Annotated in this window: 51 protein-coding genes and 1 tRNA gene (2 of these 52 running past the window's edge); 34 read left to right on the top strand and 18 right to left on the bottom strand. The window is 64.9% G+C overall.

Annotated elements, in window-relative coordinates; all coding sequences use genetic code 11:
• The 3 genes in view from ACN9M1_RS13645 to ptsP are tightly spaced (at most 33 nt apart) and all read right to left on the bottom strand, a layout consistent with a single transcriptional unit that may run on beyond the window.
• Positions 1-293 carry the start of a PTS fructose transporter subunit IIC gene (locus ACN9M1_RS13645; RefSeq protein WP_426395172.1) on the bottom strand. The gene continues 1,414 nt to the left of window position 1, outside the view, so the window shows 293 of its 1,707 coding nt (coding positions 1-293); its start codon is at positions 291-293; its stop codon lies off the left edge, out of view.
• Between the two features lie 33 nt (positions 294-326).
• Positions 327-1,289, bottom strand: coding sequence for a 1-phosphofructokinase (gene pfkB / locus ACN9M1_RS13640; RefSeq protein WP_426395170.1), 963 nt, complete (start codon positions 1,287-1,289; stop codon positions 327-329).
• On the bottom strand, positions 1,286-3,835 hold the full coding sequence (gene ptsP, locus ACN9M1_RS13635; protein ID WP_426395168.1) for a phosphoenolpyruvate--protein phosphotransferase: 2,550 nt from the start codon (positions 3,833-3,835) through the stop codon (positions 1,286-1,288). Before ptsP ends, pfkB begins: the two co-directional genes overlap by 4 nt.
• A gap of 216 nt (positions 3,836-4,051) precedes the next feature.
• Here ptsP and ACN9M1_RS13630 point away from each other — a divergent pair, with 216 nt between their 5' ends.
• The 4 genes from ACN9M1_RS13630 to ACN9M1_RS13615 all read left to right on the top strand — a co-directional run bounded on the left by ACN9M1_RS13630 (position 4,052) and on the right by ACN9M1_RS13615 (position 10,177).
• Entirely contained in the window at positions 4,052-5,041 is a 990-nt protein-coding gene (locus ACN9M1_RS13630) for a LacI family DNA-binding transcriptional regulator (RefSeq protein WP_426395167.1), read from the top strand.
• A 70-nt stretch (positions 5,042-5,111) separates the two neighbouring features.
• A complete protein-coding gene (locus ACN9M1_RS13625) occupies positions 5,112-7,208 on the top strand; it encodes a molybdopterin-containing oxidoreductase family protein (protein WP_426395165.1) in 2,097 nt (698 codons plus the stop codon).
• Between the two features lie 10 nt (positions 7,209-7,218).
• Positions 7,219-8,307, top strand: coding sequence for an aminopeptidase (locus tag ACN9M1_RS13620; RefSeq protein ID WP_426395163.1), 1,089 nt, complete (start codon positions 7,219-7,221; stop codon positions 8,305-8,307).
• A 160-nt stretch (positions 8,308-8,467) separates the two neighbouring features.
• Positions 8,468-10,177 carry a long-chain fatty acid--CoA ligase gene (locus tag ACN9M1_RS13615; RefSeq protein WP_426395162.1) on the top strand — a complete coding sequence of 570 codons (1,710 nt, stop codon included), beginning with the start codon at positions 8,468-8,470 and terminating at the stop codon, positions 10,175-10,177.
• Positions 10,178-10,223: 46 nt separating this feature from the next.
• On the opposite strand, the gene ACN9M1_RS13610 is transcribed toward ACN9M1_RS13615, so the two are convergent.
• On the bottom strand, positions 10,224-11,354 hold the full coding sequence (locus tag ACN9M1_RS13610; RefSeq protein ID WP_426395160.1) for a DJ-1/PfpI family protein: 1,131 nt from the start codon (positions 11,352-11,354) through the stop codon (positions 10,224-10,226).
• A gap of 232 nt (positions 11,355-11,586) precedes the next feature.
• On the opposite strand from ACN9M1_RS13610, the gene ACN9M1_RS13605 reads away from it, so the two are divergent.
• Entirely contained in the window at positions 11,587-12,537 is a 951-nt protein-coding gene (locus tag ACN9M1_RS13605) for a GlxA family transcriptional regulator (RefSeq protein WP_426395158.1), read from the top strand.
• Between the two features lie 66 nt (positions 12,538-12,603).
• Here ACN9M1_RS13605 and trhA read toward each other — a convergent pair whose 3' ends face one another.
• The gene (gene trhA / locus ACN9M1_RS13600) at positions 12,604-13,221 is read right to left on the bottom strand and encodes a PAQR family membrane homeostasis protein TrhA (RefSeq protein WP_426395156.1); all 618 of its coding nucleotides are present in this window, start codon (positions 13,219-13,221) and stop codon (positions 12,604-12,606) included.
• A 59-nt stretch (positions 13,222-13,280) separates the two neighbouring features.
• Between trhA and arfB the strand changes: the two genes are divergently transcribed.
• Positions 13,281-13,715 carry an alternative ribosome rescue aminoacyl-tRNA hydrolase ArfB gene (gene arfB / locus ACN9M1_RS13595; protein ID WP_426395154.1) on the top strand — a complete coding sequence of 145 codons (435 nt, stop codon included), beginning with the start codon at positions 13,281-13,283 and terminating at the stop codon, positions 13,713-13,715.
• A 6-nt stretch (positions 13,716-13,721) separates the two neighbouring features.
• On the opposite strand, the gene ACN9M1_RS13590 is transcribed toward arfB, so the two are convergent.
• Together ACN9M1_RS13590 and ACN9M1_RS13585 are read right to left on the bottom strand one after the other, a co-directional pair.
• Positions 13,722-15,038, bottom strand: coding sequence for an MFS transporter (locus ACN9M1_RS13590; protein ID WP_426395153.1), 1,317 nt, complete (start codon positions 15,036-15,038; stop codon positions 13,722-13,724).
• Positions 15,039-15,198: 160 nt separating this feature from the next.
• A complete protein-coding gene (locus tag ACN9M1_RS13585; protein ID WP_426395152.1) occupies positions 15,199-16,374 on the bottom strand; it encodes a porin in 1,176 nt (391 codons plus the stop codon).
• Between the two features lie 387 nt (positions 16,375-16,761).
• Between ACN9M1_RS13585 and coq7 the strand changes: the two genes are divergently transcribed.
• The 18 genes from coq7 to lpxC all read left to right on the top strand — a co-directional run bounded on the left by coq7 (position 16,762) and on the right by lpxC (position 37,440).
• Positions 16,762-17,397, top strand: a complete 636-nt coding sequence (gene coq7 / locus ACN9M1_RS13580; protein WP_426395150.1) for a 2-polyprenyl-3-methyl-6-methoxy-1,4-benzoquinone monooxygenase — start codon at positions 16,762-16,764, stop codon at positions 17,395-17,397.
• A 362-nt stretch (positions 17,398-17,759) separates the two neighbouring features.
• On the top strand, positions 17,760-18,188 hold the full coding sequence (mraZ, locus tag ACN9M1_RS13575) for a division/cell wall cluster transcriptional repressor MraZ (RefSeq protein WP_426395148.1): 429 nt from the start codon (positions 17,760-17,762) through the stop codon (positions 18,186-18,188).
• Between the two features lie 9 nt (positions 18,189-18,197).
• Entirely contained in the window at positions 18,198-19,157 is a 960-nt protein-coding gene (gene rsmH, locus ACN9M1_RS13570; RefSeq protein ID WP_426395146.1) for a 16S rRNA (cytosine(1402)-N(4))-methyltransferase RsmH, read from the top strand.
• Between the two features lie 18 nt (positions 19,158-19,175).
• The gene (gene ftsL, locus ACN9M1_RS13565) at positions 19,176-19,508 is read left to right on the top strand and encodes a cell division protein FtsL (protein WP_426395144.1); all 333 of its coding nucleotides are present in this window, start codon (positions 19,176-19,178) and stop codon (positions 19,506-19,508) included.
• Positions 19,505-21,292, top strand: a complete 1,788-nt coding sequence (locus tag ACN9M1_RS13560; RefSeq protein ID WP_426395142.1) for a peptidoglycan D,D-transpeptidase FtsI family protein — start codon at positions 19,505-19,507, stop codon at positions 21,290-21,292. The genes ftsL and ACN9M1_RS13560 overlap by 4 nt, the downstream gene beginning before the upstream one ends.
• Complete coding sequence (locus tag ACN9M1_RS13555; RefSeq protein ID WP_426395140.1) at positions 21,289-22,833, top strand: UDP-N-acetylmuramoyl-L-alanyl-D-glutamate--2,6-diaminopimelate ligase; 1,545 nt, start codon at positions 21,289-21,291, stop codon at positions 22,831-22,833. The genes ACN9M1_RS13560 and ACN9M1_RS13555 overlap by 4 nt, the downstream gene beginning before the upstream one ends.
• Positions 22,830-24,260, top strand: a complete 1,431-nt coding sequence (locus ACN9M1_RS13550) for a UDP-N-acetylmuramoyl-tripeptide--D-alanyl-D-alanine ligase (RefSeq protein ID WP_426395138.1) — start codon at positions 22,830-22,832, stop codon at positions 24,258-24,260. Before ACN9M1_RS13555 ends, ACN9M1_RS13550 begins: the two co-directional genes overlap by 4 nt.
• 16 nt (positions 24,261-24,276) lie before the next feature.
• Entirely contained in the window at positions 24,277-25,446 is a 1,170-nt protein-coding gene (mraY, locus tag ACN9M1_RS13545) for a phospho-N-acetylmuramoyl-pentapeptide-transferase (RefSeq protein ID WP_426395137.1), read from the top strand.
• Between the two features lie 146 nt (positions 25,447-25,592).
• Positions 25,593-27,092: a UDP-N-acetylmuramoyl-L-alanine--D-glutamate ligase gene (gene murD, locus ACN9M1_RS13540; protein WP_426398867.1), complete on the top strand. Its 1,500-nt coding sequence runs from the start codon at positions 25,593-25,595 to the stop codon at positions 27,090-27,092.
• The gene (gene ftsW / locus ACN9M1_RS13535) at positions 27,089-28,330 is read left to right on the top strand and encodes a putative lipid II flippase FtsW (protein WP_426395135.1); all 1,242 of its coding nucleotides are present in this window, start codon (positions 27,089-27,091) and stop codon (positions 28,328-28,330) included. Before murD ends, ftsW begins: the two co-directional genes overlap by 4 nt.
• Positions 28,327-29,427 carry an undecaprenyldiphospho-muramoylpentapeptide beta-N-acetylglucosaminyltransferase gene (gene murG, locus ACN9M1_RS13530; protein ID WP_426395133.1) on the top strand — a complete coding sequence of 367 codons (1,101 nt, stop codon included), beginning with the start codon at positions 28,327-28,329 and terminating at the stop codon, positions 29,425-29,427. Before ftsW ends, murG begins: the two co-directional genes overlap by 4 nt.
• Positions 29,428-29,441: 14 nt before the next feature.
• Positions 29,442-30,857, top strand: coding sequence for a UDP-N-acetylmuramate--L-alanine ligase (gene murC / locus ACN9M1_RS13525; protein ID WP_426395131.1), 1,416 nt, complete (start codon positions 29,442-29,444; stop codon positions 30,855-30,857).
• A gap of 17 nt (positions 30,858-30,874) precedes the next feature.
• Complete coding sequence (locus tag ACN9M1_RS13520; protein ID WP_426398866.1) at positions 30,875-31,870, top strand: D-alanine--D-alanine ligase; 996 nt, start codon at positions 30,875-30,877, stop codon at positions 31,868-31,870.
• Between the two features lie 37 nt (positions 31,871-31,907).
• Positions 31,908-32,819 (top strand): cell division protein FtsQ/DivIB, encoded by a 912-nt coding sequence (locus tag ACN9M1_RS13515; protein WP_426395129.1) that lies wholly within the window; start codon positions 31,908-31,910, stop codon positions 32,817-32,819.
• The gene (ftsA, locus tag ACN9M1_RS13510) at positions 32,816-34,048 is read left to right on the top strand and encodes a cell division protein FtsA (protein WP_426395127.1); all 1,233 of its coding nucleotides are present in this window, start codon (positions 32,816-32,818) and stop codon (positions 34,046-34,048) included. Before ACN9M1_RS13515 ends, ftsA begins: the two co-directional genes overlap by 4 nt.
• Before the next feature lie 140 nt (positions 34,049-34,188).
• On the top strand, positions 34,189-35,388 hold the full coding sequence (gene ftsZ, locus ACN9M1_RS13505; protein ID WP_426395125.1) for a cell division protein FtsZ: 1,200 nt from the start codon (positions 34,189-34,191) through the stop codon (positions 35,386-35,388).
• 391 nt (positions 35,389-35,779) lie between these two features.
• Positions 35,780-36,280: a peroxiredoxin gene (locus ACN9M1_RS13500; protein ID WP_426398865.1), complete on the top strand. Its 501-nt coding sequence runs from the start codon at positions 35,780-35,782 to the stop codon at positions 36,278-36,280.
• A gap of 242 nt (positions 36,281-36,522) precedes the next feature.
• Positions 36,523-37,440, top strand: coding sequence for a UDP-3-O-acyl-N-acetylglucosamine deacetylase (lpxC, locus tag ACN9M1_RS13495; RefSeq protein ID WP_426395123.1), 918 nt, complete (start codon positions 36,523-36,525; stop codon positions 37,438-37,440).
• A gap of 49 nt (positions 37,441-37,489) precedes the next feature.
• Here the strand turns inward: lpxC and ACN9M1_RS13490 are convergent, their stop codons facing one another.
• Entirely contained in the window at positions 37,490-37,999 is a 510-nt protein-coding gene (locus tag ACN9M1_RS13490; RefSeq protein ID WP_426395121.1) for a DciA family protein, read from the bottom strand.
• A gap of 68 nt (positions 38,000-38,067) precedes the next feature.
• Between ACN9M1_RS13490 and ACN9M1_RS13485 the strand changes: the two genes are divergently transcribed.
• The 5 genes from ACN9M1_RS13485 (at position 38,068) to ACN9M1_RS13465 (ending at position 44,750) form a co-directional block, all read left to right on the top strand.
• Positions 38,068-39,030, top strand: a complete 963-nt coding sequence (locus ACN9M1_RS13485) for a M23 family metallopeptidase (RefSeq protein WP_426395119.1) — start codon at positions 38,068-38,070, stop codon at positions 39,028-39,030.
• Between the two features lie 263 nt (positions 39,031-39,293).
• Positions 39,294-42,098: a preprotein translocase subunit SecA gene (secA, locus tag ACN9M1_RS13480; protein ID WP_426395117.1), complete on the top strand. Its 2,805-nt coding sequence runs from the start codon at positions 39,294-39,296 to the stop codon at positions 42,096-42,098.
• 73 nt (positions 42,099-42,171) lie between these two features.
• Positions 42,172-43,401, top strand: coding sequence for a bifunctional glutamate N-acetyltransferase/amino-acid acetyltransferase ArgJ (argJ, locus tag ACN9M1_RS13475; RefSeq protein WP_426395115.1), 1,230 nt, complete (start codon positions 42,172-42,174; stop codon positions 43,399-43,401).
• 16 nt (positions 43,402-43,417) lie between these two features.
• A complete protein-coding gene (locus ACN9M1_RS13470; RefSeq protein WP_426395113.1) occupies positions 43,418-44,302 on the top strand; it encodes an ATP-binding protein in 885 nt (294 codons plus the stop codon).
• The gene (locus ACN9M1_RS13465; RefSeq protein ID WP_426395111.1) at positions 44,292-44,750 is read left to right on the top strand and encodes an NUDIX domain-containing protein; all 459 of its coding nucleotides are present in this window, start codon (positions 44,292-44,294) and stop codon (positions 44,748-44,750) included. Before ACN9M1_RS13470 ends, ACN9M1_RS13465 begins: the two co-directional genes overlap by 11 nt.
• Here the strand turns inward: ACN9M1_RS13465 and ACN9M1_RS13460 are convergent.
• The 7 genes from ACN9M1_RS13460 to ACN9M1_RS13430 form a co-directional block, all read right to left on the bottom strand.
• Positions 44,743-44,946 carry a DNA gyrase inhibitor YacG gene (locus tag ACN9M1_RS13460; protein WP_426395109.1) on the bottom strand — a complete coding sequence of 68 codons (204 nt, stop codon included), beginning with the start codon at positions 44,944-44,946 and terminating at the stop codon, positions 44,743-44,745. The two genes, ACN9M1_RS13465 and ACN9M1_RS13460, sit on opposite strands and share 8 nt — an antisense overlap.
• 8 nt (positions 44,947-44,954) lie before the next feature.
• Positions 44,955-45,713 carry a cell division protein ZapD gene (gene zapD, locus ACN9M1_RS13455; protein WP_426395107.1) on the bottom strand — a complete coding sequence of 253 codons (759 nt, stop codon included), beginning with the start codon at positions 45,711-45,713 and terminating at the stop codon, positions 44,955-44,957.
• 132 nt (positions 45,714-45,845) lie between these two features.
• Positions 45,846-46,460 (bottom strand): dephospho-CoA kinase, encoded by a 615-nt coding sequence (gene coaE / locus ACN9M1_RS13450; RefSeq protein WP_426395105.1) that lies wholly within the window; start codon positions 46,458-46,460, stop codon positions 45,846-45,848.
• Between the two features lie 10 nt (positions 46,461-46,470).
• A complete protein-coding gene (locus ACN9M1_RS13445; protein ID WP_426395104.1) occupies positions 46,471-47,352 on the bottom strand; it encodes a prepilin peptidase in 882 nt (293 codons plus the stop codon).
• Positions 47,352-48,617: a type II secretion system F family protein gene (locus ACN9M1_RS13440; RefSeq protein ID WP_426395102.1), complete on the bottom strand. Its 1,266-nt coding sequence runs from the start codon at positions 48,615-48,617 to the stop codon at positions 47,352-47,354. Before ACN9M1_RS13440 ends, ACN9M1_RS13445 begins: the two co-directional genes overlap by 1 nt.
• A 55-nt stretch (positions 48,618-48,672) precedes the next feature.
• Positions 48,673-50,400: a type IV-A pilus assembly ATPase PilB gene (gene pilB, locus ACN9M1_RS13435; RefSeq protein ID WP_426395100.1), complete on the bottom strand. Its 1,728-nt coding sequence runs from the start codon at positions 50,398-50,400 to the stop codon at positions 48,673-48,675.
• Positions 50,401-50,647: 247 nt separating this feature from the next.
• A complete protein-coding gene (locus ACN9M1_RS13430; RefSeq protein WP_426395098.1) occupies positions 50,648-51,922 on the bottom strand; it encodes an HlyC/CorC family transporter in 1,275 nt (424 codons plus the stop codon).
• Between ACN9M1_RS13430 and ACN9M1_RS13425 the strand changes: the two genes are divergently transcribed.
• Positions 51,822-52,103: a hypothetical protein gene (locus ACN9M1_RS13425; protein WP_426398914.1), complete on the top strand. Its 282-nt coding sequence runs from the start codon at positions 51,822-51,824 to the stop codon at positions 52,101-52,103. The two genes, ACN9M1_RS13430 and ACN9M1_RS13425, sit on opposite strands and share 101 nt — an antisense overlap.
• Here ACN9M1_RS13425 and ACN9M1_RS13420 read toward each other — a convergent pair.
• Together ACN9M1_RS13420 and ispB are read right to left on the bottom strand one after the other, a co-directional pair.
• Positions 52,092-52,168 (bottom strand) — tRNA-Pro (locus tag ACN9M1_RS13420). The two genes, ACN9M1_RS13425 and ACN9M1_RS13420, sit on opposite strands and share 12 nt — an antisense overlap.
• Before the next feature lie 26 nt (positions 52,169-52,194).
• Positions 52,195-53,124: an octaprenyl diphosphate synthase gene (ispB, locus tag ACN9M1_RS13415; protein ID WP_426398864.1), complete on the bottom strand. Its 930-nt coding sequence runs from the start codon at positions 53,122-53,124 to the stop codon at positions 52,195-52,197.
• A 334-nt stretch (positions 53,125-53,458) separates the two neighbouring features.
• Between ispB and rplU the strand changes: the two genes are divergently transcribed.
• The 4 genes from rplU to proB all read left to right on the top strand — a co-directional run bounded on the left by rplU (position 53,459) and on the right by proB (position 56,533).
• Entirely contained in the window at positions 53,459-53,770 is a 312-nt protein-coding gene (gene rplU, locus ACN9M1_RS13410; protein WP_004633023.1) for a 50S ribosomal protein L21, read from the top strand.
• Positions 53,771-53,810: 40 nt separating this feature from the next.
• Entirely contained in the window at positions 53,811-54,071 is a 261-nt protein-coding gene (gene rpmA / locus ACN9M1_RS13405; protein WP_426395095.1) for a 50S ribosomal protein L27, read from the top strand.
• A gap of 208 nt (positions 54,072-54,279) precedes the next feature.
• Positions 54,280-55,377, top strand: coding sequence for a GTPase ObgE (gene obgE, locus ACN9M1_RS13400; protein ID WP_426395093.1), 1,098 nt, complete (start codon positions 54,280-54,282; stop codon positions 55,375-55,377).
• Between the two features lie 31 nt (positions 55,378-55,408).
• A complete protein-coding gene (gene proB, locus ACN9M1_RS13395) occupies positions 55,409-56,533 on the top strand; it encodes a glutamate 5-kinase (protein ID WP_426395091.1) in 1,125 nt (374 codons plus the stop codon).
• A 79-nt stretch (positions 56,534-56,612) separates the two neighbouring features.
• Here proB and ACN9M1_RS13390 read toward each other — a convergent pair whose 3' ends face one another.
• Positions 56,613-56,742 carry the 3' portion of a CNP1-like family protein gene (locus ACN9M1_RS13390; protein ID WP_426395089.1) on the bottom strand. It continues 503 nt past the right edge of the window, so only the last 130 of its 633 coding nucleotides appear in the window; the start codon falls outside the window, past its right edge; it ends in the stop codon at positions 56,613-56,615.

Here is a 56,742-nt window from a genome sequence, read left to right as displayed (position 1 = left end):
TGGACCATGCGTTCGAGCACGGCGCGCGCATTGTCGAGCACCTCGTCGATCGTGACCTCGATCGTGCGTGGGTTGGCCTGGCGCGCGGCGTTGTCTGGCGAGACGCCCGCCCACACGACGGCATCGGCCGTCGACAGGGCTTTGGTATCGACCGTGGGCAGCGTGTCCGGGCCGCGCACATCTACGTCGAGCTTGCAGCCGGATTCGCGTGCGGCGTGGCGCAGGGCGGCCCCGGCGAGCATGGCGCGGGTGGTGCGGCCGTCCGCGCCGAGAATTGCCAACAGGTTTGCCATGGTCGGCTCCTTGATCTGATTGACTGCGGGCGCTCAGGCCACGCGTTGCATGCGGACTGCGGCGGCGCGTTCGCGCACCTGCGCGGGTGCCGGCAGGTGGGGCCCAAGGCGCTGCAGCTTGCAGGCGGCAAAGGCCACGGACAGGCGCACGGTGTCTTCGGTGCTCGCGCCGGCATGCCAGCCGGCCAGCACGCCGGCCACCATGGCATCGCCTGCGCCCACGGTGCTGGTGGCGCGCACGGGCGGCAGGCTGGCCTGCCACGTGCCGTCTGCGGTGACGAACAGCGCGCCGTCTTCGCCGAGCGAGACGATGACCTGTGCGACCCCGCGCGCATGGATGCCGCGTGCCGCGTCTACGACGTCTGCCAGCGCGGGCAGCGCGGCGCCGGCCCACAGTTCCAGCTCATGCCGGTTCGGCTTGACGGCCGTGGGCAGGGCATCGCGTGGTGCCGCCAGCGCCTGCGCGAGCGGCGCACCGCTGGTGTCGAGCAGGGTGCGCAGGCCGCGTTGGTTCAACCGTGCAAGCAACTGTGCATAGGTATCGGCGGGCAGCCCGCCCGGCAGGCTGCCGCACAGCGCAACGCCTGCCACGTCAGCAACCGCGTCGATGCGTTTGCACAGCGCTTCCACATCCGCTTGCGTGGCGTCGATACCGGGCAGGTTGATGTCGGTGGTCTGCCCGTCGGAGGCATCGCTGATCTTGATGTTGGTTCGGTTGCTGCCCGGCACGCGGTAGAAACCGTCGAGCACGCCCTTGCGCGCGAACAGCGCTTCGAACAACTCCGCGTTGGCGTCGCCCAGCAGGCCGGTGGCTACTACGGGCACGTGCCAGTCGGCCAGACAGCCGGCCACGTTGACGCCCTTGCCGCCGGCCTGGTGCGTGACGCTGCGGCCGAGGTTGACGCGGCCGCGTTCGAGGTGGTCCAGCCCGACCGTCATGTCGATGGCCGGGTTGAGGGTGACGGTGACGATGCGGGCGCTTGGTTTCGTGCTCATGCTGCGGCCTGCTCCTTGCCGATGGCCTTGGGCATGGCGGCTTCCAGTGCGCGCACGTCCTGAGCGGACGCGCAGGCGAGGGCACGGTTGGCCAGCGCACTGAGCGCGGTGAAGTCCGCCTCGCGCAGCCGCGCCTTGACGGGCGGAATGTCGCGCGGGCTCATCGACAGCTCGTGCACGCCCAGGCCGGTCAGCAGCAACGCGCCGAACGGATCGCCCGCCAGGCCGCCGCACACGCCCACCCAGCGCTTCTGGCGCGCCGCGCCTTGCACGGTCTGTTGGATCAGGCGCAGCACGGCGGGGTGCAGGCTGTCGGCCTCGGCGGCGAGGTCCGGGTGCTGGCGGTCGATTGCCAGCGTGTATTGCGTGAGGTCGTTGGTGCCGATGGAGAAGAAGTCGACATGCTCGGCCAGCCGATCGGCCAGCAGCGCAGCGGCGGGCACCTCCACCATGATGCCGAGCGGCACGTGGGGCGCGTTCACTTGCGTGCGGATGCGCTCGCATGCGGCACGCAGGGCGATGACCTCGCTCTCCGAGGTGATCATCGGGAACATGATCGAGAGGGTGCTGCTATCGCCATGCTCGCCGGCATCACGCGCGGCGCGATACAGCGCACGCAACTGCGGCTCCATCAGGTCGGGCCGGCGCAGCAGCAGGCGGGCGCCGCGCACGCCCAGGAAGGGGTTTTCCTCGGTGGGCAGGTTCAGATGCGGCACCTGCTTGTCGCCGCCGATGTCGAGCGTACGCACGATCAGCGGACGACCGTTCAGCGCCTTGAGCATCTCGGCGTAGACGGCGTACTGGGTGTCTTCGTCGGGCGTGTGGTCGCGTTCGAGGAAGAGGAATTCCGTGCGCATCAGGCCCACGCCTTCCGCGCCCAGGGTGATGGCCTCGGCAGCCTGCGCGGGCAGGTTGACGTTGGCGGCGATCTCCACCGTATGGCCGTCGCGGGTACGCGCGGGCAGGCTGCGTTCAGCCTGTTCGCGTTGCGTGCGCGCGGCGTCTTCTTGCAGCCACGCACGCGCGCTGGTGACGGTGGCGGCGTCCGGGTCCAGCACCATCCGGCCGCCGGTGCCATCCACGATGACCTGGGTGCCAGGCGCCACATCCAGTACAGCGGGGCCGGCAGCCACCACGGCGGGAATGCCCAGCGTGCGCGTCAGGATGGCGGTGTGCGAGGTCGGCCCGCCTTGCGCGGTGACGATGCCGAGGATGCGGCGCGTATCCAGCGCGGCGGTGTCTGACGGCGACAGGTCGGCCGCAACCAGGATGCACGGCGTGTCCGGCAGTGTCTGCGACGTGCCCCGCAACGCTGGATCGATGTGTCCCAGCACGCGCCGTCCCACGTCGCGCAGGTCTGCCGCACGCGCGGCCAGCAGCGGATTGCCCAATGCGGCCAGCCGCTCCGCCAGCCGCTCCACCGCCTGATGCCACGACCACGCCACGCCGTGGCCTTCGACCATCGCCTGGCAGGTCAGTGTCATCAGGTCGGTATCGCCCAGCAATTCCGCTTGGGCCTTGAAGATGCCGGCTTCGGCCTCACCGATGCGGCTGGCGGTGTCGTGGGCGAGGGCGGCCAGTTCGGCGCGAGTGTCGGCCAGGGCCTTGTCCAGCAAGTCGCCGCCCGTGCTGAGTGTGACGGGGTGATCGGGCACCGTGGCCGCGCCATGCTGCAGCACGTGGACAGGCCCGATCGCCAGCCCCGGGCTTGCCGCAATGCCGCCGATGGCGGGCGCAGCGGCATCGGCTTGCCAGCCATGCACGGTCTGGCGGGCACGGGCCGCTTGCGTATCGCGCGCGGCCTGGGCCCGTTCCTGCGCGGTCAGGCCGCGGATGGTGTGCTGCAGGCTGTCGAGCGCGGCGGCCGCATCTGGGCCTTCGGCAGACAGCGTCAGCGTGCTGCCGACGGCGAGCCCCAATTGGAGCAGCGCGACAAGGTTCTTGGCATCGGCCGTCTCATCACCATGGCGGACCTGGATGCGCGCAGCAAACCGGCGCGCGGCTTCCACCCACTGCGCGGCGGGGCGGGCGTGCAGGCCGCTGGGGTAGTCCAGCACGAGCGTGCGCTGCTCGGCGAGGTCCGTGCCCGGGGCGCTGGCCACCGGGGCAGGTGCGTCGCTGGAGAGCGCGGCGACGATATCTTCAGCGTTCTGCGTGGTGAAGAGCTGCCGCAGGCGTGCGTCATCGTTGAGCAGGCGCGTCAGCCGGCGCAGCAGTGCGATGTGCTCGTCCGATTGCGCGGCAATGGCGAAGACCAGATGCGTGGTCTGCCCGGGGTGCCACTCCAGCCCATCGGGAAACTGCAGCACGGCAATGCCCGTCTGGCGGATCAGGTGACGGTCTTCGCCCATGCCGTGCGGGATGGCGACGCCGTGGCCGAGGAACGTATTGGCCACGGTTTCGCGGCGCAAGAGGCTGTCGATATAGGCGGGGTCGATGCAGCCGGAATCGGCCAGCAACTGGCCGGCGGCGCGGATGGCGCTGGCCTTGTCGGTGGCGTGCTGCTGCAAGCGGATGCGTTCGGCGCAGATCAGGGCGGAAGCCATGCGGCGGGGTCTCCTGCGGCTGCCGGGCTCGTACGGCCCAGCATACATGTCATCAATGATGGCGAATTGAAATCGATTACAGTTGGGGTGTCAATGTGCGGTGCCGCGTAAAGTGACGGGCATTCCGCTGTTTACGGGGTTTTCCCTGAGATTGGCCGACATTGGTGGTGGTGTCGCCTTTCGCTATCATGAGGTTTTTGTGGAAACGATTTCAGCATGACGGTTCGGATCAAGGACGTGGCAGCGGCGGCGGGCGTGTCGGTGGCGACCGTGTCGCGTGCGCTGGCCGGCGGCCCGGTGAGCGTGGAATTGCGCAAGCGCGTGGATGCGGCCGTGGCGGCGTCGGGGTACCGGCCGAACCTTTCAGCGCGGCGGCTGCGCTCGCAGCAGGCGCAGACCGTCGGGCTGATCGTGTCGGACATTCGTAACCCGTTCTTCACCAGCGTCAGCCGGGCGGTGGAAGACGCGGCGTATGCCGCCGGCTTGCGTGTGATCCTGTGCAACTCCGACGAAGACCCCGAGAAAGAAGCGATGTACCTGCGCCTGATGGCGGAGGAGCGTGTGACCGGGGTGATCCTCTCGCCCACGCGGGGGATTGCCGAAGCGCAGCAACCAGTGGACCTGGGCTACCCGGTGGTGCTGATCGACCGCGCCGGCCCGGCCTGTGGCGTCGATGCCGTGGTGCTCGACAATCAGCAGGCTGCGCAAGGGTTGGCTGAGCACCTGGCATCGCAGGGCTATCGCCGCATCGGCGGGCTGTTCGGGCGCACCAGCAGCACCGGCGCCGAGCGCCAGGCTGGGTTTGCCTCTGCACTGGCGCGCAATGGGCTGACGGCCGAAACGCGCTTCATCCTGCCCACCGCCGAGGCGGCTGAGGCCGAAACGCTGGCGTGGCTCTCCAGCGGTGAGCGGCCCGATGCGCTGGTCGCCAGCAACGCGCAATCGCTGCTGGGGGTGCTGCGGGCGCTGCGCCGCCTGTCGCTGGAAGTGCCGCGCGACATCGCCGTGGCGGGCTTTGATAACGAGCCGTGGACGGAACTGGCTGGCCCCGGGATCACCGTGATCGAGCAGCCGGTGTACGACATCGGCCGCATGGCCATGGCGATGTTGCAGGATCGTCTTGCCCAGCCCGACCTGCCAACGCGCCGTGTCTTGCTGACCGGGCGGTTGGTCACCCGAGGTTCCACGCCCCAGCGTGGCGTGTAGCGCGCGATTACAATTTCCGGATCATCGCGGCCGCATAGGTTATCGGGCCGCCACTACTCCGGAGTCCCCGATGTCCACCCAAGTCATCCGTGCCGCCTGCCCGCACGACTGCCCAGACACCTGCGCCTTGCTCGTCACCGTGGAGGACGGCCGCGCCACTCGCGTGCAGGGCGATCCGGACCACCCGACCACGGCCGGCGTGCTCTGCACCAAGGTCAACCGCTACACCGAACGCACGTACCACCCGAACCGCCTGCTCACGCCGATGAAGCGCGTGGGCGCGAAGGGCGAAGGCAAGTTCGAACCCATCACCTGGGACGAGGCGCTCGACACCATCGCCGCGCGCCTGGGCGACATTGCGGCGCGCAAACCGGAAGGCATCCTCCCATACAGCTACGCCGGCACCATGGGGCTCGTGCAGGGCGAAAGCATGGCCGCGCGCTTTTTCCACAAACTGGGGGCGTCGCTGCTTGATCGCACGATCTGCGCGTCGGCTGGCGCAACGGCGCTGCGCTATACGTATGGTGCGAGCCTGGGCATGGACATCGAGCACGTGCAGGACGCCAAGCTGATCCTGATCTGGGGCGCCAACCCGATCGCGTCGAACCTGCATTTCTGGACGCGTGCGCAGGAAGCCAAGCGGCGCGGCGCCACGCTCGTCGCCATTGACCCGTATCGATCGCTGACGGCGGAGAAGTGCCATCACCATCTGGCCGTGCGCCCAGGCACCGATGCGGCGCTGGCGCTGGCGATGATCCACGTACTGATCCGCGACGATCTGCTCGACCACGACTACATCGCCAATCACACGCTGGGCTTTGAAGCGCTGCGCGAGCGTGCGCAGTTGTACACGCCGGAATATGCGGCCGCGCTGTGCGGCGTGGATGCGGCAGATATCGAGTGGCTGGCCAAGCTGTATGGCACGACCGTCGTGCGCGACAAGCAACCGGCCGCCATCCGCCTGAACTACGGTATGCAGCGCGCGCACGGCGGCGGGCAGGGCGTGCGTGCGGTGGCGTGTCTGCCGTCGCTGGTGGGCGCGTGGCGCGATGCGGCGGGCGGGCTGCAGCTGTCCACGTCGGGTTTCTTCCCGGTTGATAACGCCAGGCTGCAGCGGCCGGACCTGCTACCAAGCTGGCCCAACGTGCCACGCACCATCAACATGAGCACCATCGGCGATGCGCTGTTGCATGCCGGCGATGCAGCATTCGGCCCGAAGGTGGAGGCGGTGGTCGTCTACAACAGCAACCCCGTGGCCGTGGCGCCGGACTCGCGCAAGGTGGCCGCCGGCTTTGCGCGCGAAGACCTCTTCACCGTGGTGCTGGAGCACTTCCAGACCGACACCGCCGACTACGCTGACATCCTGCTACCTGCCACCACGCAGCTCGAACACGTGGATGTGCACAGGGCCTATGGCCACACCTACGTGCTGGCCAACAATGCGGCCATCGCGCCGCTGGGCCAGTCGCTGCCGAACACCGAGATCTTCCGCCGTATCGCGCAACGCATGGGCTTTAACGACGCGTGCTTCGCCGATTCCGACGATGAGATTGCCGCGCAAGCCATCCGCCGCGATGATCCGGTCGCCGCGCATATCGACTGGGAAACGCTCAAGCGCGAGGGCTGGCAGAAGCTGGCGCACCCCGCCGCGCCGCTCGCGCGTGGCGGCTATCGCACGCCGTCCGGCCGCTGCGAGTTCTATTCCGAGCAGATGGCGAAAGACGGCCTCGACCCGCTGCCCGGCTACGTGCCGCCGTACGAATCGGCCATCAGCACGCCGGAGCTGGCTAAGCGCTATCCGCTGTCGATGATCTCGCCGCCGGCGCGCAACTTCTTGAACTCGACTTTCGTGAACGTCGACAGTCTGCGCAGCACGGAGGGCGAGCCGCACCTCGACATCCACCCCGACGATGCACAGGCACGCGGCGTGGTCGATGGTGAACTCGTCCGCATTTTCAACGACCGCGGCACCATGCAGGCGCGCGCCCGCGTGACGGACCGCGCCCGGCGCGGCGTGGTCGTCGGCCTGTCGATCTGGTGGAAGAAGCTCGCGCCCGACGGCACCAACGCCAACGAGCTGACCAGCCAGCGCTTGACCGACATGGGCCGGGCGCCCACCTTCTACGATTGCCTGGTCGAGGTCGCGCCTGTCGCGCAGGCCGCCTGACGAGGCCGCGATGCGTGGCGTTCGCGCGCTGTGCGTGATGCTGTCGCTGGCCGGTTTTGCACTGCTGACCGGCTGCGACACCCTCGGCTATTACTATCAGTCGGTCGCCGGGCACCTTTCGCTGATGGCGCAGCGCGAGCCGATCGACAAGGCCATCGAAGACGCCCGCATCGCGCACAACGACAAGCTCGCCAAGCGGCTGGAGGATGCCCGCAGCATCCGCATCTACGCCTCGCGCGAGTTGGCGCTGCCAGACAACGGCAGCTACCGCGTCTACGCCAATCTGAAGCGGCCGTTCGCGGTGTGGAACGTGTTTGCCGCGCCGGAGCTGTCGGTCAAGCTCAAGGAATGGTGCTTCCTCATCGTCGGCTGTGTGACCTATCGCGGCTATTACGACCGCACTGCCGCAGAGGCCTATGCCGACACGCTGCGCGCGCAGGGTTTGGACGTGGATGTGGCCGGCATTCCTGCGTATTCCACACTGGGTTATTTCGATGACCCGCTGCTCAACACCTTCGTCGGCCTGCCCGAAGGCGAGCTGGCGCGGCTGATTTTTCATGAGCTGGCGCACCAGGTGGCCTACGCCAAGGGCGATACCGCGTTCAACGAGTCCTTCGCCACCACGGTCGAGACGATTGGCGTCGCGCGCTGGCTGGCCGATGCCGCCACCCCGGAAACGCGCGCGGAATACGCCACATACGACGCCCGCCGCGTACAATTCCGCGCCCTGCTGTTGGCGTACCGCGATCGGCTGGAAGCGCTGTACGCGAGCTCGGTGTCCGACGAAGAGAAGCGAACGGCCAAGCGCGCCACCTTCGCGAGCCTGCAGACGGATTACGCCAAGCTCAAGGCAAGCTGGGGCGGCTATACCGGCTACGACCGCTGGTTTGCGCAGCCGCTGTCGAATGCGCACTTGGGCGCCGTGGCGAGCTACCTGGAATGGGTGCCCGCCTTCACGGCGCTGTACCAGCGGGACGGCGGCGACTGGGCGCGCTTCTATGCAGACGTCAAAGCGCTGGCGCGCGAGCCAAAACCCCAGCGGGACGCCGCGTTGCGCGCCTTGGCGCCCGCAGCGGGAAGTGATGCAAACGGCGGTTGATGCACCCCTTTTTAAGCGGCCTCAAGGGCCTGAGGGAACTGTCTAAGTTATTGTTTTGACACAAACATCCGCGTAGGATGCCGAAAAAAACGAACGACCATTCGCAAAATTCGCGAGTTCGCAAATTCGAATAATCGACAATCGCCCAGGAGACACACCCATGGATAAACCGTGGCTGAAGCAATACCCCGCTGGGGTGCCGGCCGACATCGATGCGTCGCAGTATCGATCGCTGGCCCATCTGCTTGAGGATTCGTTTCAGAAGAACCGCAACCGCCGTGCGTTTGAATGCATGGGCAAGGTGTTGACCTACGGCGAGATCGATACGTACTCGCGCCAACTGGCGGCATGGCTCCAGTCGCGTGGCCTGGCGCCCGGCGCCCGCGTGGCGCTGATGATGCCGAACGTGCTGCAGTACCCGGTGGCCCTGGCCGCCGTGCTGCGTGCGGGCTATGTGGTGGTCAACGTCAACCCGCTCTACACCCCGCGCGAGCTGGAACACCAGCTCAAAGACAGCGGTGCCGAAGCCATCATCATTCTTGAGAACTTCGCGACGACGCTGCAGCAGGTGCTGCCCAACACGCCAGTCAAGCACATCGTGGTGGCCAGCATGGGCGACATGCTCGGCGGCCTCAAGGGCATGCTCGTCAACTTTGTCGTGCGCAGCGTCAAGAAGATGGTGCCGGCGTGGGAGCTGCCCAACTGCATCCGCTTCAACACCGCGCTGCAAGAGGGCGCCAAGCAGACGCTCAAGCCGACCTCCGTGGGCCCCGACGACGTGGCCTTCCTGCAATACACGGGCGGCACGACCGGTGTGTCGAAGGGTGCGACGCTGCTGCACCGGAACATCGTTGCCAACGTGCTGCAGTCCGAAGCGTGGATGAATCCGGCGCTCACCAAGCCCGGCCGCGATGGCCGCATGCTGGCAGCGGACGAAGAGATTGTCACCATCACCGCGCTGCCGCTATATCACATCTTCGCGCTGACGGTGTGCTGTCTGCTGTCGATGCGCAAGGGTGGGCTGGCGGTGCTGATCCCGAACCCGCGCGACATCCCGGGCTTTATCAAGGTGCTCAAGCAGTACCGCTTCCACATGTTCCCGGCCGTGAACACGCTGTACAACGCGCTGCTGAACAACCCCGAGTTCAAGAGCGTCGATTGCTCCAACCTGCGCGTGGCCAATGGCGGCGGCATGGCGGTGCAGGAAGCGGTGGCCAAGAAGTGGCTGGAGGTAACGGGCTGCCCGATCATCGAAGGGTACGGCCTGTCGGAAACCTCACCGTCGGCCATCTGCAACCCGACCAACACGGACACCTTCTCGGGCACCGTCGGCCTGCCGATCCCGGGCACCGAAATCGCCATCCGCGACGACGAAGGCCGCGATCTGCCGATCGGCCAGGCAGGCGAGATCTGCATCCGCGGCCCGCAGGTCATGGCCGGCTACTGGAAGCGTCCGGACGAAACCGCCAAGGTCATGTACGCCGACGGCTTCTTCAAGACCGGCGACGTGGGTGTGATGGACGAGCGCGGCTACACCAAGATCGTCGATCGCAAGAAGGACATGATCCTGGTGTCGGGCTTCAACGTGTATCCGAACGAAGTCGAGGGTGTGGTGGCGATGTGCCCGGGCGTGCTGGAAGTGGCCGCCGTGGGCGTGCCGGACGTGCACTCGGGCGAGGTCGTCAAACTGTTCGTGGTGCGCCGTGATCCGACGCTGACTGAAGAGAAGCTGCAGGAGTTCTGCAAGGAACAACTCACCGGCTACAAGCGCCCGAAGTTCATCGAGTTCCGCAACGAGCTGCCGAAGACCAACGTCGGCAAGATCCTGCGTCGCGAACTGCGGGATGAGGCGATGAAGAAGCGGGCGTGAGTCTGCGTAGCTGCAAGGAAAAAGCCGCGATTCGTCGCGGCTTTTTTCATCGCGCTTCCGCCCCGAGCCACGGGTATTCGAGCTGAAGTGCCACGAATGCGGCCGTGTCGCTGCCGTGTCGTTGCGCGATGCTCGTCAGTGCCGTGTTCAGTGCAACGAGTGGCGGCTGGGCTGGCGTTGCGCCCATCAGCGGCTGCAGGGTCTGCGTGTCGGCATTGGCGCGGTCTGGCAAGAATACGAGGCCGCTCGCCAAGCGCACGCCAGTCAAGGTATCGGCGGTGCCCAGTACGCGTGTGAAGTACGTGCGGGCATGGGTGTCGGCTACCAGCGCCAGGGCGACATCGTCGTCGCCCGGACGCAGCGCGGCACCCAGACTCTCGCGCTGCCAGAGCACCACCATGTTGTGAGCGGCCGTGTACACGTGTCGCGGGCTGAGCCGGAAAGCCTCACTTGCATGCGCGCTGGACCAGTTTGGCGCACCAACCGCGTCGGCTACCACCTGCGCGCGCTCCGCACCGCCGAGCGTTTCGACCAGCGCCAGCGACACGGGCACTGACGCCGTGACACCAGTGGTGGTGACGATGCGGTCATCGACCACATAGCGCTGCCCCGACACCCATTCGGTCTGGGGAAATTGCCGCACGAGCGACTTGCGCGCATACCAATGAGCCGTCGCACGGCGACCCGCCAGCAGACCGGCACGTGCGAGCACCCAGACGCCATCGCATACGCCGATGATGCTGGCGCCCTTATCCCATTGCCGGCGAACCCAGGCGAGCAAGGCCGGGTCGTCGTCTTCATGCACCGCTGGAACCACCACGTAGTCGGCGCCTTCCGGAAAACGGGCGTCGAATGCCGCGACGTCGGTATCGGGCTGGACACGAAAGGCCGGGAACAGCTGGATCGGTCCGGCTTCCATGCCGACGGCATACACATCCGCCACGTCTGCGCGCTTGAGGATGCCGTAGGGCACCACGAAGTCCGTCAGCTCGGTGTTGGTGTTGTGCCCGATGACCGCCACCAGCGGTCGCGTGCGCCCAGGGTGACGTGGGTTGGCGGGGATGGCCGTTCGCACGGCGTGCGCTGCAACGGTATCCGGCGCTGCCGGCACGCCGCCCGGGTCGCGGTGGACTTGCTGCGCAAAGCAGGCCGCTAACCCCACGAGTAAAACGCACAAGACCCTGCCGACCATTCTTGTCATTCGAGCCTTACGTGGACGGGGGAGGGGCATGGAATCGGTGTCCGAGTCGAGGAAGGCGCAGGGTAGCTTGACCCCTCTAGTGGCAGCAATGACAATTCTTTGCCGATTTCTGCCACTTCCAGATGCGCCATTTCACTTCGTGATCCACGCCCACGCCCACGCAACCTCAACATCCGACGGGAGTGCCCACCCGTCATCACCGCGGGTTGTGGCCGTACTCGCCTATCCGCACGTGCAGATGCTGGACGTGGCCGGCCCCGCCGATGTGTTCGCCATGGCCAACGCCTTCCATGCGGAGCCGGCCTACCGGGTGGTGCCGGTTTCCTCAACGGGCGGCCTCGTGCGTTCCTCCAACGGCATCGCGCTGGAGACCGAGCCACTGGCGGCGCTGGCTCCCGCAGACGTCGACACCTTGATCATTGCGGGCGGCGAACGCGACGGGCTGGTTGTGGCCGCCACCGACGCGCCGCTGGCCCAATGGGCACGCAATACCTGTGCGTTGGCGCGGCGTTTCGGTTCGGTGTGCACCGGCGCGTTCGTGCTGGCGCAGTGGGGTTTGCTCGACACGCATCGCGCCACCACGCACTGGGCGTCGGCGCATTTGCTGGCGCGGTACTACGCAGACGTGGCCGTCGAGCCCGATGCGCTGTATGTGCAGGACGGCAAGGTGTGGACCTCGGGCGGCGTGACGGCCGGCATTGACATGTGCCTGTCGATGGTCGAACAGGATCTCGGGCGCTGGGTGGCCGCGCGGGTGGCCAAGCAGCTCATCCTGTCCGTGCGGCGGATGGGTAACCAATCGCAGTATTCACTGACGCTGGAAGCGCAATCTGGCCAGTACGCCGAACTGATTGACTGGCTGCGCGCGCACCTGCACGAGCCGATCGACGTGGAGCGCATGGCCGAGACCGCCGGCGAGGTTCCGCGCAGCTTTCACCGTCGCTTCCTCAAAGAAACCGGCATGACGCCGCGCGCGTTTCTCGAGACTCTGCGGCTACAGGCGGCCAAGGCGCGACTGGAAGCCGGGGAGTCCGTCAAACGCGCCGCGCGCGATACCGGTTTTGGCTCGGAAGCCCATTTGGCCAAGGCATTCCGGCGCCGGTTTGCGCTGACGCCTTCGTTGTACCGGGCACAGTTCGGGCATGGGGTGCAGACCTGATGTGCCCTTGAAGCTGAGATGCGTGATCGCGGCGAGGCGTTGCGCCGCGATCGCAGATGCCCCGCCTTAGCCCACGTACAGCAGGATGCTGATGAACTGGCACGCACTGCCCGCCAGCACAAACAAATGCCAGATGCCGTGAAAGTGCCGCACGCGCTCGTCAAAGACAAAGAAGCCGATGCCCGCGGTATAGAGCGCACCGCCTGCCACCAGCCACCACAGGCCCGCCGCCGGCAGCGCAGCCGCCAACGGCCCCATGGCAATCAGCACCAGCCAACCCATCACCACGTAGATCAGCAGCGAGAACACGCGCGTGCGGCGGCCGATCCAGAGCTCCTGGGCAATGCCGATGGCCGCCAGCGCCCAGTTGACGCCGAACAGCGTCCAGCCCCACGGGCCACGCAGCGTCACCAGCGCAAACGGCGTATAGCTGCCGGCGATCAGCAGGTAGATGGCGCAATGGTCGAGCCGCTGGAAGATGCTTTTAGCCGGCCCGCGCAGGCTGTGATACAGCGTCGAGATGGTGTAGAGCAGGACCAGCGTGGTGCCGTAGACCACGGAGCTGACCACCTTCCAGGCGTCGTGGTGCAGCGCCGAGGACGTTACCAGCACCGCCATGCCGGCGGCGGCAAGGATGGCGCCCGCCAGGTGGCTGAAGCCGTTGAAACGTTCTCCGTGATACATGCGTTGATCTCTCCAGGCGAACTCGGTGGATGCGCATTCTGGCGAACTACAATCCCGCCATGCCCACCACCGACCTCAAAATCACGCCCCATCTGTCCATTCCGGAATCGGAGCTGGTCGAGCGCTTCGTGCGCGCGAGCGGGGCCGGTGGGCAGAACATTAACAAGGTATCGACGGCGGTGGAACTGCGTTTTGATATCGCCCAATCGCCCTCGTTGCCGGAGGCTGTGCGTACTCGCCTGTTGGCAAAGCGCGACCGCCGTTTGACCGACGAGGGTGTCTTCGTGATCGACGCGCAGCGGTTCCGGACCCAAGACCGCAACCGCCAGGATGCCCGTGAGCGGTTGGCAGCGTTCATCGCGACTGGGTTGTCGGTGCCCAAGTTGCGCATTGCCACCAAGCCCACGCGCGCTTCCAAGATCCGCCGTTTGGAGGGCAAGCGCGCGCGTAGCGACATCAAGCGCGGGCGCTCCGGCGGCGGTTCGTGGGACTGACGCGGCTTACATCAAGCTCGCGTTGCGCGTCTCCCGCATGCAGAGCACGCCGATCAGGCTGACGGCCGCCGCCATCGACACATACATCCCCACCCAGCTTAAGCCGCCCTGTGCCGCCAGCACCTGCGCGATATACGGCGCAATCGACGCACCCAGAATGCCGCCCAGGTTGTACGACACGCCCGCGCCCGTGTAGCGCACGTTGGTGGGGAACAGCTCCGGCAGCAGCGCACCCATCGGCGCGAAGGTCACGCCCATCAGGAACAGCTCGATGATGAGGAACAGCGCCACCAGCGGCGTCTGGCCGCTACCGAGCAGCGGCGCCATCGTAAAGCCAGACAGGATGGCAGCGAGGATGCCGACAATCAGCACCGGCTTACGCCCAAAGCGATCTGACGCCCATGCGGAGAGCGGCGTCGCCAGCCCCATGAACACCACTGCCAGGCACAGCAGCCCCAGGAAGCTCGGGCGCGAGAAGTGCAGCGTGCTCACGCCATACGACAGCGAAAACACCGTCGAGATATAGAACAGCGTGTAGCACACCACCATGGCGAGCGCGCCCAGCAGCGTCGGCCACCAGTGGCGCGCCAGCAGTTCCGCGATGGGCACCTTCACGCGCGCTTGCCGATCGATCGCGGCCTGGAAGGCGGGCGTCTCGGCGATTTTCAAGCGCACATACAGGCCCAGCGCCACCAGCACCGCGCTCACCAGGAACGGAATGCGCCAGCCCCAACTGCGGAACTGTTCGTCCGACAGGGCGATCGCCAATCCGAAGAACAACCCGTTCGACGCCAGGAAACCCACCGATGGCCCCAACTGCGGAAACATGCCGAACCACGCACGCTTGCCCGCCGGCGCATTCTCGGTAGCGAGCAAAGCCGCACCGCCCCATTCACCACCCAGGCCAATGCCCTGGCCGAAGCGCAGCACGCACAGCAGGACCGGTGCAAGCGTGCCGATGCTGTCATAGCCGGGCACGAGCCCGATCAGGGTGGTCGACACACCCATCACCAGCAGTGACGCGACCAAGGTCGATTTGCGCCCGATGCGATCCCCAAAGTGACCGAACAGGAACGAGCCGATCGGCCGCGCAATAAAGGCGATGCCGAACGTGACAAACGCCGACAGCGCCTGCGCCGTGGCCGAGCCGTGCGGGAAGAACACCGGCCCGATCACCAGTGCTGCGGCTGTCGCATAGACGTAGAAATCGTAGAACTCGATAGCCGTGCCGATGAACGCCGCAAAGACGATGCGCGAGCGGCTTGTCTGGCTTGCCGCAGCAGTGGCGGGCGTGGCCAGAGTTGGCGAAGTCGAAGAGGACATAGGGGTCTCCCGTGGGGTTCGCGTTGTTGTGATTGTGAAGGCCGCCCATTGTGCGCCGGGCCGCAGGCTCGCTCAACGGCGGCCCATGCAAAAAGGCACCCGAAGGTGCCTTCCTGCGCCCGCCAAGGAGAGGGGCGGCGGGCAAAAGCGAAACAGCGCGTCAGAACTTGTGACGAATACCGACGGCCGCGCCCAGTTGGCTGTTCGACTCCGGCGTGATGAAGTACGTCTGCGACGCCGCCGGCAGATAGCCGATCGACTGCTGACCGGCGGCCGTCGGCGCATAGCCGATCGAATCCCAGTTGAGCGACGCATTGCGCGAGTAAGCCGCCGTGAAATACACGTCGGTACGCTTGGACAGGTTGTAGTCCGCAATGAAGTTCCACTGCTGCGGCTTGCGCGGGTTGACCACCGTGGTGCCAATGGTCGCTTCCTTGATGTTGTCGTAGTAGTACGACAGCGTCAGGCCCAGCGCGTTGGTCGCCTGGTAGTTCACGCCCAGCCAGTACAGGTCGTCGCGGTGCGGCAGCAGGGCCGACACGGCGCCCGTCGACTGGGTTTGCGTGTTGCCGTAGCGATAGCCGCCCATCACCTTGAGCGGGCCGACCGTGTAGCTGGCGGCAATCGCGGCGCGCTTGTCGCGTGCGTAGTCGTTGCCGCCGGACAGGCCCAGCGCTTCCGCCGCCGTCAGCACCTTCACTTCGTCATACGCCACGCCCAAACCGAACGGGCCGGCAAAGTAGTTCGCGCCGATACCGTAGGCCGAGTTGGCGGTCTGGCTGCCGGCGCGCTCGCCGAACGCCCAGTGGCCTTCGACCGTCAGCGGGCCGAACGCGCCGGTGTACTTGATCACGTTGTCTTCACGGAAGTTCGGACCCAGCAGACCGACCACCGGCTCAAACTGCGTGGCGTAACCGCTGGGCGAGAAGTTGGCCATCATGTCGAAGATCGTCGTGTATTGACGACCCAGCGTGATCTTGCCCCAGTTGCCTTGCAGACCGACGAAGGCTTGCCGGCCGAACAGGCGGCCGCCTTGCTGCAGCGTACCGGTGTCCATGCCGAAGCCCGACTCCAGCACAAACAGGCCCTTGAGCCCGCCACCGATGTCTTCGACACCGCGCAAGCCCCAACGGTTGGAAGACAGACCGCCCGCCTGCATCGCCAGGCGCGAACCGCTGCTGCCCGGAATGGCGACGCCCGCCGCCGTTACGTTCTGCTCATGGTTGACGTATTCGACGTTGGCGTCGACCACGCCATACAGCGTCACACTCGACTGCGCCTGCGCAACACCCGCAAACGTGCCCAGCACTGCCAATGCCAGCAGCGATTTCTTCATCGGTCGGTCTCCAGATCTTATGTATTGAGTTCGGTGGCAGGCAGACCCTCCGTTCCCGTCTTCCCGCCCCATGACTTTCAAACGAAGTCGCTAACTAATGTAGCAACGCGTTACAGGGCTCGGTCGAAATTTGCGAACGAATGTTCGTAAACGCCCGTTTGCTGTCTGATCGGGGCAACAGGCTGTTTCCGAATCAGAAATAGAAGCTCGATGTGCGCCGGCGATTCCTCGCGGTTTTGGATGCGATCCGCGCTCCAGCCGGGTTATCCCGTACAGTTGTGTTTGGTCGCCGTGGATCTGATCGCAAGCAAAGCCGAGCTGGCCGGCGGCCTTACAATGACGTCTGCGCCGCACCGTTGCTGCGGCGCGTTCTCAGGCTCGATCCGCATGCTCGATCATTTCCTCCCCGAATTCGACCGCGCCCTGCGCGCCGTGGCCGGCGTGACCCGCGCCAGCCGTCCGAACCCCGCCGATGCCGTCGTCTCCCAAATGGACGATGCCGCCAAGCTTTCCGAGGCCGATCGCCGCCATGCTGCCGGCTTGATGCGCGTGAACCACGTCGGCGAGGTCTGCGCCCAGGCGCTGTACCAAGGGCAGGCGCTCTTCGCGCGCGATCCTGCCATCCGCGCCCAGTTGGACGAAGCCGCGCGCGAAGAGGAAGACCACCTCGCCTGGTGCGCCCAGCGCCTGCAAGAGTTGAACGACCGCCCGAGCCTGCTCAACCCCCTGTGGTACGCCGGCGCCTTCGCCATCGGTGCCGTAGCCGGCCGCCTTGGCGACAAGATCAGCCTGGGCTTCGTTGCCGAGACCGAGCGCCAGGTCGAGCATCACCTCGACGGCCATCTCGACAAGCTGCCCGAACAGGACACTCGCTCGCGCGCCATCGTCGCCCAGATGCGCGACGACGAAATCCGCCACGGCGACAACGCGCGCCAGGCCGGTGGCATCGATCTCCCTGCGCCCATCCGACAAGCCATGCGTGCCGCGTCACGCGTCATGACTAGCACCGCCTACCGTATCTGATGCCCGCGCCGTCGCCCGACGGCGTGCCACGCTCCCCCGTTCGCCCGAGTCAGACCGTGGCGGTGTTTTGCGCGCCGCGAGGGTAGCGGCCGCGCGGCGTTCTCTCACGTGGTTTCTCCATAATCCACGCTATCTCCTTCATTTGATTGGGAAAAGTCTAGCGGGCTGTTTTCGGGGTCACGCTAAGTCATTGTTCTGATTGCAAATTTTCCCTCTCGCAGGCCCCCGCAAGCCTTGACCGCCTAAAATCGTTCCTCTAAAGTGGGAAACAGTGTCAGAAAGTGTAGTTTTGTGGTTTGAAGAGGCCGTTTTGAGGGCCAGTTGACGGCGGTACAGTCCGCTGTCCGGAGAGAGAATCCAACGTGTTCCAGGGTGCGTCGGCGCTGACGCTGGATGCCAAAGGGCGGATGTCCATTCCGTCGCGGCACCGCGAAGCGCTCCAGCTGCAGGCCGAGGGCCGGGTGACTGTGACCAAGCACCCGGACGGCTGCCTCATGCTGTTTCCGCGCCCCGAGTGGGAACGCTTTCGCGAGCGCATCGCTGCGCTGCCGATGGAAGCCCACTGGTGGAAGCGGATCTTCCTGGGTAGCGCTGCCGATGTGGAACTCGATACTGCAGGTCGTGTCCTTATCACCCCTGAACTACGCGCGGCGGCCGCCCTGGAGCGCGACGTGATGCTGCTCGGTATGGGCAGCCACTTCGAAGTCTGGGACGCCGCCACGTACACCGCGAAGGAGCAAGCCGCCATGGCGCAAGGCATGCCCGACGCCCTCAAGAATTTCTCCTTTTGATGACGCGAGATGACAACCCAAGCCAGTACGGGACTGCGCCATCAAACGGTGCTCTTAGACGAAGCGGTCGACGCGCTGATCTGGCGCGACGACGGTATCTATATAGATGGAACCTTTGGGAGAGGCGGGCACAGCCGGCTCATCCTGGAGCGGCTGGGGCCCGGCGGCAGACTTGTCGCCTTCGACAAGGACCCGGCAGCAATCACCGAAGCGGGCACCGTAGAGGATGCCCGCTTCGCTATTGAGCATGACAGCTTCGCGCAGATGGCCCCGTGCCTGGATGCGCGCGGCATTGAACGGGTGGCCGGCGTGCTGCTCGATCTCGGCATCAGCTCGCCGCAGATCGACGAAGGCGCACGTGGCTTCTCGTTCCGGATGGATGGCCCGCTCGACATGCGGATGGACACCACGCGCGGCATCACCGCAGCCCAATGGCTGGCTGAGGCTGATGAGCGCGACATTGCGAGGGTGATACGGGACTATGGGGAAGAACGGTTTGCTGTACAGATTGCAAAGGCGATTGTTGCTCGCCGGGGCCAATCCGGGGATCGAGGTCCTCTCGATCGCACATCCGAGCTTGCCGCGCTCGTGGCGCAAGCCGTCAAAACACGCGAGAAGGGTCAAGACCCTGCGACCCGCACCTTTCAAGCTTTACGGATTCACGTCAATCAAGAGCTTGCGGACCTCGAAACCGGTCTGAAGGCCGCCTTTGATCGTCTGGAACAGGGGGGACGTCTCGTCGTGATCAGCTTCCATTCGCTGGAAGACCGCATCGTCAAGCGCTTCATGCAGGCCCTGGCGCGCCCGGAGCAATCCGCCGCGCCGGAACTGCGTCGGGCGCCGCTGCGTGCGCATGAGCTGCCGGCGCCGCAGTTGCGCCTGCTTGGCCGTGTGAAGCCTTCGGAGGCCGAGGTGTCGGCCAACCCGCGCGCGCGCTCGGCCATCATGCGCGTGGCTGAGCGCTGCTGATCGACGAGGCCGCCGGATATGAACCGCCTGAACATGTTCCTGCTGACTGCGCTGGTGCTGTGTGCACTGTCGCTGGTCAACGCACAGCATCAGGCGCGGCAACTGTTTGTCGCGCTGGATCGCGCGCAGGCGGAAGAAAAGCAACTGAATATCGACTGGTCGCGCCTGCAATATGAGCAAAGCGCGCTGGGCAAGAGCGCTCGCATTGCCGACATTGCGAGCAAGCAATTGAAGATGTCGCCCGCGCAGGCGGGCCGCACGCAGTATCTGCAGGGGTTTGCTGATTTGCCGGCGCCGGAGGCTTCCTCCGTTGCGGCAAGCGCGCCCACGGCTTCTGGAGTTCAGCCATGAGCGGCGTACGCAAACCAAACGGCACCACGGCGCGCGCACGCCTGGGCCAGTTCTCGGCCAGCCCGGTGCTGGGCCTGCGCTTGCCGATGTGGCGCTCGAAGCTGGTCGTGTTCCTGATGTTCGCGGCGTTCGTGGCGCTGATCGGCCGTGCGCTGTGGATCCAGGGGCCGGGCAACCGCTTCTACGAGGCTGAAGGCAAGAAGCGCTTCCAGCGCACGCTGGAGCTGCCGGCCACGCGCGGCAAGATTCTGGATCGCAACGGCCTGGTGCTGGCGACTAGCCTGCCGGTAAAGGCCATCTGGGCCGTGCCGGAAGACGTGCCCGACAACGTGCCCAGCGCTGAGATGCAGAAGCTCGCCAAGCTGCTCGGCATGAACGGCAAGGAGCTGGCTGCCAAATTGGGCGAAGACAAGGGCTTCGTCTACCTCAAGCGGCAGGTGCTGCCGGATGTGGCCGACCAGATTGCCGCGCTCAAGATCGACGGCATCTATCAGACGCGTGAGTACAAGCGCTTCTACCCGGAAGGGGAGGCGATGGCGCACATCGTCGGCTTCACCAACGTCGAGGACAAGGGCCAGGAAGGCATGGAGCTGGCGCGCGAGTTGGACCTCGCCGGTGCGGCTGGCCAGCGTCAGGTGATCAAGGATCGCCTGGGCCGCGTGGTGGAAGACGTGGGCGTGCTCAAGGCCCCGCGCGATGGGCATGACCAGACACTCTCCATCGACGCCAAGATCCAGTACCTGACCTTCAACGAGATCAAGGCCGCGGTGGAGCGCACCAAGGCCAAGGCCGCCAGCGCCATCGTGCTGGATGCCCAGACCGGCGAGGTGCTGGCGCTGGCCAACTATCCGACCTACAACCCGAACGACCGCAGTCGCCTGTCGGGCGAACAGTTGCGCAATCGCGTGCTGACCGACACCTTCGAGCCCGGCTCGATGATGAAGCCGATCACCATCAGTCTGGCGCTGCAGCTCAAGCGCGTGACACCGACCACGCTGGTGCAGACCAACGGCAAATACAGCTTTGAAGGCGCCACCATTTCCGATACCGGCAACTACGGCACGCTGACGGTCGCGCAGGTCATTCAGCACTCGAGCAACATCGGCACGACCAAGATTGCGATGACGATGAAGCCGCAGGAAATGTGGGACATGTTCACCAGCGTCGGCCTGGGGCAAGCGCCCAAGATCGGCTTCCCGGGCGCGGTGGCGGGGCGGCTGCGCCCGGCCAACAAATGGCGTCGCATCGAGCAGGCGACCATGTCGTATGGCTACGGCCTGTCGGTGTCGCTGTTCCAGATTGCCCATGCGTACACGATCTTCGCGCACGACGGCGAGTTGATTCCCGTCACGATGTACCGCACCAACGGCCAGTCGCCGCAGGGCGAGCGCGTGATCTCGCCGGAGGTGGCGCGGCAAGTCCGTCAGATGCTGGAAACGGTGACGGCGCCCGGCGGCACCGCGCCCCAGGCGCAAGTGATGGGCTACCGCGTGGGCGGCAAGACCGGCACCGCCTGGAAGCACACCGGGCGCGGCTATGACCGCTCCAAGTACCGCGCCTCGTTTATTGGCCTGGCGCCGATGTCGAACCCGCGCATCATCGTGGCGGTGAGTGTGGATGAGCCCACGGTGGGCAACCGCTACGGCGGTGGGGCGGCCGGCCCGGTGTTCTCGCAGATCGCGGGGGGCACGCTGCGCGCATTGAACGTGCCGCCGGATTCACCCGTGCGTCAGCTCGTGATGACCCCGGACGTGCCGGAAGAACCGGTGGGGGGCTTGCAATGACCGCCAAGCCGACGTCCGCTCGTCCGTCCATCGCCTCGCGCCTCGCGCCCGTGGTGGATTGGCTGCGCGCGCAGGTGCCGGCAGGGGCCGATCTCACCAGCGACACGCGCAAGCTCAAGACGGGCGACGTGTTTGTCGCCTACGTGCTGGGCAACGTGCGCCAGCGTGGCGATGGTCGCCCGCACGTTCCGCAGGCCATCGCGGCCGGCGCCTCCGCCGTATTGGCCGAGGCCCATGGCTATGCGATGCCGGCCGATGCGCCTGTCCGCATCCTTCCTGTGGACGGCCTGGCCGAACTGGCGGGGCCTTTGGCGGCGCAGTGGTACGGCGTGCCAGGACCGGAGGCGCTGCGAGTGATTGGCGTGACGGGGACCAACGGCAAGACGTCGTGCTCGCAGTGGATTGCCCAGGCGTTGACCAAGCAGGGCGAGCGCTGCGCAGTGGTGGGTACGCTTGGCACCGGGTTTGTCGATGCGTTGCAGGTGACCGGATTCACCACGCCGGACGCCATCCAGCTGCAGCACAGCCTGGCCGATCTGCACCGCGCGGGCGCCCGCGCCATCGCCATGGAAGTGTCGTCGCACGGCCTGGAGCAGGGTCGCGTGGACGGCACGGCATTCGACATTGCGGTGTTCACCAACCTCACGCAAGACCACCTCGACTACCACGGCACCATGGCCGAGTACGAGCTCGCCAAGGCGCGCCTGTTCGGCTGGCCGGGGCTGCGTGCGGCGGTCATCAACCGCGACGACGCGGCCGGTGTGCGCTTGCTGCAGAACGCCCGCGCCGAGGTTGAAACCATCGAATACGGCATTGATGGCGAAGCTGCCGCGCAGCACGGCGCCAAACACTGGTTGCGCGCGACCAACGTGCGCGCACATCGCACCGGCACCACGTTCGACGTGGATGGCAGCTTCGGCCAAGCGACCGTGCATGCGCCGACGGTTGGCCTGTTCAACGTATCGAATCTGCTGGCGGTGCTGGGCGCGCTGCTGGCAGCCGGTGTGCCGTGGCAAGACGCCATCGCGCGCCTGGAAAAGCTGCAGCCCGTGAGCGGCCGCATGGAACGCTTCGGCGGCGAAGATGGCCCGCTGGTGGTGGTCGACTACGCCCACACGCCAGATGCGCTGGAGCAGGCGCTGCGCGCACTTGCGCCGATCACCGAAGCGCGCGGCGGCAAGCTGTGGGCCGTGTTCGGCTGCGGCGGCGACCGCGACCCCGGCAAGCGTCCGCAGATGGGCGCCATCGCCGAGCGTTTGGCGCAGCACGTGGTGCTGACCTCCGACAATCCGCGCAGCGAAGACCCACAACACATCCTCGACGAGATTTCTGACGGCATGGACAACCCGCGCGCCGCAGCGCAGATCGAAGACCGCGCTGCCGCCATCCTGCACGCGGTGCGGCACGCCGACGCCCATGACGTGATCGTCGTGGCTGGCAAAGGGCATGAATCGACGCAGGAGATTGCGGGCCGCAAGCGCCCGTTCTCCGACCAGGAACACGTGCGCCTGGCACTGGCTGCCCGCGGGGTGAACGCATGAGCTCCGTGATGATGCGCGCTGCCGATGCCGCCGCCTGGATGTCCGGCGCTTACTTGGCCGGGCCCGACGCCGCCATCCTGCGTGTAACGACCGACAGCCGTGCCGTACAGCCTGGCGATCTGTTCGTCGCGCTGATCGGCGAGCGCTTTGACGCGCACGACTTCCTGCCCGAGGTGGTCGCGCGTGGCGCCGCCGCAGTGCTGGTATCGCGCGCGCCGGCTGCCACGCTGGATGTGTCCGGCGTCGCTGTGCTGACCGTGGCCGACACTCGCATTGCACTGGGCGAACTTGCCGCCGGCTGGCGCCGCCAGTTCCCGATTCCGGTCGTGGCGGTGACGGGCAGCAACGGCAAGACCACGGTCAAGGAGATGATCTCCGCGATCTTCGCGCAGGCCGTGGGCGAAGACGCCCGCCTGGCGACTGCCGGCAACTTCAACAACGACATCGGCCTGCCGCTCACCCTGTTCCGCCTGAACAAGCAGCACAAACTGGCCGTGCTCGAGCTCGGCATGAATCATCCGGGCGAGACGGCCGTGCTCGCCGCCATCGCGCAGCCCACCGTGGCGATGATCAACAACGCGCAGCGCGAGCACCAAGAGTTCATGGTCAGCGTGGAAGCGGTGGCCGAAGAACACGCGGCTGTGCTGGCCGCGCTGCCGCCCGATGGCGTAGCGGTGTTTCCGCGCGATACGGCCAACGGCGGCGAATATGCAGCGGTATGGCAGGCGGCTGCAGGATCGCGTCGCGTGCTGGATTTCGGCATCGAAGCCGGTGCGGTGACGGGCAAGGTGACGGATACCGCCGAGGGCCAACGCATCGATGTGCACGCGCCCGGTCAGCAGTTCGTCATCACGTTGCCGCTGCTGGGTTTGCACAACGCGCGCAATGCCTTGGCAGCGACGGCCTGCGCACTGGCTGCGGGCGTCGCGCCCGAAGTGATTGCGCAAGCGCTGAGCAGCTTCGCGCCGGTCAAGGGCCGGCTGCAGCGCAAGCCCGGCGCACATGGCGGTTTGGTTATCGACGACACCTACAACGCGAATCCGGATTCGGTACGCGCGGCCATTGATGCGCTGATGACGCTGCCGGCACCGCGCTGGCTGGTGCTGGGTGACATGGGCGAAGTCGGTTCGCAAGGGCCGGCCTTCCACGAAGAGATCGGCGCGTACGCACGCGAGCGCGGCATTGATGCCGTGCTGGCGACGGGCGAACTCGCGCGCCACACGGTGGACGCGTTTGGCGCCGGCGCACAGCATTTCGCATCGGCCGAAGACCTGATTGAACACGGCGTGCCGGCCATTGCACCGGCCGCGACGGTATTGGTGAAGGGCTCGCGCTTCATGCGGATGGAACGCATTGTGGAAGCGCTGGTCTTGAAAGACCCGGCTACAGCATCGTCGGCCGGCTCTTCCACGCAACAGAAGCATTAAAGGGATGTAAGAACCCATGTTATTGGCATTGGCGCAATGGCTGCAGAACGACTACGGCTTCCTGCGCGTCTTCAACTATCTGACGTTCCGCGCCGTGATGGCATCGCTCACGGCGCTGGTGATCGGCCTCGGGTTCGGGCCGTGGGTGATCCGTCGCCTGACCGCCTTGAAGGTCGGCCAGGCCGTGCGTACGGATGGCCCGCAAACGCATCTGGTCAAGGCCGGCACGCCGACCATGGGCGGCGTGCTGGTGCTCATCGGCATTGCCGTGTCCACGCTGCTGTGGGCCGACTGGGGCAACCGCTTCATCTGGATCGTGCTGCTGGTCACGCTGGGCTACGGCGCCATCGGCTGGGTGGATGACTATCGCAAGGTCGTGCACCGCGACCCGAAGGGCATGTCCTCGCGCGAGAAGTTCTTCTGGCAGACCTTGATCGGTCTGTTTGCTGCGGCGTACCTGGCGTTTTCGGTGTCCGAGACGAGCAACATGCGCGTGCTGGAACTGTTTCTGGATTGGGTGCGCAGCGGCCTGTCGCTGAATCTGCCGGCCAAGTCGCACCTGATCGTGCCGTTCTTCAAAGAGATCAGTTACCCGCTGGGCGTGTTCGGTTTCATCATCCTCACGTACCTCGTCATCGTTGGTTCGAGTAACGCCGTGAATTTGACGGACGGCCTGGACGGCCTCGTCATCATGCCGGTGGTGCTGGTGGGCAGCGCGCTGGGCGTGTTTGCTTACGTGATGGGCAGCGCGGTCTACAGCAAGTACCTGCTGTTCCCGCACATTCCGGGCGCGGGCGAGCTGCTGATCTTCTGCTCTGCAATGGCCGGGGCGGGCCTTGCCTTCCTGTGGTTCAACGCACATCCGGCGCAGGTGTTCATGGGTGACGTCGGCGCGCTGGCGCTGGGCGGGGCGCTGGGCACCATTGCCGTGATCGTGCGCCAGGAAATCGTGCTCTTCATCATGGGCGGTATCTTCGTGGCCGAGACGCTCTCGGTGATGCTGCAGGTGACGTGGTTCAAGTTCACCAAGAAGCGTTACGGCGAAGGCCGACGCCTGTTCCGCATGGCGCCACTGCATCACCACTTTGAACTCTCCGGCTGGAAGGAGACGCAGGTGGTTGTGCGCTTCTGGGTCATCACCATGATGCTGGTGCTGATCGGCCTGTCGACGCTGAAGCTGCGGTGACGACCATGACAGACATGATCGAGCCCATCGAGCCGCAGGACGACGACATGGCAGCGCCGCAGCCGGAAGTGGCTGTGGAGGCCGTTGTCGCCACGCTCGACTCCGCCGAGCCGATGCCTGCCGCCGAAGCCGCGCAGGAACCGCGCATGTTCGGCGAGTTCGACGCGCCGTTCGTGCTGGTGCTCGGCTTGGGCGAATCCGGCTTGGCGATGGCGCGCTGGTGCGCTCGCCATGGCGCACGCGTGCGCGTGGCTGACACGCGTGAGGCGCCGCCCAATCTGCCAACGCTTCGTGCCGCTGTGCCGGATGCGGAATTCGTGGGCGGCCCGTTTGACGTGTCGCTGCTGGAAGGCGTGACGCTGGTGGCGATCAGCCCGGGCCTGTCGCCGCTGGACGCCAACGTCGCGGCGCTGCTGGCCGCCGCCAACGAGCGCGCCATCCCCGTGTGGGGCGAAATCGAATTGTTCGCCCGTGCGCTGGCCGGCATGAAGGCAGCGCAAGGTTACGCGCCACGCGTGCTGGCCATCACCGGCACCAACGGCAAGACGACCACCACCGCGCTCACCGGCGCGTTGGCCGAGCGCGCCGGCAAGACCGTCGGCGTGGCGGGCAACATCAGCCCGTCGGCGCTGGACAAGCTTTCCGAATGCGTTGACGCTGGCACGCTGCCCGACGTGTGGGTGCTGGAGCTCTCGAGCTTCCAGCTGGAAACCACGCACACGCTCGATGCCGATGCCGCGACCATCCTGAACATCACGCAGGATCACCTCGACTGGCATGGCTCGATGGAGGCCTACGCTGCCGCCAAGGGCCGCATCTTCGGTGCCAACACCACACGTGTGCTGAACCGCCAGGATGCGGCTGTGATGGCATTCGCCAGCAAGTCTGGTGGTGACATCACCTTCGGCATTGACGAGCCTGCCACGCCCGATGCGCTTGGCCTGCTGCGCGATGGCGGCATGCCGTGGATCGTGCTGGCCGAAGCCGACGAAGACGATCTGCCCAAGCCGACGCGCCGCAAGAAGGGTGACACCACGCCGGCCGCACCGGTGCCCGTGCGCCTCAAGCGCCTGATGCCGGCCGATGCGCTGCGCATCCGAGGCCTGCACAACGCCACCAATGCGATGGCTGCGCTGGCGCTGTGCCGCGCGATCGGCCTGCCGGTCAGCGCGCTGCTGCACGGCCTGCGCGACTACGCCGGCGAGCCGCACCGCGTCGAGCTGATCGCCGCGTTTGATGACATCGAATTCTTTGACGACAGCAAGGGCACCAACGTCGGCGCGACGGTGGCGGCGCTCTCGGGCCTGTCCAAGCATGTGGTGCTGATCGCTGGCGGCGATGGCAAGGGGCAGGACTTTTCGCCGCTGGCCGCGCCGGTCGCGCAGTACGCGCGCGCCGTGGTGCTGATCGGCCGCGATGCGCCGCTGATTCGCGATGCGCTGGCCACTACCGGTGTCACGCTGGTTGACGCGCCGACGCTGGAAGCCGCCGTACAGGAAGCGGCCGATCGCGCGCAGCCGGGCGATGCGGTGCTGCTGTCGCCGGCGTGCGCGAGCTTCGACATGTTCCGTAACTACGAACACCGCGCGCAGGTGTTCCACGAAGCCGTGGTGGCGCTCGCCGCCGACCGAGGAGTCCTCCTATGAGCGACACCCAGATCAAGCGCAGCGGCTTCATCGGCGCGACCATCGGCAACGCGTGGGGCGGCCTGCGTGACGCCGTCTCGGGCGTCAAGCCCACGCGCTCCAAGATGATGGAGTACGACCAGCCACTGATGTGGGTGGCGATCGTGCTGCTGGGTCTCGGCTTGGTGATGGTGTATTCGGCGTCGATCGCGCTGCCGGATTCGCCCAAGTACGCGAACTACAGCAACGGTCATTTTTTGACGCGCCACATGTTCTCGCTGCTGATCGGGGTGATCGGTGCGGTGGTGGCGTTTCAGATTCCGATCAAGTTCTGGGACAAGTACGCGCCCAAGCTTTTCATCATCGCGCTGGTGATGCTGGTGATCGTGCTGATTCCGCACGTGGGCAAGGGCGTGAACGGCGCGCGGCGCTGGCTGCCACTGGGCATCATGAACTTCCAGCCATCCGAGTTGATGAAACTGGCGGTGGTGCTGTACGCCGCCAACTACACGGTGCGCAAGCAAGACTGGATGCAGAGCGTGCGCAAGGGCTTCCTGCCGATGGGTGTGGCTGTGGCCTTCGTGGGTGCGCTGCTGCTGCTGGAGCCCGACATGGGCGCGTTCTTGGTGATCGCAGCGGTGGCGATGGGCATCCTGTTTCTGGGCGGCGTGAACGGCAAGCTGTTCGGCGGGCTGGTGCTGACGGCGGTGTCGACGTTCTCGCTGCTGGTGCTGCTGTCGCCGTGGCGGCGCGAACGGATCTTCGCGTACCTGAATCCGTGGCAAGAGGAATACGCGCAGGGCAAGGCGTACCAATTGACGCATTCGCTCATCGCCTTCGGTCGCGGCGAGTGGACCGGTGTCGGCCTGGGCGGCAGCATCGAAAAGCTGCACTACCTGCCCGAAGCGCACACCGACTTCATCCTCGCGGTGATCGGCGAGGAGCTCGGCTTCATCGGCGTGCTGATCGTGATCCTGCTGTTCTACTGGATGGTGCGCCGCGCGTTTGAGATCGGTCGCACCGCGCTGCAGCTTGACCGCACGTTCGCCGGCCTGGTCGCCAAGGGGCTGGGAATCTGGATTGGCTGGCAGGCCTTCATCAACATGGGTGTGAACCTAGGCTTGCTGCCGACGAAGGGCCTCACGCTGCCGTTGGTGAGCTACGGCGGCTCGGGCATTTTGATGAACTGCGTGGCGGTTGCACTGCTGCTGCGTATTGACTACGAGAACCGCGTGCTGATGCGTGGGGGCAAGGTATGACGACCCGTATGTCGCCAGATCGGTCACCGCGCACCCTTCTCGTCATGGCCGGCGGTACGGGCGGCCACATCTTCCCCGCGTTGTCGGTGGCCAAGCTGCTGGCCGCGCGCGGTTGGAAGGTCGTGTGGCTTGGTAACGCGAACGGCATGGAAGGCCAGCTCGTGCCCAAGCACGGTTTCCCGCTGGAGTCGGTGCAGTTTGGCGGTGTGCGCGGCAAGGGCCTCGTCACCAAGTTCCTGCTGCCGTTGAACCTGCTGCGCGCGTTCTGGCAGAGCCTGGGCGTGGTGCGTCGCGTGCGTCCGAACGTGGTGCTCGGCATGGGTGGCTATATCACCTTCCCGGGCGGCATGATGAGCGTGCTGCTGGGCCGCCCGCTGGTGCTGCACGAACAGAATTCGATCGCCGGTCTCGCCAACCGCGTGCTTGCGCGCCTGGCCGATCGCGTGCTGTGCGCGTTCCCGAATGCATTGGCCGGCGCCGAGTGGGTCGGCAATCCGATCCGCGCCGATCTGGCAATGCTGCCATCGCCACAGACGCGCTACGCCGAGCGCACCGGCTCGCTGCGTGTGCTGGTCGTCGGCGGCAGCCTAGGCGCAGCGGCCCTCAATGATGTGGTGCCCAAGGCGCTAGCGCTTTTGCCGGCCAACACGCGCCCGATCGTCATCCACCAGGCGGGCGCCAAGCAGATCGACACGCTGCGCGCCAACTACGCCGCGGCAGGCATTGACGACACACACGCGCAAGCCGTGCCCTTCATCAATGACATGGCCACTGCCTATGCGCAGGCCGATCTCGTGATCTGCCGCGCGGGCGCCATGACCGTTTCAGAAGTAGCCGCGGCGGGTGTCGCGGCGCTGTTTGTACCGTTCCCGCATGCGGTGGACGATCACCAGACCACCAACGCGCGCTTCCTGTCGGAGCGCGGTGCAGCCCTGTTGGTGCCCCAGCCAGAACTGTCGCCGGCATCGCTGGCGGATACACTCGCGTCCCTAACGCGTGCGCAATTGGCCGATATGGCGGCTAAAGCACGCGAACAGGCAAGGCCTGAAGCGGCCGAGCGTGTTGCCGACGTGTGTGTTTCGGTGGCACGGGCATAGGGAATCGAATCGATATGAAGCACATCGTCAAAAACATCCATTTCGTGGGCATCGGCGGCGCCGGCATGAGCGGCATCGCCGAGGTGCTGCTGAACCTGGGCTACCGCGTGACGGGCTCAGACCTGGGGCAAAGCGCGACCACGCAGCGCCTGGCATCGCTGGGCGCGACCATCATGCAGGGCCATGCGCCGGAACACATCGTCGGTGCGAACGCCGTGGTGGTCTCCACCGCCGTGCGCGGCGACAACCCGGAAGTGCTGGCCGCGCGCGCCAAGCGCATCCCCATCGTGCCGCGTGCTGTGATGCTGGCCGAACTGATGCGCCTGAAGCAGGGCATCGCCATTGCTGGCACGCACGGCAAGACGACGACCACCAGCCTGGTCGCCTCCGTGCTGGCCGAGGGCGGGCTGGATCCGACCTTCGTGATCGGCGGTCGCCTGAACTCTGCCGGCGCCAACGCGCGGCTGGGCACGGGCGACTTCATCGTCGCCGAGGCGGACGAATCGGATGCGTCGTTCCTCAACCTGTTCCCCGTGATCGAAGTCATCACCAACATCGATGCCGATCACATGGAGACCTACGGGCACGATTTCTCGCGCCTGAAGCAGGCCTTCATCGAGTTCACGCAGCGCCTGCCGTTCTACGGTATCGCCGTGCTGTGCGTGGATGACCCGAACGTGCGCGAGATCCTGCCGTTCGTCTCGAAGCCCGTCGTGCGCTACGGTTTTGCCGAAGATGCACAGGTGCGCGCTGTCAACCCGCGCGCCGTCGATGGCCGCATGGAATTCACCGTGATCCGCCAGATCAACGGCCACGCCGAGCCGCCGCTGTCGATCACGCTGAACCTGCCGGGCCTGCACAACGTGCAGAACGCGTTGGCCGCCATCGCTATCGCCACCGAACTCGAAGTGCCGGACGAGGCCATCGTCAAGGCGCTGGCCGAGTTCAACGGCGTGGGCCGCCGCTTCCAGCGCTACGGCGAAGTGCCGACGGCTGACGGCAAGGGCACCTTCACGCTCATCGACGACTATGGCCACCACCCGGTCGAGATGGCCGCCACGCTGGCTGCCGCACGCGGCGCGTTCCCGGATCGTCGCCTCGTGCTGTCGTTCCAGCCGCACCGCTACACCCGCACGCGCGATTGCTTCGAAGACTTCGTGAAGGTGCTCGGCACGGTCGACGCGCTGTTGCTGGCCGAGGTGTATTCCGCCGGTGAGCCGCCTATCGTGGCTGCCGACGGCCGATCGCTCACGCGCGCGCTGCGCGTGGCCAACAAGATCGAACCCGTATTCGTGGAACAGATTGAAGACATGCCGCAAGCGATCCTAGATGCGGCGCAGGACGGCGATGTGGTCATCACCATGGGTGCAGGGTCGATCGGCCAAGTGCCCGGTCAGGTGGTGGCGCGGCAGGCAGGAGCACAGGCATGACGACAGACATGACCACGATGGCGACTGGCCCGTTCGTTGCACATCCGACCATCGATCCGAAGTCCCTCGGCAAGGTGGGCGTGCTGCTGGGCGGCCGCTCGGCCGAGCGCGAAATCTCGCTGCTGTCGGGCAATGGCGTGCTGGCGGCGTTGCGCTCGCGCGGCGTGGATGCGCATCCGTTTGATCCGGGCCTGCAGCCGGTGGCCGACCTCGCCAAGCAAGGCTTTGACCGCGTGGTGATCTCGCTGCACGGCCGCTTTGGTGAAGACGGCACGATCCAGGGCCTGCTCGAACAATTCGGCATTCCGTACACCGGCAGCGGCGTACTCGCGTCTGCGCTGGCGATGGACAAGGAAGCCACCAAGCGTCAGTGGCAAACGCATGGTCTGCCGACGCCAGACTTTGCGATGCTGCACGCCGACACCGACTGGCAAGCCGTGGCTGACCGCCTGGGCCTGCCGCTGATCGTGAAGCCGGCGCGCGAAGGTTCGTCCATTGGCCTGACCAAGGTGACGAGCGTGGCCGAGTTGCCCGCCGCCTACGAAAAGGCTGCGCGCCTGGACCGCGACGTGATGGCCGAACAGTTCATCGACGGCGACGAATTGACCTGCCCGATCATCGGCGAAGGCGAGAGCGCCACCGCGCTGCCGCTGATTCGCATCGTCGCGCCGCAGGCCAACTACGACTACCAGCACAAGTACTTCACCGACGACACGCGCTATGAGTGCCCGGCACCGATTCCCGCCGATGTGGCCGCGCGCGTGCAAGCGCTGGTGGTGCAGGCGTATCGCGGGCTGGGCTGCCGTGGCTGGGGCCGTGCCGACATCATGCTGCGCAAGTCCGACAACGCACCGTTCCTGCTGGAGATGAACACGTCGCCGGGCATGACCGGCCATTCGCTGGTGCCGATGGGCGCCCGTGCTGCGGGCATCAGCTACGAAGATTTCGTGTTGCAACTGGCGGCGTCCGCGTCGCTGGAGCTGCACGCGAGCAGTGATTGGAAACCCGAATAACCGACGAAACGTCAGCCAAACCGAATCGCACAACGTTATGTGGCACAACACCCGTCTCCTCAACGCCATCGCGAGCGCGCTGTATGCGCTGCTCGCGCTTGGCTGTTTGGGCGTTGGGGCGATGTGGCTGATGCAGCGTCCGATGTTCCAGTTGCAGCAGGTGCGTGTGATGCCGATGGCCGGTAGCGAATTGCATCACGTGAGTGGGCCGAGCGTGCGCGCCAACGCGCTGGCCAAGCTGCGCGGCAACTTCTTCACGCTGAACCTGGACGAGGCCCGTGCTGCGTTCGAGTCGGTGCCGTGGGTGCGCCGTGCGAGCGTGCGGCGCGTGTGGCCCAACGGCCTGCTGGTCGAAGTGCAGGAGCACGAGGCGCTGGGCACATGGGGCGGCAATGACTCCGGCAAGTTGGTCAACACGTATGGCGAAGTCTTCGTGGCCAACCTGGCCGAGGCCGAAGACGACGTTGACCTGGTGGCGCTCGCCGGCCCCGAGGGCACGGAGCAAGACGTGGTCGACAAGCTGGAAACCATGACCGAATGGTTCAAGCCGATGAACACCGAGCCCGTGAGCGTCACGCTCACCGACCGCTACGCCTGGCGCGCGCGGCTGTCCAACGGCACGGTCATCGAGTTTGGCCGTGAATTGAATGATGACGATCGCACCGCGCTGGCCGCGCGTGCCCGCCGCTTTGTGCGTGCGTGGCCGCAGGTGACGCAGCGCTGGGGCGGTCAGATTGAATACGCCGATCTGCGTTACCCGAATGGGTTCGCGGTTCGGGCGGCGGGTGTGCGCTTCCTGACCGATGCGCAGGCTGCGGTGCTGGCCAAGGGGGGCAAGTTGCCCAGCACCACGAATGGCACCAGCAGTGCCGCAAAGCCGAAAGCCACGCTGGGGGGTAAGCCGGTGGCCAACAACAAAGCAACGCGAAGCACAGAGAAAACGCGATGAGCAAGGAATACAAGGATCTTCTGGTCGGGCTGGATATCGGCACCTCCAAGGTGGTGGCGGTGGTGGCCGAACTGCGTCCTGACGGCGCCTACGAGGTCATCGGCATGGGCCAGACCGAATCGAAGGGGCTGAAGAAGGGCGTGGTCGTCAACATCGAGGCGACCGTCCAGTCGATCCAGAAAGCGCTCGAAGAAGCGGAGCTGATGGCCGACTGTAAGATCGGCGAGGTCTTCACGGGCATCGCCGGCAGCCATATCCGCAGCTTCAATTCGAGCGGCATGGTGGCGATCAAGGACAAGGAAGTCACCTCCACCGATGTGGCCCGCGTGATCGAGACCGCCAAGGCCGTCAACATCCCGACCGATCAGCAGATCCTGCACATCCTCACGCAGGAATTCATCATCGACGGCCAGGAAGACGTGCGCGAGCCGATCGGCATGAGCGGCATCCGGCTTGAGGTGAAGGTGCACATCGTGACCGGCGCGGTGAGCGCGGCGCAGAACATCGTCAAGTGCGTGCGCCGCTGCGGGCTGGAAGTGCACGACCTGATCCTGCAGCCGCTGGCATCGAGCCTCGCGGTGCTGACCGAAGACGAGAAAGAACTCGGCGTGGTGCTGGTCGACATCGGCAGCGGCACGACCGACATCGCCATCTTCAGCGAAGGCGCGATCCGCCATACGGCCGTGATCCCAATCGCGGGTGACCAGATCACCAACGACGTCGCCATGGCCCTGCGCACGCCGACGCCGGACGCCGAGGACATCAAGATCCAGTACGGCATCGCCAAGCAGGTGCTGGCTGACCCGGACGAGATGATCGATGTGCCGGGCGTGGGCGACCGCGGCCCGCGCACGCTCTCGCGCCAAGCGCTGGCTGCCGTGATCGAGCCGCGCGTTGAAGAGCTGTTCTCGCTCGTGCACCAGGTGGTGCGCGAATCGGGTTACGAGGAACTGCTCTCCAGCGGCGTGGTCCTCACCGGTGGCACCGCAATGATGCCGGGCATGGTCGAGCTGGGCGAAGACATGTTCCTGAAGCCCGTGCGCGTGGGTGTGCCCGAGTACCGCGGCAACTTGCACGAGGTGGTCAAGAGCCCGCGCTATGCCACGGTGATGGGCTTGCTGCAGGAAGGTCGCGTGCAGCGCATGCGCGGGCGAAAGGTTGTCGTGCAGTCCGGTTCTGCCAAGCAGATGTGGACGCGCATGAAGGAATGGTTCATCGGCAACTTCTAAGCGCGTGCGCGCTGGGTGTTGGCGATGTGCTCCCTGGGGGGAGCAAATTGAGTTTCTTGTTTTGATGTTTTTTGTTCAGGAACCAGGGGTTGCGGCGGGGAGGCTGCATCGTCTGGGACTGATCACTTCTGGAGGCAACGATGGACTTCGACATGATTGAAACGGAAATGCAGGACGGCACCATCATCAAGGTGGTCGGCGTCGGCGGCGCGGGCGGTAACGCCGTGCAGCACATGATCAGCCGCGGCGTGCAAGGCGTGGAATTCATCTGCATGAACACCGATGCGCAGGCGCTCAAGCGCTCGACCGCATCGCGCGTGCTGCAACTGGGCAGCACGGGCCTGGGCGCCGGCGCCAAGCCGGAAGTCGGCAAGCACTGCGCAGAAGAAGCGCGTGAGCAGATCGCCGACGCACTGCGCGGCGCGCACATGGTCTTCATTACCGCCGGTATGGGCGGTGGCACGGGCACGGGCGCCGCTCCGGTGGTCGCACAGATCGCCAAGGAAATGGGCATCCTGACCGTGGGCGTGGTCTCCAAGCCGTTCGATTTCGAAGGCGCACGCCGCGCCAAGATGGGCGAGCATGGCGCCAATGAACTCGAAGGCAACGTCGATTCACTGATCGTCGTGCTCAACGAGAAGCTCTTCGAAGTCATGGGCGATGACGCCGAGATGGACAAGTGCTTCCAGTGCGCCGACGACGTGCTGCACAACGCTGTGGCCGGCATTGCGGAAATCATCAACGTCGACGGTCTGGTGAACGTCGACTTTGAAGACGTGAAGACCGTGATGGGCGAACAAGGCAAGGCGATGATGGGCACGGCCACCGTGTCCGGCGTCGACCGTGCACGCCTGGCCGCAGAGCAAGCCGTGGCAAGCCCGCTGCTGGAAGGCGTGGACCTGTCGGGCGCACGCGGTGTGCTGGTCAACATCACGGCCAGCCGCTCGCTCAAGCTGTCCGAGACCAAGGAAGTGATGAACACCATCCGCAGCTATGCCGCGGAAGATGCCACCGTCATCTTCGGTACGGTCTACGACGATGCCATGGGCGACGCACTGCGCGTAACCGTGGTGGCGACGGGCCTGGGCCGTGCTGCCCGCAACAAGCAGCAACAGCAGCAGACGATGACGTTGCTCAAGACCGGTACCGACAACCAACCGGTGGCCTTCGGCGGTGGCGCCAGCCACTCGATGGCAGCCGCGCCGGACTACAGCAACTTCGATACCCCGGCCGTGTGGCGCAGCTCGCGTGAGTCGGCATCGGCTCACGTCGCAGCGCTGCAGGAGAAGGGCGTCGACACGTACGACATTCCGGCATTCCTGCGCAAGCAGGCGGACTGATCGGGCGAGTTGGTTCGATAGGCACCCGTGCACGTCCAGCTGCCTGCGGCACCTCACGCCGCGCGCGGTTCACGGCTCCCCTCCCGTGACCGCCGTTGTGTGATGGCTCGTCGCTAGCAAGCCGACAGCGCGCGATGAATCGGACATAGTCGTTGCCGCCGGGCAGGTCGGCCTCTGGCCGCCTCCCCGGAAGGGTCCAGCCCGCCCGGCGGGTGTGTCCGTTCATCGTGTAGCGCGCGATGCCTGTTTTACCGGCTACGGCCTGATGATGTTGTCTCCCAAGACCGCCCGCGTGATTCCCTCACGCGGGCGGTCTCGTTTTTGTGAACCGGCTGCGCGGTTGCTGCACAGGTTCTATGATCCCGATATTCCCGCGCACTCACTGACGATCATGATCCAGCCTGGTCAACCGCTTCCCGACGCGACGCTTTACGAGTTCTTTGAAGTGGAAAAGGACGGCTGCGCGCTCGGGCCCAATGCTTTTTCCATTCAGGATCTGGCCGCAGGCAAGACGATCGTCATCTTCGGCTTGCCCGGTGCATTTACGCCGACCTGCTCAGCGCGCCATGTGCCTGGCTATGTCGAGCACTACGATGCGCTGCGCGCCAAGGGTGTCGACGAAATCTGGTGTGTATCGGTTAACGATGCGTTCGTAATGGGCGCATGGGCCCGTGCGCAAGGCACCGAAGACAAGGTCCGCATGCTGGCGGACGGCAGCGCGGAGTTCACGCGCAAGCTTGGACTTGATCAAGACCTCTCCAAGCGGGGCATGGGTGTGCGATCCCAGCGCTACGCGATGGTCGTGAAAGACGGTGTGGTAACCGTGCTACAGGTGGAAGCGCCCGGCCAATTTGCCGTGAGCAATGCGGAATCGATCCTGGCGATACTCTGAAGTCACGCCAACATGCCCCAAAATGGCGCCAATCCGCCGGCTGCCGCGTCCACGCGTGGCCGGCGCGCGCTGGGCGTTGAATATGCTGGCAGCGAGATTGAGCAAAGCGTCTGCACCCCTAACATCCCGATACAAAAGTCGTTTTGAAGGCAGGGGTGTGAAAATGGTATGCTTAGGGTTATCACCTATGCGTGTCGCATAGATAAAAACAATCATAGAAATTTCGTGAGTTGAGGGCGGCCATGTTGAAACAACGCACCATCAAGTCCGTCGTCAAGACCGTCGGCATCGGGTTGCACTCGGGCCGCAAGGTTACGTTGACGCTGCGCCCGGCCGCGCCCGGCACGGGCATCGTGTTCACGCGCGTGGACCTGGACCCGGCCGTCGAAATTCCCGCCAATGCCAACGCCATCGGCGACACCCGCCTGGCTTCCGTGCTGCAGAAGGACGGCGCGCGCGTCTCGACCGTTGAACACCTGATGTCGGCTTGCGCCGGCCTTGGCATTGACAACCTCTACGTGGATGTCGATGCGGAAGAAATCCCCATCATGGACGGCAGCGCTGCCTCGTTCGTGTTCCTGCTGCAATCGGCGGGCATTGAAGAGCAGGGCGCGGCCAAGCGTTTCATTCGCGTGACCAAGCCGGTGGAAATCCGCGAAGGCGATAAGCTTGCCCGGCTGGATCCGTACTTTGGCTTCAAGCTGTCGTTCACGATCGAGTTTCGCCACCCCGCTGTCGACAAGACCGGTCAGACGTTCGAAATCGATTTTGCCGACACCAGCTACACGCGCGAAATCGCCCGTGCACGCACCTTCGGTTTCGCGCACGAAGTCGAGATGCTGCGCGAAGTCGGCTTGGCGCGCGGCGGCAGCCTCGACAACGCTATCGTGCTCGACGAGCACCGCATGCTGAACAACGACGAACTGCGCTACGGCGACGAGTTCGTCCGCCACAAGATTCTCGATGCCATTGGGGATTTGTACGTGGTCGGCTATCCGCTGATTGCCGCATACACGGCGCACAAGTCGGGGCACGGCCTTAACAACGCGCTGCTGCGCGCGCTGCTCGCCGATGAAACCGCTTACGAGATCGTGACATTCGACAAGGTGGAAGAGGCGCCGCGCGCATTTCTGCCGCAGTTGCAGCCCGCGTTTTCGTGATCGGCTGATACGGTGACACGCATGAAAAAAGCGCCCCGCGGGGCGCTTTTCATTTGGGCGGGATATGCCGCCCGACCATCTCGGCCAAGGCTCTGCGCAGTGGCGAATCGGGCAATTCTGCTGCCAGCGCAGCGAGACTGTTGACTCCAACTGCCGTCATCTTGGCGCGTTTAGGCGGCTTTTGGGTCTCTTGTGGCCACAAGCTGTCGTTGCCGCCCTGCGGTTGTACCCGTACACGAATTGCGGTAATCTGCGATCCCCGGCGCTGCAGACGCTCTAGCAAGGTGGGTACCACCTGCCGTAAGCGCGCCGCAGCCGCACTATGTGCGGCGAGCAGCACCAGAGTCGCTTCCCGGCTGTCGCGCGCATCGTTCTTGATGCCACCGATGGCCACACCGCCGCCCAAGCCGGGCGGCAACAGCGACAACACCTCCGCTTCCAACGACGCCAATTGCCTGGCGGTCCGCATCAGCGAGCCGACCGAACCGGCACCCGACAGCCAGTCCTGGACGGGTTTTGCCACCGGCGTTTTGAGAGCGGGATGAACAAAGATTCGCATGCCGGCATTGTAGGGCGCTTGACCGCGCTTTCGTGCCGTCGGGCGGCTTTTTTGTCCGGAAAAGAGCGATGCAGATCATCCTGATTCATCCACGCAAGGCCGGCGCGGTCCACCTGTCGCGACGCGGCGTGTTCATCAGCCTCGGCGTGGCGTTGCTCGCCGTAGCGGGCCTGTCTGTCGGCGGGACGTGGCTGGCCGCCAAGCAAGGCTTGCTACCTGTCGCCGGTGCGCCGGCGGTGGCCGGCGCCGACCCGCGCGTGACCCGCGAAAACCTCAACCTGATGGCCGCCCGCATCGGCGAAATGCAGGCGCAGATCGCGCGCCTCGATGCGCTGGGCGCGCGCGTGTCGGGCTTGGCCGGCGTGCCGCCGCGCGAGTTTGATTTCAAGTCCCAGCCGGGACGGGGTGGCCCGGAGGGCGCGTTCTCGCGGCCGATGTCGATGCCGGAGATCCAGTCCGAGTTGAACCGCCTGACGCGTTCTGCCGACCAGCGCAACGATTACCTCAGCGTGCTCGAAAGCACCCTGATGGACCGCCAGATCCACGCCAAGATGATGCCGACCGTGCGTCCTGTCGCCACGGGCTACGACTCCTCGGGTTTCGGCGTGCGGATCGATCCGTTCACCGGCCGGCGCACGCAGCATGACGGCGTGGACTTTGTCGGCTCGGTTGGCACGCCCATCGTGGCGGCCGCAGGCGGCGTGGTGGTGGCCAGCGAGTTCCATCATGAGTACGGCAACATGATCGACATCGATCACGGCAACGGTCTGAAGACGCGCTATGCACATGCGTCCAAGGTCTTCGTGAAAGTCGGTGACATCGTGAAGGCGGGCGAGCGCATCGCGCTGATCGGCCGCACGGGCCGAGCTACCGGCGCGCATTTGCACTTCGAGGTGCATGTGAATGATGTGCCGCAGAACCCGGTGGCCTTCCTGGAAAACGCCGGCCAGCCCAAGATGGCGGCCAACAAGGCGGCCCCGAAGGTGGCAGCGGCGGACATCGGCAAGAGCATGGCGGCTGCCGGCCACTGATCCGGCCTGGGTTGCAATCGGGGGCGCCCGTCCCCAATTCAGCGTGGTTGCGTGGCTGCCCGGGCGGCGTTCGGGGCGGCCCCAAAGTGCGGCGTTCCTGCCACATCCGGCGGGTTTGCTGCCATCAAGCGGGTGTTGTGCACATGCTAAACTCCCGCCTTTGCGCCAACCCTGCGCCAACCTATTTCTGGGCCATTGCGCCGCCTGTGTTTCGCCGCTTTCTGCGAAGCGTTTTCCGGGTGGCTCGCCGGCCCTAGCCATCGATGATCACGGGCCTTCTCAAGAAGATTTTCGGCAGCCGTAATGAACGGCTGATCAAACAGTACCGCCGCAAGGTGGCGCAGATCAACGCGCTCGAGCCCAAGTTCGAAGCGCTGTCCGATGCCGAGCTGCAGGCCAAGACCGAAGAATTCCGCCAACGCTTTGCCAAGGGCGAGACGCTCGACGCGCTGCTGCCCGATGCGTTTGCCGTGTGCCGCGAGGCTAGCAAGCGCGTGATGAAGATGCGCCACTTCGACGTTCAGCTCATCGGCGGCATGGTGCTGCACGACGGCAAGATCGCCGAAATGCGCACCGGTGAAGGCAAGACGCTGACCGCTACGCTGGCGGTGTACCTGAACGCCATCTCCGGCCAGGGCGTGCACGTGGTGACGGTCAACGACTACCTCGCCCAGCGCGATGCCGAGTGGATGGGCAAGCTCTACAACTGGCTCGGCCTGTCGGTGGGGGTCAACCTGACCACCATGGACCACGACCAGAAGCAGGCCGCCTACGCGTCGGACATCACCTACGGTACCAACAACGAGTTCGGCTTCGACTACCTGCGCGACAACATGGTGTACGACGCCGGCCAACGCGTGCAGCGTCCGCTGAACTACGCCATCGTCGACGAGGTGGACTCGATCCTGATCGACGAAGCGCGTACGCCGCTGATCATCTCCGGCCAGGCCGAAGACCACACCGACCTGTACCGCCGCATGAACGGCATCCCGGCACAGCTCACGCGCCAGATCGGCGAAGAGAAGTCCGACGGCACGGGCGTCGAGAAGCCGGGCGACTACTACGTCGACGAAAAATCGCACCAGGTCTACCTGACTGAATCGGGGCACGAGAAGGCCGAGCAGATCCTGCTGCAAGCCGGCCTGATCGGCGAGGGCGAATCGCTCTACGCGCCGCAGAACATCACGCTGATGCACCACCTGTACGCCGCCCTGCGCGCGCACAGCCTGTTCTTCCGCGACCAGCACTATGTGGTGCAGAACGGCGAGGTGGTAATCGTCGATGAATTCACCGGCCGTCTGATGAGCGGCCGCCGCTGGTCCGATGGTCTGCACCAGGCTGTGGAAGCCAAGGAAGGCGTGCAGATCCAGCAGGAAAACCAGACGCTGGCGACGATTACGTTCCAGAACTACTTCCGCATGTACAACAAGCTGTCGGGCATGACCGGTACGGCGGATACGGAAGCGTACGAATTCCAGGAGATCTACGGCCTGGAGACCGTGGTGATCCCGACCAACCGCACGCCGCAGCGCAAGGACTTGCAGGATCAGATCTACAAGACCGGCAAGGAGCGCTACGACGCCGTCATCCGCGACATCCGCGATTGCTACGAGCGCGGCCAGCCGGTGCTGGTGGGCACGACGTCCATCGAAAACTCCGAGCTGCTGTCGAACCTGCTGAACCAAGCGAAGCTGCCGCACCAGGTGCTCAACGCCAAGCAGCACGAGCGCGAAGCCGCGATCATCGCGGAAGCGGGCCGCCCCAAGGCGATCACCATCGCCACCAACATGGCCGGCCGCGGTACCGACATCGTGCTGGGCGGTAATGTGGAGAAGCAGGCTGGCTTCGTGATGGCCGACGAATCGCTCTCCGACGAAGAAAAGGCCGCGCGCGTGAAGCAGTTGCAGGACGAATGGCAATCGCTGCACGAGCAGGTGAAGGCCGCCGGTGGCCTGCACATCGTCGGTACCGAGCGCCATGAGTCGCGCCGGATCGACAACCAGCTGCGTGGCCGTGCCGGCCGTCAGGGTGACCCGGGCTCGTCGCGCTTCTATCTGTCGCTGGACGACCAGCTGCTGCGCATCTTCGCGGGTGACCGCGTACGCGCCATCATGGATCGCCTGAAGATGCCCGAAGGCGAGCCGATCGAAGCCGGCATCGTCACGCGCTCGATCGAATCGGCCCAGCGCAAGGTGGAAGGCCGCAACTTCGACATCCGCAAGCAACTGCTGCAGTACGACGACGTTGCCAACGATCAGCGCAAAGAAATCTACAAGCTGCGTAACGAGATTCTCGAAGCGCAGGACGTGGGCGATCTGGTCAAGAACCTGCGCGAATCCGTGTTCACCGAGCTGTTCCGCACCTACGTGCCGGCCGAGACCATGGAAGAGCAGTGGGACGTCGCCGGTCTGGAGAAGACCCTGCGCGAAGACTGGGGCGTCGACCAGCCGCTGGTGAAGACGCTGGAGTCCGCCGAGTCCATCGAAGACGAAGAGCTGCTGAAGATGGTGCTGGACGCCGCTGAAGCCGTGTACGAAGGCAAGGTGGCGCAGGTTGGCCGCGAGTCCTTCGCCGGCTTTGAGCGTTCGGTCATGCTGCAGAGCCTCGATACGCACTGGCGCGAACACTTGGCCGCGCTCGACATGCTGCGCCAGGGCATCCATCTGCGCGGCTATGCGCAGAAGGACCCGAAGCAGGAATACAAGCGCGAGTCGTTCGAACTGTTCGGCCGCCTGCTCGACACCATCCGCAACGAAGTCACGCGCATCGTCTTTACCGTGCGTATCCAGTCGCAGGAAGAACTGGAACAGGCGTCCGAGCAGATCGAAGAGGATCTGTCCGCGCTCTCCAACGTGCAATACAAGCACGATGAGTTCAGCGAACTGGCCGAGGTGGCTGCGGGCGACGCTGAGATTCACGGCGCAGAACCGGGCATGCCGGCCCACCGTTCTGCTGCTGCGGCCGCTGCCGCTGCACTGGCGGGTGAAGTGCCCAAGGTTGGCCGCAACGACCCGTGCCCGTGCGGTTCGGGCAAGAAGTACAAGCAGTGCCACGGCAAATTGGTCTGACGCTGTTTAGAACCGTTTTCTGTTGATTCACGATGCCCGCACTGCGGGCATCCTCATTTGAAAGGTGTGCTCCATGGCTGTGAATCTCGTCGCGCCTGCCGCTGACTCCCTGTTGCCGATCGACGGCGTGGACCTTGGCTGGGCCGAGGCCGGTGTGCGCAAGGCCAATCGCAAGGACGTGCTGCTGGTGCGTATTGCCGAGGGTTCGAGCGTGGCCGGTGTATTCACGCAGAACCGTTTCTGCGCCGCACCCGTGCAGGTGTGCCGCGAACATCTGGCCAGTGGCAAGGGCGCACGCGCCATCGTCGTGAATACGGGCAACGCGAATGCGGGCACCGGCGCGCCGGGTCTCGCGCTTGCTCGTCAGACGTGCGATGCCGTCGCCAAGCTGCTGGACCTGTCGCCGGAGCAGGTGCTGCCGTTCTCGACGGGCGTGATTCTGGAGCCGCTGCCGGTCGACCGCATCATCGCCGGGCTGCCGGCTGCGCAGGCCAACGCCAAGCCCGACAACTGGCTGGCCGCCGCGGAAGCCATCATGACGACGGACACGGTGCCCAAGGCCGCGTCGGCCACCTGCACGCTGTCGGGCAAGACCGTGCGCATGTCGGGTATCAGCAAGGGCGCGGGCATGATCCGCCCGAACATGGCGACGATGCTCGGCTTCATCGCCACCGACGCCAACGTGGACGAGACAGTGCTGCAAGGCCTCGTGCGCTATGCGGCTGATCATTCGTTCAACAGCGTCACCGTGGATGGCGATACGTCGACCAACGACTCGTTCGTCGTCATCGCCACGGGTCGTGCCGGCACACCGCGCATCGACTCCGAATCGCACCCCGACTACGCGGCGCTGCGCGATGCGCTGACGAGCCTTGCACAAGACCTCGCACAGAAGATCGTGCGCGACGGCGAGGGCGCGACCAAGTTCATGGCTATCCAAGTGGAAGGCGGCCGCAACGTGGAAGAGTGCCGCCAGATCGCCTATGCGGTGGCGCATTCGCCGCTGGTCAAGACCGCGTTCTACGCGTCGGACCCCAACCTGGGCCGCATCCTGGCCGCCGTCGGTTATGCCGGCGTGACGGACCTCGACGTGAACGGCGTCAACCTGTGGCTCGACGACGTGTGGGTCGCGCGTGACGGCGGCCGCAACCCCGACTACCGCGAAGAAGACGGCCAGCGCGTGATGAAGCAGGCCGAGATCACCGTGCGCATCGCACTGGGCCGCGGCGATGCCACCGCCACCGTGTGGACGTGCGACTTCTCGCACGACTACGTGTCGATCAACGCGGACTACCGCTCGTAAGCCGGAGCCCGCCGTTATGTCGTCCGACCTTTCCGCACGGCTCGACCGCTTCCTGGGGAGGCTTGAGCAGTGGCTGCCCGCTGAACTGACTGAAGCCGACTGGAACGAGGCTGTTGCCTTCCGGTGGCGCAAGCGCCAGAGCCTGTTCGGCAACATCGGCTATCTCGCGCCGATTCGCCAATTGCCGCCGATCCATCTGAGTGACCTGCACAACATCGAGCGCCAGAAAGACGCCATCGTCGCCAATACGCGCCAGTTTGTGAGCAAGCTGCCGGCCAACAACGTGCTGCTCACGGGCGCGCGCGGCACCGGCAAGTCGTCGCTCATCAAGGCATGCCTGAACGCATTCGTGAAGGACGGCCTGCGCCTGGTCGAAGTCGACAAGGATGACTTGGCGGATCTGGGCGACATCGTCGAGCAGCTCTCGCAGCGCCCCGAGCGCTTCGCGATCTTCTGCGACGACCTCTCGTTTGAAGAAGGCGAATCGGGCTACAAGGCGCTGAAGTCTGCACTGGACGGCTCGGTCGCGACGCAGTCGGACAACGTGTTGATTTACGCCACGTCGAACCGGCGCCACTTGCTGCCGGAGTATATGAAGGACAACGAGACCTACCAGCATACGTCGGACGGCGAAATCCATCCGGGCGAGGTGGTGGAAGAGAAGATCTCGCTGTCGGAGCGCTTCGGGCTGTGGCTGTCGTTCTATCCGCCCAAGCAGGACGAGTACCTGACCATCGTGGGCCACTGGCTCAAGCACTTCGGCTGCAGCGACGAGGACATCGCCGCCGCACGTGGTGATGCGCTGGTCTGGGCGCTGGAGCGCGGCTCGCGTTCGGGTCGCGTGGCTTGGCAATTCGCCCGCGATTGGGGTGGCAAGCATGGGCGGCAGCATGTCGACTGACAATCTGACCCAAGTGCCGCCGACGCACACCCCCGACGGCCGCAAGATCACCGAAGTGGCTGTTGGCGTGCTCATGCAGCCGGACGGTCAGTTTCTGCTGGCGCAGCGCCCCGAGGGCAAGCCGTATGCGGGCTACTGGGAATTCCCGGGCGGCAAGCTGGAGGCGGGCGAATCCGTGGAAGCGGCGCTTACGCGTGAGCTGAAGGAAGAGCTGGATGTCACGCTACGCACTTGCGCGCCGTGGCACACCATCGAGCACGATTACCCGCACGCGTACGTACGCCTGCACTTCTGCAAGGTGACGGCGTGGGATGGGACGTTGCGTGCGCTGGAAGGCCAGGACTTCGCTTGGCAGACGCTGCCGATCAGCGTCGATCCGGTGTTGCCGGCAACGCTGCCCGTGTTCGAGTGGATGCGCGAGGAAAGAGAAACTCGGACGGCTAGTTGAGCTTGCCGTTGGTATCGCCGCCCGGGGCTTCGGGTAGGTCGTCCTCTTCCACCACGGGAATCGTGTATTGCTCGGCGGCCCAGGCGCCAAGGTCGATCTGCTTGCAACGCTCGGAGCAGAACGGGCGGTAGCGGTTTTCCGGCACCCAAGGCACCGGCTTGCCGCAGGTCGGGCATTTGACGGTCTTCACGTTCATCGCAAAGGCTAGAAATTACAGAGCTTCAGCTGGAACGGGATATCTGCGTCGACCGGCTTGGGCCGCACTTCGCCATCCTGCTGGGTAAAGCGCACCCAGAGCATGTACTTGTTGGCGCTGATCTCGGGAATGAACCCCAGCGCCGCATCGTCCAGGCGCACCTGCATGAGCTGATACACGCGACCCGACAGCATTTGCTGATAGCTGCCTGCAGTAGCAATCACCTTGCCACTCTGGCCGGACTCGCGCAGCAGGCGCAGCACGATCATCGTCGCATCGCGCAGCGGCACGAGCGGCTGGGCCCATTTGATGATGTCGGCGCGACGGCGATCGGCGGGGTGATGCTGCCATGCAAAATACGCCGGCAAATCGAATTCGCATGTGCCGCCCGGGATGATGGCGCGGCTGCGGATGCTCGTCAGCCATTCGTTGTCGGCGATAAGCTGGCCGGCCTTGCCGTGCGTGGCGGTGAGGTTGCCCGAAGCGGTTTCCAACTCGCTGATGACGGCGTCGAGCGCGTCCTGGTCGATCTGCGGATTTGCGCGCAGCGCGGTCAGCGTCTGGCGCTGGCGATCGAGTTCCTTGAGCAGGTCGGCCTTGAGGTCGGCGCGACCAGCCACGTCAACGACTTCGAATAGCGTGGTCAGGGCCACATGGTGCTGCAGCGGATGTTCCTGCGCGAGAAAGAAATCCAGACGCTCGAACAAGTCTTCGAGACGCAGCAACGTCCGAATGCGTTCGTTGAAGGGATATTCGTACAGGATCAAAACTTGGGTGCCCGGTTTGCGGGCCTGCTGGCATAGGCCCCGAAGCCCGTTTGGCTTCGATCTGCCCGCATTCTATGCGAGACCCTCGCGCATCACAATGCAAAGGGCCGTGGCGATCGCTTTCAGGCTATTTCAGTTCGACCGATAGGCTTGGTCCAGACGGTCGATCTGCGGGATGAGTTCAGCGAGTGTGCCACTGTTGTCGATCACGTCGTCAGCGGCGGCCAAGCGGGCGTCGCGGCTGGCCTGGCGGGCGATGATGGCCTCCACCTGCGCGCGCGGCAGGCCGTTGCGGGCCATCACCCGGGCAATCTGCGTTTCGACGGGGCAGTCGACCACCAAAATGCGATCGACCAGCGTGCGCCAGCTTTGATGCCCCGCCAACGATTCCACCAGCAGAGGGACCACATAGACGAGGTACGGATGGGCGCCCGATGCCTGCGCTGCGGCCCCGCGTGCGAGGCCGATTTCGCGGATCAGCGGATGCGTGATCTGTTCCAGCCGCGCCTTGGCGGTGGCATCGGAGAAGGCCAGGGCGCGCATGGCGTCGCGGTCCATGGCGCCATCCGCGCGCAGGATGCCTGCGCCGAACGTGTCGACCAGCTTGGGGATGGCGGCGCCGCCGGGTGCGGTGATCTCGTGCGCGATGGCGTCGGTATCGACGATGGCGGCGCCGCGCTCGGCCAGGCGGTCCGCCACGTAGCTCTTGCCGCTGCCGATGCCGCCCGTCAGCCCGATCACGCGCATGCCGACATCCTTACGGCGCCAATACGGGGCCCAACCCCGTCAGCACGACGAGCTGCGGGCCGGCCAGCAGTGCGATGACGCCCGCGCCGGCAATGAAGGGTCCGAACGAGAACGGTGATTCGCTCTTCGCACCCCGCGCGATGCGCACGAGGCCAAACACCAGCCCGACTACCGACGACAGCAGCACGAGCAGCGGCAGCGCTTGCCAGCCAAACCACGCACCGAGCGCCGCCATCAGCTTGAAGTCGCCATAGCCCATGCCTTCGCGGCCGCGCAGCAACTTGTAGGCCCAATAGATGGACCAGAGGAAGAGGTACCCCGCCATCGCGCCGATCACCGCGTCCTGCAGATGCGCGAACATGCCAAACAGGTTCACGCCCAGGCCGAGCCAGAGCAGGGGCTGGGTGATGGCGTCGGGCAGCAATTGGGTGTCGGCGTCGATCATCGTGCCGGCGACCAGGAACCACAGTAGCACCGCCGAGGCGACGGCCACCCACGTCGGGCCGAAGTGCCACAGGCAAGCGGCGGTCAGCAGGCCCGTGACCAGTTCCACGGCGGGGTAGCGCCAAGAGATCGGCGTTTTGCAGGCGCTGCAACGACCACGCAGCGCGAGCCAACTCAAGATCGGAATGTTCTCCACTGCCTTGATCTGATGCCCGCACGACGGGCATGCCGAGCGAGGTACGACCAGGTTGTAGGTATCGGGGTGGGGCAGCGGCTCTTCGCGCAGCTCGGCAATGTAGTTGGCCTCGTCGCGCTCGATCATCCGTGGCAGCCGGTGGATCACCACGTTGAGGAAGCTGCCGACGAGCAAGCCGACCAGCCCGCCGGCTCCGGTTACAAACCACGCCGGCAAGAATGCCAGCGTGGGAATGACGAACATCTCCGGCATTACACCACCTGGCCCAGCTTGAAGATCGGCAGATACATTGCCACCACCATGCCGCCGATCAACACGCCAAGAATCACGATGATGAGCGGCTCGATCAGGGTGGAGATGTTCGCCACCGCATCATCCACTTCGCGTTCGTAGAACTCGGCCACCTTGAGCAGCATGTTGTCCAACGCGCCGGATTCCTCGCCGATCTGCGCCATCTGCAGCACCATGTTGTCGAACACGTGTGTGGCTTGCATCGCGTTAGTCAGGCTGGTACCGATGCGCACGGCCTGCTGAATTTCCAGGGTGGCGTCGTGGTAGACCCAATTGCCTGCCGCACCTGCGACGGATTCCATCGATTCCACCAAGGGCGTGCCGGCCGCAAACATCGTCGCCAACGTACGCGTCCAGCGGGCGATGGTTGCCTTGCGGATGATGTTGCCGAAGATGGGGATCCGAAGAATCCAGCGATGTGTGGAGCGCTGCACGTTCTCGGAGCGCTTGAACGCCCGGGCGAACAGCGTAATGCCGATGATGGGTGCAAAGACAATGATGTACCACCACTGCACAAAGAAGTCGGAGATGCTCATCACGACCAATGTCGGGGCCGGGAGCGTGGCACCAAAGCTGGAGAACACGCTTTTGAACGAGGGCACCACGAAGACCATCAGCACCACCGTCACGATGAAAGCCACTGACAGCACCGAGATCGGGTAGATCATGGCCGACTTGATCTGCGCCTTCAGCGCGATCGACTTCTCCATGTACAGCGACAGGCGTTCAAGCAGCGCGTCGAGAATACCGCCCTGTTCACCTGCGTCGATCAGGTTGCAGTACAGCGTGTCGAAGTACTGCGGATGGCGTCGGAAGGCTTGGGCCATGCTGCTACCCGACTCGATGTCGAAGCGGATTTCTGTCAGCAACTGCGTGAAGTTCGGATTGGCGTGGCCCTTGGCGATGATGTCGATCGACTGCAGCAGCGGCACGCCGGCCTTGAGCATGGTCGACAGTTGGCGCGTGAAGTACGCCACATCCTTCGGCACGATCTTCTTGCCGCGCGCGGCGCGCCTGCGCTTGGACTTGGTGATCGACAGACCTTGCTTACGCAGGACGGCATTCACCTCGGTGATGCTCTCCGCGCGCATCTCGCCCTTGAAGATCTTGCCTTTGCGGTCCTTGCCTTCCCACTCGAAAATGTACTGTGTGGGTGCCTTTGTCTTGGCAGTCTTACGTGCCGGCGCGGCGGCCGCGCGGTTGGCGGCGGGTGCTCGTGTGGCCATGGTTGGTTCCTACCCCCCGGTATGGGAACGATTGATCGAGAAGGTTATTGGTCGCTTATTGGTTTGTGGTGGCCAGCACTTCCTCAAGGGAAGTCAGCCCCAGCTTGACTTTCTTCAGGCCCGCTTCACGCAGCGACAGCACACCCTCTTTGCGTGCCTGCTCAGCGATCTGCAACGCAGTGCCGTGCGTCAGGATGATCTCCTGGATCGCCTCGGTGATCGGCATGACCTGGTAGATACCGACGCGGCCCTTGTAGCCGCTACCGTTGCAGGTTTCGCAGCCGACCGGATGGTACGGCTGCCAGGAACCGTCGAGGTCGGCTTCCGTAAAGCCCGCGTCGAGCAGCGTTTCCTTGGGCAGCGGCCCCGGTTTCTTGCATTCCTTGCACAGCCGGCGCGCCAGACGCTGCGCCGTGATCATCAGTACCGACGACGCGATGTTGAATGGCGCCACGCCCATGTTCATCAGGCGGGTCAGCGTGGTTGGTGCATCGTTGGTGTGCAGCGTGGAGAACACCAAGTGGCCCGTCTGCGCGGCCTTGATCGAAATATCCGCCGTTTCCAGGTCGCGGATTTCGCCCACCATGATGATGTCCGGATCCTGCCGCAGGAACGACTTGAGCGCCGCCGCAAAGGTCAGCCCTGCCTTGTCGTTCACGTTGACCTGGTTGATCCCGGGCAACTGGATTTCCGCCGGGTCTTCAGCCGTGGAAATGTTGATGTCGCCCGTATTGAGCTTGTTGAGGAACGTGTACAGCGACACCGTCTTGCCCGAGCCGGTGGGGCCTGTCACCAGCACCATGCCGTACGGGCGCTTGATCACGTCCACAAGCAACTGCTTCTGCTCGGGCTCGTAGCCGAGCTGATCGATGTCGAGCCGTTCGGTGGACGACTCCAGAATCCGGATCACGATCTTCTCGCCGAACAGCGTCGGCAGCGTCGACACCCGGAAGTCGATGGCGCGCTCGATCGTCTCCTTGTTGTCCTTGTCCTTCTTGTCTTTCGGGACGGTGATGAGCAGCTTCATGCGGCCGTCTTGCGGCACGCGCTTTTCCGAGATATCCAGGCGAGAGAGCACCTTGATGCGGGTGGCGATCTTGTCGCGGATATCCAGCGGCGGCTGCGCAACCTGGGCCAGGATGCCGTCAATGCGGAAGCGCACGCGGTAAAACGTTTCAAACGGCTCGAAGTGCAAGTCGGAGGCACCGCGCAGCAGCGCCTCGGTAAAGAGCTTCTGAAGGAAGCGCACCACGGGGGCATCGTCGATGCCGTCGGTGGTGGTGCGGCGCGTGGCGGCAGCGGCGCCCGGGTCGTACTCGATCTGCTTGGCTTCCTGTACAGGGAAGAGCGACTTGATCTCCGCCGGCGCCTCGTTGGCGAGGCTCAGCTGGCGCACCAGCTTGTCGTGCTCGACGATGACCGTTTCGATCGCCACGTTCATCTTCTGGCGCAGCTCTTCGATCGGCTTCGGGTCGCTCGGGTCGGACGTGGCCAGAATGAGGCGGTTATCGCGCCGGCCTAGCGGCAGCAGGCGCAGTTGGGAGAAGTGCTTGTTAGCCGCCAGCACAGCCGGCACGGTGTCGAGCTTGTACTGGGCCAGGTCCAGCAGCGGCATCTGGTACTTGCCGGCCACGAAGACCGCCAGATCGTGCGCGCTCATGATGCCGCTGCCCACCAGTTCGTCGATCAGTTGCGTGCGCTTTTCGCGCGCGCTCTGTTCGAGCTGGGTGAGCAACGTCGGCGCGATCCGCCGGCTCTGTGCTAGAGCGAGTCCAAGTGTCATGAGCCTATCTGACTGACCATTTCAGCGCGCACCCGGCCCCACTGCCTCCAGTGCACGCCCGCCCCCCAAGGCGAGTTGTTTTGTGTGTTGTTGCGGGCCCCACCCATTCGTGGGGGGTGACGGCCGGAATCGGGGCAGTTTGCCGACCGCCCCTACATTTGTAAAGCGCACATCAAAGCGCAGCTTGCATTTGTGCCACAACGGCAGAAAACCGCCCGGGCTGAAGCTTTTCGCCGCCAGTGTGGCCCTAACTACGCTTTCCATCCGCTGGCCGGTGCAGTCGCACGGTCCGGATCGACTGGTTGTCCATCTGCACGATGTCCATCACGCACCCTGCCACCCGTACGCTGACGGTCGCTTCCGGAATTTCTTCCAGCACTTCCAGTACCAGCCCGTTGAGCGTCTTGGGGCCATCAGTCGGCAAATGCAGGCCCAGGCGCCGGTTCAAGTCGCGCAGGGACATACCTGCATCCGCCAGATAAGCGCCCTCGGCGTCCCACGCCAGCTTGCCGGCGTTGGGCAGCGTGGTGGTGAACTCGCCGATCATCTCTTCAATGATGTCTTCCAGCGTCACCAGCCCCAGCATGTCGCCGTATTCGTTGACGATCAGGCCCAGGCGTCGACGGTTCTCCTGAAAGTACTGTAGCTGGCGGAAGACGGGCGTGCCGCTTGGCACGAAGTACGGTTCGGCCAGCAGATTGCGGAAATCGTCATGCGTCAGCTCGGTATGCCCCAGCAGCGACAGCACTTTGCGCACATGCAGAATGCCGATCACCTGATCGCTGTCCTGCTCGAACACCGGCAGCTTGTTGTGATAGCAGGTCTCCAGTTGCTGGATCACCTCATCAATCGGGCGCGACAGATCGAGCGATTCCACCCGCGCGCGCGGTGTCATCACATCGTCCACCGTGATGGCGTCCAGATCGAACAGGTTGAGCAGGATGCTGCGGTGCTTGTGCGGAATGAAGTTGCCGGACTCCAGCACCAGTGTGCGCAGTTCCTCGGTCGACATCCGCTGTTCTGGCGCCGCTTTTGTATTGATGCGCACCAGCCGCAGCACGCCCATGGCGAACGTATTGACCACGGCCACCAGTGGCGTCGAGACGGTCAGCAACGGCTTGATGATGAAGCTGGCCGGAAATGCAACGCGTTCCGGGTACGTTGCGCCCACGATCTTCGGGGCGATCTCGGCGAACACGATGATGAGAAACGCGACGAAGGCCGTAGCAATGGACAGTGTGGTCCCGTTGTTGCCGAAATAGTGGATCGCCAGGGTCGTGGTCAGCACCGGCACGGCGGTGTTGATGAGGTTGTTACCGATCAGGATGAGCGAGAGCAGCTTGTCGGTCTGGCCGAGCAGTTCCTGCGTATTGCGCGCGCCCGAGACGTTGGACTTGGCGAGATGGCGCAGGCGATGGCGGTTGAGCGCCATCATCGCGGTTTCGGAAATCGAGAAGAAGGCGGAGCAGCACAACAGCAGCGCGACGGCGCCGATTTGTGCCCAGAGCGGCCAAGAGTCCAAGGTGGGGGCGGAAGAAAAGCAAGGCGCCCACTATAACAGAGGGGTTTGTCGCGCCGATGCGGGCCGCCGCCGCGTATGCCTTTGCTGCAAATCCACCTCAGAGGGCGCCCAGAAACAAAAAAGCCCAGCAATTGCTGGGCTTGATGTCCTTGATCGACAAGGGAATTTCTGGTCGGGGTGAGAGGATTCGAACCTCCGGCCTCTACGTCCCGAACGTAGCGCTCTACCAGGCTAAGCTACACCCCGATGCTTCTTTGCAGATCTCGCGCTGGTCAGGACTGACGTTGCAGCGAGAAAGCACACAAGTCTATCAGCGTCTGACGGAAAAGGGAAGGGGGTAATGCATTTGCTGCTTCCTCGGCGGCAGCGGCTTCGCGTTCAGCGGCCTGGCGCGTGTACTCCAGCGCGCCGGAAGCCTGGATCGCAGCGAAGATCGCGTCGAAATGTTCCGTGCCGCCTTGCTCGATTGCCTCACGCACCAGCACGCGTTGCTCTTCCGTGCCGTTGCGCAGCAAATAGATGAGCGGCAGCGTCGGCTTGCCTTCGCGCAAGTCGTCGCCGGCGTTCTTGCCCATCTGATCTGCGGTGGCGGTGTAGTCGAGCAGGTCATCGACAATCTGGAATGCGGTGCCGATGCGCCGGCCGTATTCGGCGGCGGCCTCTTCGGTGGCGGTGTCCGCGCCCGAGAGTACGGCGCCGATCTGTGCGGCAGCCTCGAACAGCTTGGCGGTCTTGTAACGGATGACTTGGAGATAGCGCTCTTCCGTCACGTCGGGGTCGTGCATGTTCAGCAGTTGCAGGACCTCGCCCTCGGAGATGATGTTGGTGGCGTCGGCCAGGATCTGCATGATGCGCATGCTGTTGGCCTGCACCATCATCTGGAAGGCGCGCGAATACAGGAAGTCGCCCACCAGCACGCTGGCCGCGTTGCCGAACACGGCGTTGGCGGTTTTGCGACCGCGGCGCAGGTCGGATTCGTCGACGACGTCGTCGTGCAGCAGCGTGGCGGTGTGGATGAACTCGACCACGGCGGCCAGTTCATGGTGGTACTCACCCCTGTAGCCCAGCGCATTGGCCACTAGCAGCAGGATCACCGGGCGCAGGCGCTTGCCGCCGGCGCTGATGATGTATTCGCCGATCTGGTTGATCAGCACGACCTCCGAGCCGAGGCGGCGGCGGATCACGGCATCGACGGCGCGCATGTCTTCAGCGACGGGGGCGAGCAGGACGGAGGCGGAGGTCTGAGTCAAGGCGGGTTCCGGCGGAGGCGGTGTGACGGATGGTTGGCTTGCGCGCGCTCGATGCGGCGCAAAAACCGCGAGATTATAGAGCAAGCAGGTGGTTTGCCCGGTGTGTCGGCGGGGTGGGAGCGGCGCCGCAGGCCGTTGTGCGGCGTTGACGTGGATGTTGGGCTTTAGCCTTTGATTTGCTTGGGTTTTTCTTGTATAGTTGCGAGTTCTCTGTGCCCGTTGTCCGCGTAAGTGGACAGCGAGCGGCGCAAGAGTCACGTTTTAGTTCTTTTATCGAGGTCCGACAATGTACGCGGTCGTAAAAACCGGCGGTAAGCAATACAAGGTTGCTGCTGGCGAAAAACTGAAAGTAGAACAGATACCGGCGGACGTTGGCGCAGAAATCACGCTTGACCAGGTGCTCGCAGTGGGCGCTGGCGACCAACTCAAGGTTGGTGCGCCTCTGGTGAGCGGTGCTGCCGTCAAAGCCACCGTCATCTCCCACGGTCGTCACGACAAAGTGCACATCTTCAAGATGCGCCGTCGTAAGCACTATCAAAAGCGCCAAGGGCATCGTCAAAATTACACCGAGTTGCGTATCGACTCGATCGTGGCCTAAGGCTGCGTCGTCAATTACGTAACCGGATAGGAGTTCAGTCATGGCACAGAAAAAAGGCGGCGGTTCCACACGGAACGGCCGCGATTCCGAGTCGAAGCGCCTGGGCGTGAAGGTGTACGGCGGCCAAGCGATCAACGCTGGCGGCATCATCATTCGCCAACGCGGTACCCGCACGCACGCTGGCGTGAACGTGGGCATGGGCAAGGACCACACCCTCTTCGCGCTGGTCGATGGCCACGTGAAGTTCGCCAAGCGCGGCGAAGGCAAGAAGCAGTTCGTCGACGTTGTTCCGGCGGCCTAATTCAGCCTTGTAGTGCTAAGGCCCCGCACCCGTGCGGGGCTTTTTCGTTTCTGGCCGCTAACAAAACGCGATGCCTGATATTGGACGGTGCGCTGGTTTTTCGCGCATGCTTCCAGCGCAATCTTCAGGCGCGTTCTGTTAGCGATGGCGCAGCAGCGCCGATTCTTTTTTTACCTGCCGTGCGCACGCCGCACGGGCGGAGACCTCCATGAAGTTCATCGACGAAGCCCGGATTGAAGTGATCGCTGGTGACGGCGGCAACGGCAGCGCCTCGATGCGCCGCGAGAAATTCGTCCCGTTCGGTGGCCCGGACGGCGGCGACGGCGGGCGCGGTGGCAGCGTGTGGGCGGTGGCCGACCGCAACATCAACACGCTGATCGACTACCGCTTCGCCAAGAAGCACCTCGCGCGCAACGGCGAAAACGGCCGCGGTGCCGACTGCTACGGCGCTGCCGGTGAAGACATCACCCTGCGCATGCCGGTGGGAACCGCCATCTACGACGCCGACACGGAAGAGCTGATCGCCGATCTGACGATCGACGGCCAACGCCTGTGCCTGGCGCAGGGCGGCGAAGGTGGCTGGGGCAACATCCACTTCAAGTCGAGTACCAACCGTGCGCCGCGTCAGAAGACCGACGGCAAGCCCGGCGAGCGCCGCAACCTCCGTCTGGAGTTGAAGGTGCTGGCGGATGTGGGCCTGCTCGGCATGCCGAACGCCGGCAAGTCGACGCTGATCACCGCCATCTCCAACGCGCGCCCGAAGATTGCCGACTATCCGTTCACGACGCTCCATCCGAACCTGGGGGTGGTGCGCACGGGCCCGTCGAAGTCGTTCGTGGTGGCGGACATTCCTGGCCTGATCGAAGGCGCGGCGGAAGGTGCTGGCCTGGGTCACCAGTTCTTGCGTCACCTGCAGCGCACGCGCGTGTTGCTGCACGTGGTGGACCTCGCTCCGTTTGACGAGAGCGTTGACCCGGTGGCCGAGGCCAAGGCCATCGTCGGCGAGCTGAAGAAGTACGATGCCGAGCTGTTCGACAAGCCGCGCTGGCTGGTGCTCAACAAGCTCGACATGGTGCCCGAGGACGAACGCGAAGCGCGCGTGAAGGACTTTGTGAAGCGCTTCAAGTGGAAGGGCCCGGTGCACCGCATTTCTGCGCTGACGCACGACGGCACGCAGGCGCTGGTCCACGCGATCCAGGAATACCTCGACGAGCTGCGTGCCGAAGAGGACGCTGCGGCGGCCGCACCCGACCAACGTCTGGATCCGACCCTGCACAACGTCGATCACGACGATCAAGCGAAATAAACACAACACATCCTTCGGAGACACGCCCACCATGGCCCTGCATTCGCTGATTGCTGATGCGCGCCGCCTTGTCGTCAAGGTCGGTTCCAGTCTGGTTACCAATGACGGGCGCGGTCTCGACCAAGCCGCCATCGCTCGCTGGGCCGCGCAGATCGCGGCGTTGCGGGCGGCCGGCAAGGAAGTCGTACTGGTCAGTTCCGGCGCGATTGCTGAGGGGATGCAACGCCTCGGCTGGGTCAAACGTCCGAAGGAAATCCACGAACTGCAGGCTGCTGCCGCCGTCGGGCAGATGGGGCTGGCGCAGGTGTACGAATCTGAATTCGCGCGACACAGCATCCGCACCGCGCAGGTCCTGCTCACACACGGCGACTTGGCCGACCGCGAGCGCTACCTCAATGCGCGCTCCACGCTGCTCACGCTGCTGAGCCTGGGCGTGGTGCCGATCATCAACGAGAACGACACGGTCGTCACCGACGAAATCAAGTTCGGTGACAACGACACGCTCGGCGCGCTCGTCACCAACCTGATCGAAGGCGACGCGCTGATCATCCTGACGGACCAGCGCGGCTTGTATACCGCTGACCCGCGCAAGGACCCGAACGCACGCTTCGTCGACGAAGCGCAGGCCGGCACGCCCGACCTGGAGCAGATGGCCGGTGGCGCCGGTTCGAGCATCGGCAAGGGCGGCATGCTGACGAAGATTCTGGCCGCCAAGCGCGCGGCCAAGTCGGGCGCGCACACCATCATTGCCTCCGGTCGTGAAGACAACGTGCTGGCGCGGCTTGCCAACGGCGAGGCCATCGGCACGCAACTGCGCGCGCAAACCGGCCGCATGGCGGCGCGCAAGCAATGGATGATTGACCATCTGCAGTTGCGCGGGCGCGTGGTACTCGATGCCGGTGCGGTGGAAAAGCTCACCGCCGGTGGCAAGTCCTTGCTGCCGATTGGCGTGACGGAAGTACAGGGCGAGTTTGCCCGCGGCGAAGTGATTTCCTGCGTCGACAACGCAGGCCGCGAAGTGGCGCGTGGCCTGACGAACTACTCGTCGGCGGAAGCCCGTCTGATCGCGCGCAAAGCATCGTCGGAGATTGAAACGGTGCTTGGTTACGTCAGCGCTGCCGAACTGGTGCATCGGGATAACCTGGTGCTGCTCTGATTCCGCGGCGCGCGGAGCACCAAAAACAAAAGGCCAATCCCTCGCGGGGTTGGCCTTTGTGTTTGCGGTGTCCTGACTTTCAGGGCCCGTAATAGCGTCCGCCCGGACCGCTCAACCGCCGCACGAGCGTAGACGCTTTTCCATCCCCAGCCACTGACCGCACATCACAGAAATACGACCGCATCAGCGCCGAGGCGTAGTCGGTCGGA

The organism is Ralstonia sp. R-29 (assembly GCF_049913345.1).
In the GTDB taxonomy this organism is placed as follows: Bacteria; Pseudomonadota; Gammaproteobacteria; order Burkholderiales; family Burkholderiaceae; genus Ralstonia.
The sequence above is the reverse complement of the archived record's forward strand: the minus strand, read 5'-3'. Positions and strand labels throughout refer to the sequence as shown.

What these genes read in the sequence shown, in the direction of transcription:
- coq7 (WP_426395150.1), top strand. Translation starts at nt 16,762, where the DNA reads ATGCTCGATCATTTCCTCCCCGAATTCGACCGCGCCCTGCGCGCCGTG.
- ACN9M1_RS13520 (WP_426398866.1), top strand. Translation starts at nt 30,875, where the DNA reads ATGGCGACTGGCCCGTTCGTTGCACATCCGACCATCGATCCGAAGTCC.
- murC (WP_426395131.1), top strand. Translation starts at nt 29,442, where the DNA reads ATGAAGCACATCGTCAAAAACATCCATTTCGTGGGCATCGGCGGCGCC.
- ACN9M1_RS13625 (WP_426395165.1), top strand. Translation starts at nt 5,112, where the DNA reads ATGTCCACCCAAGTCATCCGTGCCGCCTGCCCGCACGACTGCCCAGAC.
- pfkB (WP_426395170.1), bottom strand. Translation starts at nt 1,289, where the DNA reads ATGAGCACGAAACCAAGCGCCCGCATCGTCACCGTCACCCTCAACCCG.
- ACN9M1_RS13445 (WP_426395104.1), bottom strand. Translation starts at nt 47,352, where the DNA reads ATGCCGGAGATGTTCGTCATTCCCACGCTGGCATTCTTGCCGGCGTGG.
- ACN9M1_RS13500 (WP_426398865.1), top strand. Translation starts at nt 35,780, where the DNA reads ATGATCCAGCCTGGTCAACCGCTTCCCGACGCGACGCTTTACGAGTTC.
- rplU (WP_004633023.1), top strand. Translation starts at nt 53,459, where the DNA reads ATGTACGCGGTCGTAAAAACCGGCGGTAAGCAATACAAGGTTGCTGCT.
- ACN9M1_RS13585 (WP_426395152.1), bottom strand. Translation starts at nt 16,374, where the DNA reads ATGAAGAAATCGCTGCTGGCATTGGCAGTGCTGGGCACGTTTGCGGGT.
- lpxC (WP_426395123.1), top strand. Translation starts at nt 36,523, where the DNA reads ATGTTGAAACAACGCACCATCAAGTCCGTCGTCAAGACCGTCGGCATC.
- ACN9M1_RS13470 (WP_426395113.1), top strand. Translation starts at nt 43,418, where the DNA reads ATGTCGTCCGACCTTTCCGCACGGCTCGACCGCTTCCTGGGGAGGCTT.
- murG (WP_426395133.1), top strand. Translation starts at nt 28,327, where the DNA reads ATGACGACCCGTATGTCGCCAGATCGGTCACCGCGCACCCTTCTCGTC.
- ACN9M1_RS13615 (WP_426395162.1), top strand. Translation starts at nt 8,468, where the DNA reads ATGGATAAACCGTGGCTGAAGCAATACCCCGCTGGGGTGCCGGCCGAC.
- ACN9M1_RS13490 (WP_426395121.1), bottom strand. Translation starts at nt 37,999, where the DNA reads ATGCGAATCTTTGTTCATCCCGCTCTCAAAACGCCGGTGGCAAAACCC.
- ACN9M1_RS13485 (WP_426395119.1), top strand. Translation starts at nt 38,068, where the DNA reads ATGCAGATCATCCTGATTCATCCACGCAAGGCCGGCGCGGTCCACCTG.
- obgE (WP_426395093.1), top strand. Translation starts at nt 54,280, where the DNA reads ATGAAGTTCATCGACGAAGCCCGGATTGAAGTGATCGCTGGTGACGGC.
- mraY (WP_426395137.1), top strand. Translation starts at nt 24,277, where the DNA reads ATGTTATTGGCATTGGCGCAATGGCTGCAGAACGACTACGGCTTCCTG.
- ACN9M1_RS13465 (WP_426395111.1), top strand. Translation starts at nt 44,292, where the DNA reads ATGTCGACTGACAATCTGACCCAAGTGCCGCCGACGCACACCCCCGAC.
- ACN9M1_RS13460 (WP_426395109.1), bottom strand. Translation starts at nt 44,946, where the DNA reads ATGAACGTGAAGACCGTCAAATGCCCGACCTGCGGCAAGCCGGTGCCT.
- argJ (WP_426395115.1), top strand. Translation starts at nt 42,172, where the DNA reads ATGGCTGTGAATCTCGTCGCGCCTGCCGCTGACTCCCTGTTGCCGATC.
- ACN9M1_RS13560 (WP_426395142.1), top strand. Translation starts at nt 19,505, where the DNA reads ATGAGCGGCGTACGCAAACCAAACGGCACCACGGCGCGCGCACGCCTG.
- ftsL (WP_426395144.1), top strand. Translation starts at nt 19,176, where the DNA reads ATGAACCGCCTGAACATGTTCCTGCTGACTGCGCTGGTGCTGTGTGCA.
- arfB (WP_426395154.1), top strand. Translation starts at nt 13,281, where the DNA reads ATGCCCACCACCGACCTCAAAATCACGCCCCATCTGTCCATTCCGGAA.
- rsmH (WP_426395146.1), top strand. Translation starts at nt 18,198, where the DNA reads ATGACAACCCAAGCCAGTACGGGACTGCGCCATCAAACGGTGCTCTTA.
- ispB (WP_426398864.1), bottom strand. Translation starts at nt 53,124, where the DNA reads ATGCGCGCCGTCGATGCCGTGATCCGCCGCCGCCTCGGCTCGGAGGTC.
- ACN9M1_RS13620 (WP_426395163.1), top strand. Translation starts at nt 7,219, where the DNA reads ATGCGTGGCGTTCGCGCGCTGTGCGTGATGCTGTCGCTGGCCGGTTTT.
- proB (WP_426395091.1), top strand. Translation starts at nt 55,409, where the DNA reads ATGGCCCTGCATTCGCTGATTGCTGATGCGCGCCGCCTTGTCGTCAAG.
- ptsP (WP_426395168.1), bottom strand. Translation starts at nt 3,835, where the DNA reads ATGGCTTCCGCCCTGATCTGCGCCGAACGCATCCGCTTGCAGCAGCAC.
- trhA (WP_426395156.1), bottom strand. Translation starts at nt 13,221, where the DNA reads ATGTATCACGGAGAACGTTTCAACGGCTTCAGCCACCTGGCGGGCGCC.
- ACN9M1_RS13515 (WP_426395129.1), top strand. Translation starts at nt 31,908, where the DNA reads ATGTGGCACAACACCCGTCTCCTCAACGCCATCGCGAGCGCGCTGTAT.
- ftsW (WP_426395135.1), top strand. Translation starts at nt 27,089, where the DNA reads ATGAGCGACACCCAGATCAAGCGCAGCGGCTTCATCGGCGCGACCATC.
- ACN9M1_RS13550 (WP_426395138.1), top strand. Translation starts at nt 22,830, where the DNA reads ATGAGCTCCGTGATGATGCGCGCTGCCGATGCCGCCGCCTGGATGTCC.
- ACN9M1_RS13590 (WP_426395153.1), bottom strand. Translation starts at nt 15,038, where the DNA reads ATGTCCTCTTCGACTTCGCCAACTCTGGCCACGCCCGCCACTGCTGCG.
- ftsA (WP_426395127.1), top strand. Translation starts at nt 32,816, where the DNA reads ATGAGCAAGGAATACAAGGATCTTCTGGTCGGGCTGGATATCGGCACC.
- coaE (WP_426395105.1), bottom strand. Translation starts at nt 46,460, where the DNA reads ATGCGCGTGATCGGGCTGACGGGCGGCATCGGCAGCGGCAAGAGCTAC.
- ACN9M1_RS13555 (WP_426395140.1), top strand. Translation starts at nt 21,289, where the DNA reads ATGACCGCCAAGCCGACGTCCGCTCGTCCGTCCATCGCCTCGCGCCTC.
- ftsZ (WP_426395125.1), top strand. Translation starts at nt 34,189, where the DNA reads ATGGACTTCGACATGATTGAAACGGAAATGCAGGACGGCACCATCATC.
- rpmA (WP_426395095.1), top strand. Translation starts at nt 53,811, where the DNA reads ATGGCACAGAAAAAAGGCGGCGGTTCCACACGGAACGGCCGCGATTCC.
- secA (WP_426395117.1), top strand. Translation starts at nt 39,294, where the DNA reads ATGATCACGGGCCTTCTCAAGAAGATTTTCGGCAGCCGTAATGAACGG.
- ACN9M1_RS13630 (WP_426395167.1), top strand. Translation starts at nt 4,052, where the DNA reads ATGACGGTTCGGATCAAGGACGTGGCAGCGGCGGCGGGCGTGTCGGTG.
- pilB (WP_426395100.1), bottom strand. Translation starts at nt 50,400, where the DNA reads ATGACACTTGGACTCGCTCTAGCACAGAGCCGGCGGATCGCGCCGACG.
- ACN9M1_RS13440 (WP_426395102.1), bottom strand. Translation starts at nt 48,617, where the DNA reads ATGGCCACACGAGCACCCGCCGCCAACCGCGCGGCCGCCGCGCCGGCA.
- murD (WP_426398867.1), top strand. Translation starts at nt 25,593, where the DNA reads ATGTTCGGCGAGTTCGACGCGCCGTTCGTGCTGGTGCTCGGCTTGGGC.